This is a genomic window from Nocardia jiangsuensis, from assembly GCF_042650385.1.
In the GTDB taxonomy this organism is placed as follows: domain Bacteria; phylum Actinomycetota; class Actinomycetes; order Mycobacteriales; family Mycobacteriaceae; genus Nocardia; species Nocardia jiangsuensis.
This window is the reverse complement of the sequence record NZ_JBHSAX010000010.1, coordinates 1-56,609: the sequence shown is the minus strand read 5'-3', so window position 1 is coordinate 56,609 and position 56,609 is coordinate 1. Positions and strand designations below refer to the sequence as shown.

Annotated in this window: 48 protein-coding genes and 1 pseudogene (1 of these 49 running past the window's edge); 25 read left to right on the top strand and 24 right to left on the bottom strand. The window is 73.0% G+C overall.

Annotated features, from left to right (window positions below; all coding sequences use genetic code 11):
• Nucleotides 1-535 carry the 5' portion of a hypothetical protein gene (locus ACFO0B_RS11205; RefSeq protein WP_378612325.1) on the bottom strand. Its footprint begins 194 nt before the window's first position, so 535 of the gene's 729 nt are visible here — the first part of the coding sequence; its start codon is at nt 533-535; the stop codon falls past the left edge of the window.
• Nucleotides 536-719: 184 nt separating this feature from the next.
• Between ACFO0B_RS11205 and ACFO0B_RS11200 the strand changes: the two genes are divergently transcribed.
• Entirely contained in the window at nt 720-1,892 is a 1,173-nt protein-coding gene (locus ACFO0B_RS11200; protein ID WP_378612324.1) for an acyl-CoA dehydrogenase family protein, read from the top strand.
• A gap of 10 nt (nt 1,893-1,902) precedes the next feature.
• Nucleotides 1,903-3,030, top strand: coding sequence for an acyl-CoA dehydrogenase family protein (locus tag ACFO0B_RS11195; protein ID WP_378612323.1), 1,128 nt, complete (start codon nt 1,903-1,905; stop codon nt 3,028-3,030).
• A 66-nt stretch (nt 3,031-3,096) separates the two neighbouring features.
• Here the strand turns inward: ACFO0B_RS11195 and ACFO0B_RS11190 are convergent, their stop codons facing one another.
• The gene (locus ACFO0B_RS11190; RefSeq protein ID WP_378612322.1) at nt 3,097-3,576 is read right to left on the bottom strand and encodes a hypothetical protein; all 480 of its coding nucleotides are present in this window, start codon (nt 3,574-3,576) and stop codon (nt 3,097-3,099) included.
• Nucleotides 3,577-3,879: 303 nt separating this feature from the next.
• Here ACFO0B_RS11190 and ACFO0B_RS11185 point away from each other — a divergent pair, with 303 nt between their 5' ends.
• Nucleotides 3,880-4,260 carry a hypothetical protein gene (locus ACFO0B_RS11185; protein WP_378612321.1) on the top strand — a complete coding sequence of 127 codons (381 nt, stop codon included), beginning with the start codon at nt 3,880-3,882 and terminating at the stop codon, nt 4,258-4,260.
• Between the two features lie 30 nt (nt 4,261-4,290).
• Here ACFO0B_RS11185 and ACFO0B_RS11180 read toward each other — a convergent pair whose 3' ends face one another.
• The 3 genes from ACFO0B_RS11180 to ACFO0B_RS11170 all read right to left on the bottom strand — a co-directional run bounded on the left by ACFO0B_RS11180 (nt 4,291) and on the right by ACFO0B_RS11170 (nt 9,756).
• Nucleotides 4,291-6,162: a serine/threonine-protein kinase gene (locus tag ACFO0B_RS11180; protein ID WP_378612320.1), complete on the bottom strand. Its 1,872-nt coding sequence runs from the start codon at nt 6,160-6,162 to the stop codon at nt 4,291-4,293.
• 4 nt (nt 6,163-6,166) lie between these two features.
• Entirely contained in the window at nt 6,167-7,912 is a 1,746-nt protein-coding gene (locus tag ACFO0B_RS11175; RefSeq protein ID WP_378612319.1) for a serine/threonine-protein kinase, read from the bottom strand.
• Nucleotides 7,913-8,082: 170 nt separating this feature from the next.
• Nucleotides 8,083-9,756, bottom strand: a complete 1,674-nt coding sequence (locus ACFO0B_RS11170; protein ID WP_378612318.1) for a serine/threonine-protein kinase — start codon at nt 9,754-9,756, stop codon at nt 8,083-8,085.
• Nucleotides 9,757-9,873: 117 nt separating this feature from the next.
• Between ACFO0B_RS11170 and ACFO0B_RS11165 the strand changes: the two genes are divergently transcribed.
• From ACFO0B_RS11165 to ACFO0B_RS11155, 3 genes and pseudogenes are all read left to right on the top strand, one after another.
• Complete coding sequence (locus ACFO0B_RS11165) at nt 9,874-10,644, top strand: deoxyribonuclease IV (RefSeq protein WP_378612317.1); 771 nt, start codon at nt 9,874-9,876, stop codon at nt 10,642-10,644.
• Nucleotides 10,641-11,828: pseudogene (locus tag ACFO0B_RS11160) on the top strand (CaiB/BaiF CoA transferase family protein); the annotation flags it as partial. The gene ACFO0B_RS11165 and the pseudogene ACFO0B_RS11160, both read left to right, overlap by 4 nt.
• 146 nt (nt 11,829-11,974) lie before the next feature.
• On the top strand, nt 11,975-12,898 hold the full coding sequence (locus tag ACFO0B_RS11155; protein ID WP_378612316.1) for a hydroxymethylglutaryl-CoA lyase: 924 nt from the start codon (nt 11,975-11,977) through the stop codon (nt 12,896-12,898).
• A gap of 23 nt (nt 12,899-12,921) precedes the next feature.
• Here the strand turns inward: ACFO0B_RS11155 and ACFO0B_RS11150 are convergent, their stop codons facing one another.
• A complete protein-coding gene (locus ACFO0B_RS11150; protein WP_378612315.1) occupies nt 12,922-13,350 on the bottom strand; it encodes a DUF1877 family protein in 429 nt (142 codons plus the stop codon).
• Nucleotides 13,351-13,453: 103 nt separating this feature from the next.
• Between ACFO0B_RS11150 and ACFO0B_RS11145 the strand changes: the two genes are divergently transcribed.
• Together ACFO0B_RS11145 and ACFO0B_RS11140 are read left to right on the top strand one after the other, a co-directional pair.
• The gene (locus ACFO0B_RS11145) at nt 13,454-14,227 is read left to right on the top strand and encodes an ABC transporter ATP-binding protein (protein ID WP_378612314.1); all 774 of its coding nucleotides are present in this window, start codon (nt 13,454-13,456) and stop codon (nt 14,225-14,227) included.
• Nucleotides 14,227-16,758, top strand: coding sequence for an ABC transporter permease (locus ACFO0B_RS11140; protein WP_378612313.1), 2,532 nt, complete (start codon nt 14,227-14,229; stop codon nt 16,756-16,758). Before ACFO0B_RS11145 ends, ACFO0B_RS11140 begins: the two co-directional genes overlap by 1 nt.
• A gap of 178 nt (nt 16,759-16,936) precedes the next feature.
• Here the strand turns inward: ACFO0B_RS11140 and ACFO0B_RS11135 are convergent, their stop codons facing one another.
• From ACFO0B_RS11135 to proS, 5 genes are all read right to left on the bottom strand, one after another.
• Entirely contained in the window at nt 16,937-18,079 is a 1,143-nt protein-coding gene (locus ACFO0B_RS11135; protein WP_378612312.1) for a VWA domain-containing protein, read from the bottom strand.
• Nucleotides 18,076-20,421, bottom strand: coding sequence for a DUF5682 family protein (locus ACFO0B_RS11130; RefSeq protein ID WP_378612368.1), 2,346 nt, complete (start codon nt 20,419-20,421; stop codon nt 18,076-18,078). Before ACFO0B_RS11130 ends, ACFO0B_RS11135 begins: the two co-directional genes overlap by 4 nt.
• Nucleotides 20,400-21,500: an ATP-binding protein gene (locus tag ACFO0B_RS11125; protein WP_378612311.1), complete on the bottom strand. Its 1,101-nt coding sequence runs from the start codon at nt 21,498-21,500 to the stop codon at nt 20,400-20,402. The genes ACFO0B_RS11130 and ACFO0B_RS11125 overlap by 22 nt, the downstream gene beginning before the upstream one ends.
• Nucleotides 21,497-24,337 (bottom strand): SWIM zinc finger family protein, encoded by a 2,841-nt coding sequence (locus tag ACFO0B_RS11120; protein WP_378612310.1) that lies wholly within the window; start codon nt 24,335-24,337, stop codon nt 21,497-21,499. Before ACFO0B_RS11120 ends, ACFO0B_RS11125 begins: the two co-directional genes overlap by 4 nt.
• A 114-nt stretch (nt 24,338-24,451) precedes the next feature.
• Complete coding sequence (proS, locus tag ACFO0B_RS11115; protein ID WP_378612309.1) at nt 24,452-25,891, bottom strand: proline--tRNA ligase; 1,440 nt, start codon at nt 25,889-25,891, stop codon at nt 24,452-24,454.
• Between the two features lie 334 nt (nt 25,892-26,225).
• Here proS and ACFO0B_RS11110 point away from each other — a divergent pair, with 334 nt between their 5' ends.
• Genes ACFO0B_RS11110 through ACFO0B_RS11095 form a run of 4 tightly spaced genes read left to right on the top strand, consistent with a single transcriptional unit; the run spans nt 26,226 to nt 29,924 of the window.
• The gene (locus tag ACFO0B_RS11110) at nt 26,226-28,802 is read left to right on the top strand and encodes an AAA family ATPase (RefSeq protein ID WP_378612308.1); all 2,577 of its coding nucleotides are present in this window, start codon (nt 26,226-26,228) and stop codon (nt 28,800-28,802) included.
• Nucleotides 28,799-29,224, top strand: a complete 426-nt coding sequence (locus tag ACFO0B_RS11105; protein WP_378612307.1) for a hypothetical protein — start codon at nt 28,799-28,801, stop codon at nt 29,222-29,224. The genes ACFO0B_RS11110 and ACFO0B_RS11105 overlap by 4 nt, the downstream gene beginning before the upstream one ends.
• Before the next feature lie 26 nt (nt 29,225-29,250).
• Entirely contained in the window at nt 29,251-29,631 is a 381-nt protein-coding gene (locus tag ACFO0B_RS11100) for a YchJ family protein (RefSeq protein WP_378612306.1), read from the top strand.
• 11 nt (nt 29,632-29,642) lie between these two features.
• Complete coding sequence (locus ACFO0B_RS11095) at nt 29,643-29,924, top strand: SelT/SelW/SelH family protein (RefSeq protein WP_378612305.1); 282 nt, start codon at nt 29,643-29,645, stop codon at nt 29,922-29,924.
• Between the two features lie 5 nt (nt 29,925-29,929).
• Here ACFO0B_RS11095 and ACFO0B_RS11090 read toward each other — a convergent pair whose 3' ends face one another.
• Nucleotides 29,930-30,148, bottom strand: a complete 219-nt coding sequence (locus ACFO0B_RS11090; RefSeq protein ID WP_233020176.1) for an FmdB family zinc ribbon protein — start codon at nt 30,146-30,148, stop codon at nt 29,930-29,932.
• A 113-nt stretch (nt 30,149-30,261) separates the two neighbouring features.
• Between ACFO0B_RS11090 and ACFO0B_RS11085 the strand changes: the two genes are divergently transcribed.
• The gene (locus ACFO0B_RS11085; RefSeq protein ID WP_378612304.1) at nt 30,262-31,869 is read left to right on the top strand and encodes a carboxylesterase/lipase family protein; all 1,608 of its coding nucleotides are present in this window, start codon (nt 30,262-30,264) and stop codon (nt 31,867-31,869) included.
• Here the strand turns inward: ACFO0B_RS11085 and ACFO0B_RS11080 are convergent.
• From ACFO0B_RS11080 to ACFO0B_RS11070, 3 genes are all read right to left on the bottom strand, one after another.
• Nucleotides 31,862-33,172, bottom strand: coding sequence for a cytochrome P450 (locus tag ACFO0B_RS11080; protein ID WP_378612303.1), 1,311 nt, complete (start codon nt 33,170-33,172; stop codon nt 31,862-31,864). The two genes, ACFO0B_RS11085 and ACFO0B_RS11080, sit on opposite strands and share 8 nt — an antisense overlap.
• A 115-nt stretch (nt 33,173-33,287) precedes the next feature.
• Nucleotides 33,288-33,998, bottom strand: a complete 711-nt coding sequence (locus tag ACFO0B_RS11075; protein ID WP_378612302.1) for a TIGR03089 family protein — start codon at nt 33,996-33,998, stop codon at nt 33,288-33,290.
• Entirely contained in the window at nt 33,998-35,473 is a 1,476-nt protein-coding gene (locus ACFO0B_RS11070) for an LCP family protein (protein WP_449289789.1), read from the bottom strand. Before ACFO0B_RS11070 ends, ACFO0B_RS11075 begins: the two co-directional genes overlap by 1 nt.
• A 379-nt stretch (nt 35,474-35,852) precedes the next feature.
• On the opposite strand from ACFO0B_RS11070, the gene rfbD reads away from it, so the two are divergent.
• Genes rfbD through ACFO0B_RS11055 form a run of 3 tightly spaced genes read left to right on the top strand, consistent with a single transcriptional unit; the run spans nt 35,853 to nt 38,767 of the window.
• A complete protein-coding gene (gene rfbD, locus ACFO0B_RS11065) occupies nt 35,853-36,761 on the top strand; it encodes a dTDP-4-dehydrorhamnose reductase (RefSeq protein ID WP_378612301.1) in 909 nt (302 codons plus the stop codon).
• An 11-nt stretch (nt 36,762-36,772) separates the two neighbouring features.
• On the top strand, nt 36,773-37,666 hold the full coding sequence (locus ACFO0B_RS11060; RefSeq protein WP_378612300.1) for a glycosyltransferase family 2 protein: 894 nt from the start codon (nt 36,773-36,775) through the stop codon (nt 37,664-37,666).
• A 21-nt stretch (nt 37,667-37,687) separates the two neighbouring features.
• The gene (locus ACFO0B_RS11055) at nt 37,688-38,767 is read left to right on the top strand and encodes a sugar phosphate nucleotidyltransferase (protein WP_378612299.1); all 1,080 of its coding nucleotides are present in this window, start codon (nt 37,688-37,690) and stop codon (nt 38,765-38,767) included.
• A gap of 3 nt (nt 38,768-38,770) precedes the next feature.
• On the opposite strand, the gene ACFO0B_RS11050 is transcribed toward ACFO0B_RS11055, so the two are convergent.
• Entirely contained in the window at nt 38,771-39,463 is a 693-nt protein-coding gene (locus tag ACFO0B_RS11050; RefSeq protein WP_378612298.1) for a response regulator, read from the bottom strand.
• Nucleotides 39,460-41,055 carry a sensor histidine kinase gene (locus ACFO0B_RS11045; RefSeq protein ID WP_378612297.1) on the bottom strand — a complete coding sequence of 532 codons (1,596 nt, stop codon included), beginning with the start codon at nt 41,053-41,055 and terminating at the stop codon, nt 39,460-39,462. Before ACFO0B_RS11045 ends, ACFO0B_RS11050 begins: the two co-directional genes overlap by 4 nt.
• A 113-nt stretch (nt 41,056-41,168) precedes the next feature.
• Here ACFO0B_RS11045 and ACFO0B_RS11040 point away from each other — a divergent pair, with 113 nt between their 5' ends.
• Nucleotides 41,169-42,569: a cation:dicarboxylate symporter family transporter gene (locus tag ACFO0B_RS11040; RefSeq protein WP_378612296.1), complete on the top strand. Its 1,401-nt coding sequence runs from the start codon at nt 41,169-41,171 to the stop codon at nt 42,567-42,569.
• An 82-nt stretch (nt 42,570-42,651) separates the two neighbouring features.
• Nucleotides 42,652-44,124 (top strand): phytoene desaturase family protein, encoded by a 1,473-nt coding sequence (locus tag ACFO0B_RS11035; RefSeq protein WP_378612295.1) that lies wholly within the window; start codon nt 42,652-42,654, stop codon nt 44,122-44,124.
• Here ACFO0B_RS11035 and ACFO0B_RS11030 read toward each other — a convergent pair.
• The 7 genes from ACFO0B_RS11030 to ACFO0B_RS11000 all read right to left on the bottom strand — a co-directional run bounded on the left by ACFO0B_RS11030 (nt 44,100) and on the right by ACFO0B_RS11000 (nt 50,500).
• The gene (locus ACFO0B_RS11030) at nt 44,100-45,023 is read right to left on the bottom strand and encodes a cation diffusion facilitator family transporter (RefSeq protein WP_378612294.1); all 924 of its coding nucleotides are present in this window, start codon (nt 45,021-45,023) and stop codon (nt 44,100-44,102) included. The two genes, ACFO0B_RS11035 and ACFO0B_RS11030, sit on opposite strands and share 25 nt — an antisense overlap.
• Before the next feature lie 65 nt (nt 45,024-45,088).
• Complete coding sequence (gene manA, locus ACFO0B_RS11025; protein WP_378612293.1) at nt 45,089-46,360, bottom strand: mannose-6-phosphate isomerase, class I; 1,272 nt, start codon at nt 46,358-46,360, stop codon at nt 45,089-45,091.
• Complete coding sequence (locus ACFO0B_RS11020; protein WP_378612292.1) at nt 46,360-47,559, bottom strand: tobH protein; 1,200 nt, start codon at nt 47,557-47,559, stop codon at nt 46,360-46,362. The genes manA and ACFO0B_RS11020 overlap by 1 nt, the downstream gene beginning before the upstream one ends.
• Nucleotides 47,560-47,671: 112 nt before the next feature.
• Nucleotides 47,672-49,048, bottom strand: coding sequence for a phosphomannomutase/phosphoglucomutase (locus tag ACFO0B_RS11015; protein ID WP_378612291.1), 1,377 nt, complete (start codon nt 49,046-49,048; stop codon nt 47,672-47,674).
• Nucleotides 49,049-49,192: 144 nt separating this feature from the next.
• Nucleotides 49,193-49,567 (bottom strand): DUF3499 domain-containing protein, encoded by a 375-nt coding sequence (locus ACFO0B_RS11010; protein ID WP_233020986.1) that lies wholly within the window; start codon nt 49,565-49,567, stop codon nt 49,193-49,195.
• Nucleotides 49,568-49,665: 98 nt separating this feature from the next.
• On the bottom strand, nt 49,666-50,163 hold the full coding sequence (locus ACFO0B_RS11005; RefSeq protein ID WP_378612290.1) for a metallopeptidase family protein: 498 nt from the start codon (nt 50,161-50,163) through the stop codon (nt 49,666-49,668).
• A gap of 103 nt (nt 50,164-50,266) precedes the next feature.
• Nucleotides 50,267-50,500, bottom strand: coding sequence for a WhiB family transcriptional regulator (locus ACFO0B_RS11000; protein ID WP_157103768.1), 234 nt, complete (start codon nt 50,498-50,500; stop codon nt 50,267-50,269).
• A gap of 448 nt (nt 50,501-50,948) precedes the next feature.
• On the opposite strand from ACFO0B_RS11000, the gene cofD reads away from it, so the two are divergent.
• The 7 genes from cofD to ACFO0B_RS10965 all read left to right on the top strand — a co-directional run bounded on the left by cofD (nt 50,949) and on the right by ACFO0B_RS10965 (nt 56,270).
• Nucleotides 50,949-52,007 (top strand): 2-phospho-L-lactate transferase, encoded by a 1,059-nt coding sequence (gene cofD, locus ACFO0B_RS10995; RefSeq protein ID WP_378612289.1) that lies wholly within the window; start codon nt 50,949-50,951, stop codon nt 52,005-52,007.
• A gap of 32 nt (nt 52,008-52,039) precedes the next feature.
• Nucleotides 52,040-53,422: a coenzyme F420-0:L-glutamate ligase gene (locus tag ACFO0B_RS10990; RefSeq protein ID WP_378612365.1), complete on the top strand. Its 1,383-nt coding sequence runs from the start codon at nt 52,040-52,042 to the stop codon at nt 53,420-53,422.
• Nucleotides 53,419-53,937, top strand: coding sequence for an NUDIX hydrolase (locus ACFO0B_RS10985; protein ID WP_378612288.1), 519 nt, complete (start codon nt 53,419-53,421; stop codon nt 53,935-53,937). Before ACFO0B_RS10990 ends, ACFO0B_RS10985 begins: the two co-directional genes overlap by 4 nt.
• A 105-nt stretch (nt 53,938-54,042) precedes the next feature.
• Nucleotides 54,043-55,266, top strand: coding sequence for an alkane 1-monooxygenase (locus ACFO0B_RS10980; RefSeq protein WP_378612287.1), 1,224 nt, complete (start codon nt 54,043-54,045; stop codon nt 55,264-55,266).
• Nucleotides 55,263-55,430, top strand: a complete 168-nt coding sequence (locus ACFO0B_RS10975) for a rubredoxin (RefSeq protein ID WP_378612286.1) — start codon at nt 55,263-55,265, stop codon at nt 55,428-55,430. Before ACFO0B_RS10980 ends, ACFO0B_RS10975 begins: the two co-directional genes overlap by 4 nt.
• Complete coding sequence (locus ACFO0B_RS10970) at nt 55,427-55,609, top strand: rubredoxin (protein WP_233020156.1); 183 nt, start codon at nt 55,427-55,429, stop codon at nt 55,607-55,609. The genes ACFO0B_RS10975 and ACFO0B_RS10970 overlap by 4 nt, the downstream gene beginning before the upstream one ends.
• Before the next feature lie 40 nt (nt 55,610-55,649).
• A complete protein-coding gene (locus ACFO0B_RS10965) occupies nt 55,650-56,270 on the top strand; it encodes a TetR/AcrR family transcriptional regulator (RefSeq protein WP_378612285.1) in 621 nt (206 codons plus the stop codon).
• The last annotated feature ends 339 nt before the right edge of the window (nt 56,271-56,609 follow it).

Sequence of the window (56,609 nt, the reverse complement as noted above, 5' to 3'; positions counted from 1 at the left end):
CGGGACCGCTGTTCACCGTCTTGGACAGCGTGGGCAGGTTCAGCTCGGTGTGGTCGTCCAGCGGATCCATCCCGCTGACGCCGGTGTTGACGTTCACCCAGGCGACGACCAGCCCGGAGGCGAGCGGCGCCCCCGAGTGCGCGGGCGAGGCGGTGAACCGCAGCTGACCGGGGTGCAGGTCGGCGCCTGCCGAGTTGGCCTGGGTGCCGTCGGTCACCCCGGCCGCGATGATCGTGGTGATCGGGCCGTTGCTGCCGCAGCCGAAGGTCGGCGCGGCGTAGGCGAACGGGGTGAAGCTGCCTGCGATGTCGCGCAGCGCGGCCACGTCGACCAGCTCGGTGTAGTCGCGCAGCGCGCCGACACCCGCCCTGGCGCTCGCGTCCTCGCCCGCCGCCGCGGTGAGCTCGGCGATCCGGTCGCGCACCGTCGCCTCGGTGTCCGCGCCCGCCCCGCCGGCGAGCACTCCGGCCAGGGCGAGCGTCATGCCGATCGACGCCGCCGTCGCGGCGATCCGTGCGGTGGACTTGCGCTTCACTCGAACACTCCTCGATGCGGCTCCGTATTCGCCAGCAACGTACCAGGTGGGCCGCGTTTGCACCGGCCCGCGCCGCGGCCCGATCCGCGATATCGCCCGCACCTCGTGTGATCCAATCGACACGGGTGTATTACCGGGGGGTAGGGTTCGACCCGGATGAAACGAGACACAACGGGAGCCTTGTATGAAAATATCCCTGTCCTCCGATGAGGTTGCCTTCCGCGACGAGCTGCGCACGTTCTACCGGACGCAGATCCCCGAGGAGATCCGCGAGCGGGTCAAGTACGGGCGGGAGATCTCCCGCGAGGATGTCGTGACCACGCACAAGCTGCTGAACGACAACGGCCTCGCGGTGCCGAACTGGCCCGTCGAGTGGGGTGGCAAGGACTGGACCCCGATGCAGCGGCACATCTGGCAGGACGAGATGCAGCTGGCCTCGGTCCCCGAGCCGCTCACCTTCAACGCCCAGATGGTCGGCCCGGTGATCGCGCAGTTCGGCTCGCAGGAGATCAAGGAGCGCTTCCTGCCGCCGACCGCCGCGCTCGACATCTGGTGGTGCCAGGGCTTCTCCGAGCCGGACGCCGGCTCGGACCTCGCGTCGCTGCGCACCACCGCGGTGCGCGACGGCGACTCCTACATCGTCAACGGCCAGAAGATCTGGACCACCCTGGCCCAGTACGCCGACTGGATCTTCTGCCTGGTCCGCACCGACCCGAGCGCCCCGAAGAAGCAGGCGGGCATCTCGTTCCTGCTCTTCGACGTCAAGAGCCCCGGCGTCACCATCCGCCCGATCAAGCTGATCGACGGCGGCCACGAGGTGAACGAGGTGTTCTTCGAGAACGTCCGGGTGCCCGCCGACCAGCTGGTCGGCGAGGAGAACATGGGCTGGACCTACGCCAAGTTCCTGCTCGGCAACGAGCGCACCGGCATCACCGCGGTCGGCCGCAGCAAGGTCAAGCTGGCGGTGGCCAAGGAGTACGCGGCGCGGACGAAGTCCGGCTCCGGCACGCTGCTCACCGACCCGATCTTCGCGGCCAGGATCGCCGAGCTGGAGAACGAGCTGCTCGCGCTGGAGCTGACCCAGCTGCGCGTGGTCTCCCAGACCGAGGAGGGCAAGCCGAACCCGGCCTCGTCGGTGCTCAAGCTGCGCGGCTCGGAGCTGCAGCAGGAGATGACCGAGCTACTGCTCGACATCGCGGGTCCGGACGGCCTCCCGGTCGGCGCGGGCGACATCGCCTCGCCCGAGTGGGCGCAGCGCAGCGGCCCCGCGTACCTGAACTACCGCAAGACCACCATCTACGGAGGCTCCAGCGAGGTGCAGCGCACCATCATCGCCTCCACGATCCTCGGACTGTGAGGGGCGAGCCATGGATTTCGAGCTCACCGAAGAGCAGGCGCTGCTTCGCGACACCGTGCGCGACCTGCTCGCCAAGAACTACACCGCGGAGTCGCGGCTGAAGGTCGTCGAGACCGAGCTCGGCTGGAGCCGGGACGTCTGGAGCAGGCTGGCCGAGCTCGGCGTGCTCGGGCTGACCTTCTCCGAGGAGGACGGCGGGGTCGGGGCCGGACCGGTCGAGGCCATGCTGGTGCTGGAGGAGGTGGGCCGCAGGCTGGCTCCCGAGCCGCTGCTGGACGCGGTGATCCTGCCCGGCGCGCTGATCACCCTGGCAGGCACCGCCGAGCAGCGGCAGGCGATCCTGCCCGAGGTGGCCGCAGGCAGCCTGCTGCTCGCCTTCGCGCACGGTGAGCCGGGCTCGCGCTGGCCCGACCTGGAGCTCGGCACCGCGGCGACCGCGGACGGCGACGGCTACCGCCTCTCCGGCACCAAGAACCCGGTGCCGCACGGCGATATCGCGGACCGCGTCGTGGTCAGCGCGGCGCTGCCTGCGGGCGGCACCGGGCTGTTCCTGGTCGACCCGGCGGGCGACGGCGTGCGGCGCACCCCGTACCGCACGCTCGACGAGCGCCGCGGCGCCCAGCTGGTCCTGGACGGCGCGCGGGCCGAGCTGCTCGGCACGGCCGCCGACGCGAGCGCGGCCATCGCCGCCGCCGAGCTGCGGGCACACGCCGCGCTGAGCGCCGAGGCCATCGGCGCGATGGCAGAGGCGCTCCGGTTGACCAGCGAGTACCTGCGCACCAGGAAGCAGTTCGGCGTCACGCTCTCGAAGTTCCAGACGCTGACCCAGCGCGCCGCGAACATGTACGTCTCGCTGGAGCTGGCGCGCAGCATGAGCCTCTACCTCACCGCCGCGCTGGCCGACGGCTCGGAGGATCCGGTGATCGCGTCCCGCTCGCGGCTGCGAATCGCCCGCTCGGCCAGGCACGTCGGGCAGGAGGCGGTGCAGATGCACGGCGGCATCGGCGTGACCACCGAGTACCCGGTGAGCCACTACGTCGCGCGGCTCACCGCCATCGAGCGGACGCTCGGCGGCCCGCTGGAGCACCTGCAGGTACTCGGCGACCGGGTGGCCGACCACACGCTGGTCGAGCTCTAGACCGACGCTCGGACACGGGCGGTGGGCCTCCCCGGCCCGCCGCCCGCTGCCGTCACGTGGCGTTGATCACTCCGTGCTCTCGGTGCCGTAGGGCTCGTCCTCGGCGAGCTCCGAGGACGGCTCCTCGTCGGCCGGTGCGCTCGGCTCCAGGGTGAGCGTACGGGTGCGCGTGGTGGTGGGCTCGGCCTCGCGGGGGCGGGTGGTCGGGGTCCGGGTCCTGCTGGCGGACTCGGTGGCCGACGGGTCGTCGGACGGGTCGGCGGAGGGGTCGACGACCAGTGTGTACCCGGCCGGGCGGCGCGGCGGCCCGGCGGGGGCGATCTGCCAGCTCGGCGAGGGTGGGATGGTGATCCGGGGGACCTCGCTGCCGGTCTCGTCGCCGTCGTCGCGCACCGGCGCGCCCGCGTACGGATCCGACTTCAGCGGCGGCGGGGCGACGTAGGTGTCCTCGCGCTCGATGCCGAACATGCCGATCAGCACCAGCCCCACCGAGACCGCGCCTGCCGCGACCGCGGGACCGGCGATCCTGGCTCTGCTGCTCTCCATCGGTGACGCTCCTGTGGCTGGATCGGGTGGCCTCACCTTAAACGAGCGCCGAGGGCGGAGCCAGGTGAGAAGCGGCACCCCCGGGGAAGAAACCCAAAACTAAACGCTAGCATTTCAGATATCGAAATGGTATCGGAGGCGTGTCGGGGGCACGTGTCGTAGTAGAACAGCCGAGTGTGGTCGTAGCGTGATCGAAGTTACGCGTGAGACGCCTGTAACCACATGAGAGACGTGAACGGTCGTCGCGCACAGCGACTTCCGGCGTCGGATTGTTCTCTGATCGGCGTCAACGAGGAGTAGATGATGGGAGCTTACTCGGCCATTCCGCTGGATGCCTCGTCCAACGGCGCCGAATCGGTCACCGCGATTTCCGCGGTACCGGACTCCGCCGCCGGCGAATCCACATCCATCGCGACCGGATCGGCAGCCGCCGATCCGGATGGCACGGGCACCGGAGAATCGGTGCCGCCCTACGCGACGGCCCCCCGCGAACGCACCCCTGCCACCGCGCTCACGCGTGGTCTCGGCTGGCTGTTCTTCGTCGGTGGCCTCGTCGGTGCGGTACTCGGCATCGCTGGACTGCATGTCGAGATCACCGTGGCCGGCCTCATCCTGGCCTGCACGGCCGGGCTGATCCTGCTGAAGCTGCGCTCGGACAGCGTCGTCCGGGAACCGGATTTCTGACGAGCGGAACTACCGTTCGGAATGGGCGGTTCACCGCAACGGCGCGGTGCTCCACCAGTTCATGAATTCCTCACGCGTGGCAATGAATCCGATGCTGTGCAGCACGAACCGGGACCGCTCGGAATCGCCGGAGAACTCGGTGATCATGCGCGGCCGCAGCGACGAGAAGCCCTCCAGCACGATATTGCTGTAGGACTGCCCGTTATTGGTGTCGCGCTGCCTGGTGCCCGAGGGCAGCGCCGCCACCGCGGCGGCGGCCTCCGCCGGGTCGGCGTAGGCGTAGAACTCGTAGTTGGCCTTGTTCTGGCCGCCGAAGCAGTACCAGACGGCGGTCCACGCACCGAAATCCGGCCCGGTCGCGTCCAGCCCCGAGCCGTCCGCGCGGTCCTTGCCGAAGCAGGTCGCGCCGTTCCAGCCGGGGTCGCTGAAGACGATGTCGTCCTCGTCGGCATCCGGGACCATGCGCGGGAAGCCCTCGTGCAGTGCGGCGAGGCCATCGATCATCGCCGACTCGTCGCTCACCGCCGTCGTCGTGGTGGTGAGACGGCGGGTGGTGGTCTCGTCGGCGATGTCCTGCGGCTGTTCGCCGGCGCTGGTCGGCAGGGTGGTGCGGGTCGATGCGGCGGCGGGGCTGTCCGAGCCGCGGTCCGCGCCGAAGAAGGCGATGCCCGCGATGAGCGCGGCCGCCAGCACGGCGCCGACGCCCGCGCCCGCGAGCCCGCGGTAGCGGCCGGGCGGTTTGCCGCCCTGGCCGCCGTGGCGGGCCGCGCCGTGCCCGGCGTAGGCCGTCGGGGTGTGCTGGATCGGGTGGCCCGGTGCGGAATACGGGCCCGCGTGGATCGGGTGGCCCGGTGCGGAATACGGGCCCGCGTGCATCGCGTGGCCCGGAGCGGACGGGCCGTACCCGCCGCTGCCCGCGACACCGTACCCGCTGGCGGGCGTGCCGTACCCGCCTGCGGGGATCCCTGGTCCGCTCACCCCGTACCCGGCCCCGGGCGGACCGCCCGGGAATCCCGTTGCCACCGACGGCGTCCCGCCGGACCCCGGAACGGCGTGCGGCCCGCTCGCGATCCCGGCGAGCGCGTCCCGCGCGGCGGCCGCGAACTCGGCGCAGCTCGCGAAGCGATCCCCGGGGTGCTTCGCCATGGCCCGCAGCAGCACGGTGTCCAGCGCCGCGGGCAGCCCGGGGCGCAACCTGCTCACCGGCGGCGGCGTGTCGTTGAGGTGCCCGTGAATCACCGCGACCGGATTGCTCGCTTCGAACGGCACCGTGCCGGTGAGCAGCCGGAACAGCGTCACGGCCAACGAGTACTGGTCCGAGCGGTGGTCGAGCGAAGCGCCGGAGAGCTGCTCCGGTGAGGCGTAGGCGAGCGTGGCGGTGAAGGTGCCGGTCCTGGTCAGGTGCCCGGTGTCGTCGCGCAGCCTGGCGATCCCGAAGTCGGTGAGGAAGATCCGCTCCTCGGCGCCGTCGCTCACCCGCTCGATCATGATGTTCGCCGGCTTGACGTCCCGGTGCAGCACACCCCTGCCGTGCGCGTAATCCAGGGCCGCCGCCGTCTCGGCGACGATCCGCACCGCGCGGGCCGGCGGCAGCGACCCGGGCTCCAGCGACGCCGCGTCCATGCCGTCGACGTAGCGCATGGAGATCCAGAGCTGCTCGTCCTCGACCCCGCGGTCGTACACCGGCACGATCCCCGGATGGTCGAGCCGGGCGACGAGATCGGCCTCCCGCTCGAACCGGGCCCTGATCTCCGCGTCCGCGAAGAGCTCCCGGTTCAGCAGCTTCATCGCGGTCAGCCGGGGCAGCCTCGGGTGCCTGGCCAGGTACACCGAACCCATTCCGCCCCTGCCGAGCAGGCGTTCGATCGTGTACCCGGCGAATACCTCACCGGTTCTCAGCATGACATCAGTTCAACGGCGCCGAACGCCACCAGCTGAGCACTTCCTCCGGCGTGCCGTACCCGTCGGTGAACATCAGGAACTGGCTCCGGTCCGGATCGCCGCTGAACACCGTGATGATCTTGTTCCCATTGTCGCTGTACTTGTAGTTCGTGTACTGCTTGCCGCCGTTGGTATCGGTCGACTTGGTGTTCGCCGGCAGCCCGGCCACCACCGACTGCACATCGGCGGCCGAGTTGTAGGCGTAGATCCGGTAGAACGGATCGTCGCTGTCGCCGCCGCCGTAGCAGCGCCACTGCCAGACCCAGGACCCGAACTCCGGGTCGCCGTCGTTCGGGCTCGGGGTGTAGCTGGTGTCGGTCTCCCAGCAGGTCGAGTTGTTGTACCCGGTCTCCTCCTCGCTGGTGGCGGGCACCATGCGCGGGAACTCCTTGCTGATCGCGTCCGCGGACGGCGTGATCTTCGGGCCCGCGGCGGCGGTGGTCGTGGTGGTGCCGCCGCTGTCCGAGGAGTTCTGGCTCGCCACCACGCCGATGCCGATCACCGCCGCGAGCAGCACGACGACGCCGACGATGATGCCGACGATCAGCGTGCTGTTGTTCTTCCGCGGCGGCTGCTGCTGCGTCGGGCGGTACTGGGCGAAGTTGTTCGGCGGCGGTGGCGGCGGGACCGGGGTGTAACCGGTCGGCTGCTGGTGCGTGTAGGGGTTGCTCTGCTGCGGGTTCTGCGCGGTGATCGGCGGCGCCATGGCCGGGCCTGCGGTGAGTGGGGCGGCGCCGCTGGCGTACGGGTTGTGCTGGGTCGGGTACGGCGCGCCGGTCATCGGGGTGCCGGTCGTCTGGTTCCCGGTGAGCGGGCGCGGCCCGGTGCTCGACGGGTGCGGTACCGGCCCGCCGACCAGCGGCAACGAGGGCGTGCTCGGGTTGCTCAGCGCGTGCTGCGCGGCCGCGGCGAAGGCGGAGCAGGACTCGAAGCGGTCGTCCGGGCGCTTCGCCATCGCCTTGGCGAGCACGCCGTCCAGCGCGTAGGAGAGCCCCGGGCGGGCGCTGCTCAGCGCGGGCGGCGCGGACTGCAGGTGGCCCTGGATCACCTGTGCCGGGTTGGTCGCCGCGAACGGCCCGCTACCGGTGAAGAGCCAGAACAGCGTGCAGGCCAGCGAGTACTGGTCCGAGCGGTGGTCCAGGGTGGCGCCGGTGAGCTGCTCCGGCGATGCGTAGGCGAGGGTGGCGGTGAAGGTGCCGGTCTGGGTGAGGTGGCCGGTGTCGTCGCGGAGCCGGGCGATGCCGAAGTCGGTCAGGTACACCCGTTCGCCACGGCCCGCGGTGGAGCGGGCGAGCAGGATGTTGGCCGGCTTCACATCGCGGTGCAGCACGCCCATGCCGTGCGCGTAGTCGAGCGCGTCCGCGGTCTCCTTGATGATCTGCACCGCGCGCTCCGGGGGCAGCGTCTGCGGCTCCACCGAGGCGGCATCGATGCCGTCGATGTACTGCATCGAGATCCACAGCTGCTCTTCCTCGACGCCGCGGTCGTACACCGTGACGATGTTCGGGTGGTCGAGCCGGGCGACCAGATCCGCCTCCCGCTCGAACCGCGCCCGCACCTCCTTGTCGAAGAACATCTCGCGGTTCAGCAACTTCAGCGCGGTCATCCGCGGCAGCCGCGGATGCTTCGCCAGGTAGACCGAGCCCATGCCACCGCGGCCGAGCTGCCGTTCGATGACGTAGCCGGCGAACACCTCACCATTGGCCAGCATTGTCCGCTCCATCTCCCGCCGCGGACCGGGACCCACCGGCGCACAGGCGTACAGCACGAGAACGCGCGATCAGGCCAGGCCCGTGCGCGGAAACATCGAAACCATAGCAGTAGTCGGGCGGGTGCCCGGCCGCCGCCGAAGCGCGCCGGACGCGGGATCCGGGGTGCATCTCAGCCGTCCCCCGCAGGGGTTTCGCCGCTCGTTTCGGCCCCGCCGGGGCGCACCCGGCCGCCCGGCGGATCGATCGTCGCGGGGCGCCCGCGCCGCCGCGGCGCCGGGCCGGCGGGCGGGGGTGGAGCCGGGATGACGGTGGGGTCCTCCGGGCGCACCGGTTCGTGCGCGCCGGGGTTCGGCGTCCGGCCCGCAACCGGGTGCGCGCCGGAGCGTTGTCCGTGGTTCGGGGTGGCGTGTGTGCCGGACGGCGGTTGGTTGCCCGGTGCGGCGGGGCGGGCGTGCGCGCCGGACGGCGGTTGGTTGCCCGGCGCTCCCTGTCGGGGGTCGGCGCCGGGGTTTCCGCTCGGGGTCGGGGTGCCGGGACGGAGGTGCACGCCGAAGCTTCCGCCGTGGCCGGGGCCCTGCGGGCCGGCGTGGGTGCCGGAGCCGGGGTTGCCGTGCGGCCTCGAGGCGTTGGCGCCCGACGGCGGCTGGGCGCCGTGATGCGGCCCCGCACTCTGATTCGGGCCGGCCGGCGGACGGGCCGGCTGCCCCCAGGACTGCCCCGGGTAGGGCGGCGGTCCCTGCTGGGGCCGCGCGTTCGGGTGCGGCCGGGGCGGATTCGAGTGGGGCCGCGGCGGCGCCGGGTACTGCGGATAGGGCGGGCGCGGCTGCGCGCTCGGGTACGGACCCTGCGGGTACGGCCGCGGCTGCCCGGTCGGATAGGGCCGGCCGCCGGGGCGCGGCTGCGCGCTGGGGTACGGCTGAACCGGCGGGTAGGGCGGCACCCCCGGATAGCCGGTCGGCGGCCCGCCCTGCGGCTGTACCGACCGGTGCGGCCCGCTGCGCGCCGCGCCGAGCGCCGCCTGCGCCGCCGCCGCGAACGCCGCGCAGGAGTCGAACCGCTCGGCAGGCTCCTTGGCCAGCGCCCGCATGACGACCGCGTCGAAGGCGGGCGGAAGGTCCGGACGCGCGGTGCGCGCCGACGGCACCGGCAGGTTGAGGTGCCCGTTGATCACCGCGGCAGGGTTCGCCCCCGGGTACGGCGCGGAGCCGGTCAACATCCAGAACAGCGTGCAGGCCAGCGAGTACTGATCCCCCCTGTGGTCCAGCGAATCCCCCGCGAGGTGCTCCGGCGCGGCATAGGCCAGGGTGGCGGTGATCGACCCGGCCGAGCCGAGCGTGGTGTCGGCATCACGCACACTGGCGATGCCGAAGTCGGTGAGCAGCACCCGCTCCGGCTGCCCGATCGGCGCCTTGGCGAGCAGGATGTTCGCCGGCTTCACGTCTCGGTGCAGTACCCCGTTGACGTGCGCGAAGTCCAGCGCGGCCGCGGTGTCGGCGATGATCCGCACGGCCCGCGCGGCCGGAAGCACCCCGACGTCCACGCAGGAGGCGTCGGCGCCCGCGACGAACTGCATGGAGATCCAGAGCTGATCGTCCTCGGCGCCACGGTCGTACACCGTGACGATATTGGGGTGGTCCAGCTGCGCGACCAGATCCGCCTCGCGCTCGAAGCGCTTGCGGATCTCGGTGTCCGAGTACAGGTCGCGGCCGAGCAGCTTGAGCGCGGTGAGCCGGGGCAGCCGCGGATGCCTGGCCAGATAGACCGTGCCCATCCCGCCGAACCCGAGCACCCGCCGCACGGTGTAGCCGGCGAAGGTGTCGCCCTTCTGCAGCACTTCCGTCACTCCACCCCCCTCTCCGGGTCGCGCGCCTGCTCCTACCATCTATCTCCGGGTGGCCCCGGCGCGCAACATCGCTCTCGGCGGCCCCGCGTGTCGGTGCCGATCGTTAGGGTGAGTCCTATGCGCATTGGAGCACACGTTCGCCTGGACAGCGATCCGATCGGCTTCGGTGAGAAACTCGGCGCCGAGGTCATTCAGCTTTTCGTCATCGATCCGCAGAGCTGGGACAAGCCGCAGCCGCACCCGCGCGCCGAGGAGATCAGGGCCAGCCCGATCGACGTCGTCGTGCACTCGTCGTACCAGATCAACGTCGCGAGCCTGAACAACCGGCTGCGCATGCCGTCGCGCAACGCGGTGGCGCAGCAGGCGAAGGCCGCCGCCGAGCTCGGCGCCTTCGGGCTCGTCGTGCACGGCGGGCACGTGCGCTCGGACGCCGAGATCGAGGCCGGTATCACGAATTGGCGCAAGCTCTTCGAGCGGCAGCAGGAGAAGGGCGGCTTCGCGGTGCCGATCCTGATCGAGAACACCGCGGGCGGCAACCACGCCATGGCCAGGCACTTCGACTCCATCGCCCGGCTCTGGGACGCGGTCGGCGAGTTCGGCGCCGGCTTCTGCCTCGACACCTGCCACGCCTGGGCCGGCGGCGAGGAGCTGGTCGGCGTCGTCGACCGGATTAAGGCGATCACCGGCCGGATCGACCTGGTGCACCTGAACTCCTCCAGGGACGAGTTCGACTCGGGCGCCGACCGGCACGCCAACCTCGCCGATGGCACCATCGACCCGGAGCTGCTGGCCGAGGTGTGCCGCACCGCGGGCGCCCCGGTGGTGCTGGAGACGCCCGGCGACGGCCTCGCCGAGGATCTCGCCTACCTGCGCGAGCACGTGGGATGAGCATCCGGCCGCTCGACGGGGTGCGCGTACTGGAACTCGGCAATTACATCGCGGCGCCGACGGCGGCCCGGATCCTCGGTGACTTCGGCGCCGAGGTGATCAAGGTCGAGCGCCCCGGCGCCGGTGACGAGCTGCGCAACTGGCGGCTCTACGGCGGCACCACCTCGATGCTCTACCGCACGGTGAACCGGAACAAGAAGTCGATCACGCTGGACCTGCGCACCGAGGCGGGCAGGCGCACCGTGCTCGCCCTGGTCCGGGAGTGCGACGTGCTGCTGGAGAACTTCCGCCCCGGCATGCTGGAGAAGTGGGGGCTCGGGCCGGAGGAGCTGAACGCGGCCAACCCGGAGCTCGTGGTCACCCGCATCTCCGCCTACGGGCAGACCGGCCCGCTCGCCGCGCGGCCCGGCTTCGCCGCGGTCGCGGAGGCGGTGGGCGGGCTGCGCGAGCTGGTCGGTGACCCGGATCGGCCGCCGGTGCGGGTCGGGGTCTCGATCGGGGATTCGATCGCCGGGATCTACGCCGCCTTCGGCGCCGTCATGGCGCTGTTCCAGCGGGAGCGCGCGAGCGGTGCGGTGCCCCTGGAGCAGCGGATCATCGACGTGGCGCTGAACGAGGCCATCCTCTCGGTGATGGAGTCGCTGGTGCCGGACTACCTGGCCTACGGCATCAACCGGCAGCGGGTCGGCGGGCGGATGGAGGGCATCGCGCCCAGCAACGCCTACCCGTGCGCCGACGGCACCAGCATCATCATCGGCGGCAACGGGGACGCCATCTTCCAGCGCTACATGAAGGTCATCGACCGCCCCGACCTCGCCGCCGACCCGGAGTTGCAGGAGAACGCGGGCCGCTGGCGGCACCGCGAGCGGCTGGACGCCGCGATCGGCGAATGGACCGTCCAGCGCACCCGCCCGGCAGCGCTCGCCGTCCTCGAGGAGGCAGGCATTCCCTGCGGCCCCATCTACACCGCCGCCGACATCGTCACCGACGAGCAGTACCTGGCCCGCGACATGATCCAGCACTTCCCCGTCGACGTCGGCGAACCCGAACCCAGGCAGGTCGGTTTCCCCGGCATCGTCCCGGTCATCGGCGGAAAATCCCTCCCCATCCGCACCGTCGGCCCCGACCTCGGCGAACACACCGACGAGGTCCTCACCGCCCTCGGCCTCACCCCCGCCGAGATCGCCGAAGCCGCAGGTCGCCCGGCCCCGGCCGAGACCGCCGGTTCCGATACCGCCTCGGCCGAAACCGCCGGTTCCGATACTGCCCCCGGCGCAACGAGTCGAGCCGCCGCAGGCGACGCGAGAGCCACCCCGACGGAGCCGCGGCTATGAGCGACATCATCCTGAGAGACGTCACCCTCAGAGACGGCCTCCAGCTCACCGGCAAACTCCTCGACGTCGAACGAAAGCTGGAGATCGCCAGGAAACTCCTCGCCCTCGGCGTCCCAGCCTTGGAAATCGGCTCCCTCGCCAGGGGCGACCTGGTCCCACCCATGGCCAACACCCTGGAACTGATAGCCGAACTGACCCCGGAGGAACGCACCCGCTGCTGGGTCTGGGTAGCCACCCCCCGCCACGTGGAAAAGGCAGCCGAAGCAGGCATCACCCACTTCCAGTACTGCTTCTCCGTCACCGACGAACACAACCGCGCGAACATCGGCCGCGACACCGAGGCCAGCATCGCCGCCATGCCGGAGGCCGTCCGCCGAGCCGAACAGGCGGGCGGCGACATCCAGCTCACCCTGGCAACCAGCTTCACCTGCCCCTTCACCGGCCCGGTCGACCCGGCCCGAGTCCTCGCCATCGCCACCGACCCGCGCACCGACGGCGCCGCCGACATCGTCCTCGCGGACACCCTCGGCCAGGCCGGCCCGGCCGAGGTCGCCGCCCTGGTCGGCGCGGTCCGCGAACACACCCCGCACCGCCGCATCGTCTTCCACGGCCACGACACCTGGGGTATGGGCGTCGCGAACACCCTGGCCGCGATCGGAGCGGGCGCCACCGTCGTCGACGGCGCGCTCGGCGGCCTCGGCGGCTGCCCGTTCGCCCCCGGCGCGGGCGGCAACACCGCCACCGAGGACATCCTCTTCGCCACCCGCCCGTCCTGGTTCACCCCCGCCACCCTGGCCGAGCTGGCCGATCTCACCGACGGCCTGCTCACCGAACTCGGCGAGCCGAACCGCTCCCGCACGGTCACCGGCGCCCGCTCCACCACCACCGCCTTCCCGTGGGCGGCGCCCGTCCGGGGCTGACCGAGCGAGTACTGCCCCGCGCCTCAATCGTCGGCGCGGAGCAGCATCACCGCGCCTGCGCCGCGAGCGGCGGCCTCGGTGAAGAACCGGGTCAGCGCGCGGAGGGACGCGAGGAGCTCGGCGGAATCGGCGGGGTCGATCCCCTCGTCCGCCATGCGGGCCGGGTCACGCAGGGCGGCAAGCGCTTCCGGGCTCACCGGGGACAGGGCGGCAGCGGCCTCGGCGACCAGCTCGGGATACCAGGCGGCGAGCGTCTGCCCGACGTCCAGCGGGTCGCCGTCCACCCGCAGGTCCACCGGTACCACGGCCGCGTCCAGCAGGTATTGCACGGCGGCCCAGGAGGTTCCGAGGTCACAGCCGATGCGCACGGAGCCGCGCAACCACTCGGGGTCGAGCACCCCGTGGTCCAGCTCCATGCTCGTCGCCGCGGCGAACGCCATCCTCGTACCCATCCATGCGGACGATACCGCCGCAGGAAGTACACCCGGAGGTGGTCCCTCCGCTCCGGGGATTCCCCGATGGCGTGCACGCGCGAACGCGGGAACACTGGTTGCCATGACATCGCACGCCGTGAGCGCCGAACCGACCGAGCCGGGCACCGCGACCTCCGTCGCGGCCCGCGCCGTTGACCTGAGCAAGGTCTACGGCGCCGGAGACACCAGGGTCACCGCGCTCGACGGGGTGTCCGCAGATTTCGCCAGGGGCGAGTTCACCGCCATCATGGGGCCGTCCGGGTCCGGCAAGTCCACGCTCATGCACTGCCTCGCCGGGTTGGATTCGGCCAGCTCCGGCACGGTCCGGATCGGTGACACCGACCTGACCGACCTCTCCGACGCCGAGATGACCAAGCTCCGCCGCGACCGCATCGGCTTCGTCTTCCAGGCGTTCAACCTGGTCCCGACGCTGACCGCGCTGGAGAACATCACGTTGCCGCTGGACATCGCAGGCCGCGAGGTCGACCGCGGCTGGCTGGAGACGGTGCTCGGCAGGCTCGGCCTCGCGGACCGGCTCGAGCACCGGCCCAGCGAACTCTCCGGCGGCCAGCAGCAGCGGGTGGCGTGTGCCAGGGCGCTGGCGGGCAAACCGGACATCATCTTCGGCGACGAGCCCACCGGCAACCTGGACTCCCGCTCCTCCGGCGAGGTGCTCTCCATCCTGCGCGCCGCCGTCGACGACTTCGGCCAGACGGTCGTGATCGTCACGCACGACCCGCGCGCCGCCGCCTATGCCGATCGGGTGGTCTTCCTCGCCGACGGCCGGATCGTGGACGAGCTCCGCGACCCCACCGCCGATTCCGTGCTCGACCGGATGAAGGCGCTGGAGAACTGATGGCGGGCGGTCCCATGCGCAAGGTCGCCTTGCGCAATCTGGCCGCGCACAAGGTGCGGCTCGCGCTCACGCTGCTCTCGGTGGTGCTCGGCACGGCGTTCATCGCCGGCTCCTTCGTCTTCACCGACACCCTGCAGCGCACCTTCGACGGCATCTTCGCCAGCCAGGCCAAGGGCGTCGACGTGCGGGTGAGCCCGAAGAACCAGCAGTCCCCCGGGCTGCCGCAGACCGTGGTGGACAAGATCGCCGCCCGCCCGGACGTGCGCGCCGTCGCGCCGGGCGTGAACGGCCCGGTCGTGCTGCTCGACCCGACCGGCAAGACCGCCGTGCAGACCGGCGGCGCCCCCAGCTTCGGCGAGTCCTACCTGCCGCCCGAGCGCGCGGTGGCCGAGCCGCTCGCCTTCACGCAGGGCGGGCCGCCGACGCAGCCGGGCCAGTTCGCGATCAACACCGGCGGCGCCGAGCGAGCCGGGCTGCAGGTCGGCGACCGCACCAAGGTACTGATCCCGTCCCGCGGCGCGCCGTTCGACGCCACGCTGAGCGGCATCTACGAGCTGCCGGGCGGCACCGGCGGGTTGGTCGCGCTGCAGTTCCCCGAGGAGCAGGCGAAGCAGCTGTTCACCGACGGCACGCGCGTCGCCTACGTCGACATCGCGGCGGCCGGGCTGCCCGCCGACGACCTCCGCGACCGGCTCGCGCTCGAGTACGGCGGCGAGTACAAGGTGCAGAACGGCGACCAGGTGCGCGAGGACATGAAGGCGCAGGTCTCCGACGCGCTGAACTTCCTCAACTACTTCCTGCTCGCCTTCGGCGCGATCGCGCTGATCGTCGGCACCTTCATCATCTACAACACCTTCTCCATGATCGTGGCGCAGCGGCTGCGCGAGCTGGCGCTGCTGCGCGCGGTCGGAGCGAGCAGCGGGCAGGTCGGGCGCTCGGTGGTGGCCGAGGCGCTGGTGATCGGCGTGCTCGGCAGCGTCATCGGGCTGGCAGGCGGTGTCGGGCTGGCGTACGGGCTCTCCGCGCTGCTCAACGCCTTCGACGTCGGGCTGCCGACCGGGACGCTCACGCTGCAGCCGCGGACCGTGCTGATCGGGCTCGCGCTCGGGCTCGCGGTCACCGTGATCAGCGCCTACGCCCCCGCCCGGCGGGCGGCGAAGGTGCCGCCGGTGGAGGCCATGCGCGCCGAGTTCGCCACCTCGGGCGATTCGCTGCGCAACCGGACCATCGCCGGTGCGCTGCTCGCCGTCGTCGGCGTGGCGCTGGTGGTGGGCGGCGCCCAGTACACCGGTGGCACCGCGGCATCGACGGTCGGGGCCGGCGCGCTAGCGCTGATCCTCGCGGTGCTGCTGGCCGCACCCGCGCTCTCCCAGCCGGTGGTCGGCGCGCTCGGCGTGCTCATGCGCCCGTTCGGCGCGGTCGGCGCCATGGCGCGGAACAACGCGCGGCGCAATCCGCGCCGGACGGCCGCGACGGCCTTCGCGCTCACCCTCGGGCTCATGCTGGTCACCGCGATCGGCATGCTCGGCGCCTCGGCCAAGGCCAGCATCGGCGGCCTGGTGGACAAGGACGTGACCGCGGACTTCGTGCTGGCCGGGCCGCAGCAGATCGGGGTGCCGCTCGGCGCCACCGCGGCGGTGCGCGACGGCGTGCCCGCCGCCGAGCAGGTGGTCGGATTCCGCGCCGCGCTGGTGCAGATCGACGGCGATCAGGTGCCCGGCTCCTCGCCGGAGGGGCCGTTCGACCGGGTCATGCGGGTCAACCTGGTGGCGGGCACGAACACGCTCGGCGAGCGCGACATCCTGGTCTCCGAGAAGGAGCGGAAGGAGCGCGGCTGGAGCCCGGGCCAGGAGGTCACCATCAACGGGCTGGACGGAGCCGCGCTGCCGGTCACCGTGCAGGGCGTCTACCGGAACAGCCCGCTGCTCGGCGAGGTCATCCTCTCGCCGCAGCTCTACGAGCGGACCACGCCGGTCGCCTTCCGGGCCAACGTGGTGCTCCTCGTGCAGGCGAAGCCGGGCACCGACCCGGCCGCGCTCCGCGCCGACCTGGAGCGCGCCACCGAGCAGTTCGTGGTGGTGCAGGTGATGGACCGCGAGGAGTTCAAGGGGGAGCAGGGCAGGCAGATCGACACCCTGCTCGCCATCCTCTACGGCCTGCTCGCGCTCGCCGTGGTGATCGCGGTGCTCGGCATCGTGAACACGCTCGCGCTCTCGGTGGTCGAGCGGCGCAGGGAGATCGGCATGCTGCGCGCGGTCGGGATGCTCCGGCCGCAGGTGCGCCGCACCATCTACCTGGAATCCATGTTGATCGCCGTCTTCGGCGCGGTGGTCGGGCTGCTGCTCGGGCTCGGGCTCGGTGTCGGGTTCCTGCGTACGCTCCGCGATTTCGGGCTCGATCAGATCGCGATCCCGTGGGGCCAGCTGGTGCTGGTGCTGGTCGGCTCGGCCGTGGTCGGGGTGCTGGCCGCGCTCTGGCCCGCGGTGCGGGCGGCGCGCACGCCGCCGCTGGCGGCGATCGCCGACGTGTGATGCCGGGAGGTCGGCGGCCGGAGTCGCAGCCTGCTCCGCCAGCTGCCGAGGTACCGGCGGGCCATCGCCCCTGACGGCTGTGCCGAGGAGCGGCGCGGGTCTCGGCCCGCGCCGCTTCGCCGTCTCGCGGGCGGGCGCCGTGCATCGCGTCGCCCGCGGGGCACGCCGGGTGCGCGGGTCAGCGCGGGGCGCCCGCCCAGCGGCTCACATCCCTGCGGTCGAGGGCGTCGGCGAGCAGGTCGGGGAAGTGGTCGGGGGTGCAGGCGAAGGCGGGGACGCCGAGCGCCGCGAGCGCGGCGGCGTTGTCGTGGTCGTAGGAGGGCGCGCCCTCGTCGGAGAGCGCGAGCAGCACCAGCACCTGCACCCCGGCCTCGGTCATCGACCTGACCCGGCGCAGCATCTCCTCGCGCACACCACCCTCGTAGAGGTCGGAGATCAGCACGAAGAGAGTGTCGGTCGGCTTGGTGATCAGTGACTGGCTGTACGCGATGGCCCGGTTGATGTCGGTGCCGCCGCCGAGCTGGGTGCCGAACAGCACGTCCACCGGGTCGTCCAGGTGCTCGGTCAGATCCACCACCTCGGTGTCGAACACCACCAGCGAGGTGCGCAGCGAGCGCATCGAGGCGAGCACCGCGCCGAAGACCGAGGCGTACACCACGCTGGCCGCCATCGAGCCGGATTGGTCGATGGCGAGGACCACCTCACGGTGCACCGCCTGGCTGCGCCTGCCGTAGCCGATCAGCCGCTGCGGCACCACCGTCCGGTGCTCGGGCAGGTAGTGCGCGAGGTTCGCCCGGATGGTGCGGTCCCAATCGATGTCCCGGTGCCGGGGCCTGGCGATCCGCGCGGCCCGGTTCAGTGCGCCGGAGACGGCGGCGACGGTCTTCGCCGCGATCCGCTCCTCGATCTGCTTCACCACCGCCGCGACCACGGTGCGCGCGGTGGCGCGGGTGGTCTCCGGGATCACGCCATTGAGGCTGAGCAGCGTGCCGACCAGGTGCACGTCCGGCTCCACCGCCTCGAGGAGCTCCGGCTCCAGCAGCAGCTGGGTGAGGTCGAGGCGCTCGACGGCGTCCCGCTGCATGATCTCGACCACGCTGGTCGGGAAGTAGGTGCGGATGTCGCCGAGCCAGCGGGCGACCCGGGGCGCCGAGGCGCCGAGCCCGCCGGAGCGCGGGCCGGACGGGTCGCCCGCGTCGTACAGCGCACCGAGGGCGCGGTCCATGGCCTGCTCGTGCTGCCCGCCCGGCGAGCCGAGTTCGGACTCGGCGGCGGCGCCGAGCAGCAGCCGCCAGCGGCGGGCGTGCGCGTCATCGGTCACGGGATGGCTCCTGCGGGTTCAGCGGCGTCCGCGGGGCGCGGGGCCGCCGCGAGGATGGTGAGGGCGGCGCGGAGCGCGAGTTCGCCGCGTTCGACATCGATGGCGGCGCTCCCGCCGTCGGCGCGGGCTCCGCCGCGCACCGCGCGGCCGATGGCGCGCCGCTCGGGCTGCTCGAAGGTGCCGAAGGTGCGGCGGAGCAGCGGGAGTACCTCGGTGAACTGGTCGTCGCCGAGGCCGCGGACCCACTCGTCGACCAGGCGAAGCAGCTCGCGGTCGTGCACGAGCAACAGCCCGCGGCCGCCGAGGAAGCCGTCGACCCAGGCCGCCTTGGCCTGCGCGGTGCGCCCCACCGAGAGCGCGGCGCCGAGCCGCAGCGCGGACTCGACGTCATCGATCTCGCCGACATCGGCGAGCAGCCGGACCGCGCGGCCCGCCAGCGCGCCGTGCACGTCGTCCCGGTCGGCGACCACGCGCAGCGCGGCCTGCCACTGCTCGATGCCGTCGGCGCCGGTGCGCAGCGCGGCGTTGGCGGCGTCGATCTGGTCGCGCAGGTTCTCGGCGGCCTCGGTGTTTAGCCCGGTGACGGCGCCGGGCAGCCCGGCGCAGATCCGGACCAGCAGGCCGTCCGCCACCCGGCCGAGCGCGCTGACGTCGGTGCCGCGGACGTCGCCGTAGCGCCGCGTGCGCAGCAGCCCGGGTAACACGCCGAGCAGGTGCGTGACGTCGTGGTCGAGCGCGGCGACCTCGTCGAGCCTGGCGATCAGCCCGTCGGTGGCGGCGCCGAGCTCGGCGAGCAGCGCGGTATCGAGCGCGGCGGCCAGGCCGGCCAGGGTGATGTCGGCGTTCGCGACGTGGTCGAGGATCCTGGCCTCGGCGGCGGTGCGCAGGGTGGTGCCCCAGCGCGAGGCCTCGATCACCGCGAGCGCGTACTCCGGCTCCCAGCACAGGGTCCAGCTCTCCCGGAAGGTGCCGGTGCCGCGGACCTGGCTCTGCGCGGGCACGCCCCACTCGATGCCGAGCACGCGGAGCCGGTGCAGCAGGTGCGAGCGGCGCAGCCCGCGCTCCTTGCGCAGGTCGAGGTCGATGGTGCGGGCGCTCGGCTCCCGCTCGAGCCGGAGGGTGCGGGCGGTGGCGGTGAGGTCGGCGGCGAGCGGGACCGTCGGGGTGTCCGCGGGGACGGCGCCGAGTGCCTCGCCGATCACCAGCTCCTCGGCGATCAACCGGACCAGGGTCTCGTCGCCGCCGCACATCACCGCGCGCACCGCCTCGGTGACCTCGGAGAGCCCGGCCAGCGGGCGGGCGCGGAGCGCGGCGAGGGTCTCGGCGAGCCGGGCCGCCTCGATCACGTGTGCGCTGGAGACCGGGAGGTCGCCGGCGCGCAGCACGCCCGCCACCCGGGTCAGCCAGCGCACCACCGGTTGTTCGGTTTCGGTGAAGAGGTGGTGGTACCAGCCCGGCGAGGTGATGCCCGCGCCGTAGCCGGAGGCGGTGGCGAGCCGGGAGTGCGTCCACGGCACCCAGGTGCTCGCGGTCTTGACCTTCGGCAGGCCGGTGAGCAGCCGGGTGTCGGGGGCGGCCGGGCCGAGCGGGCCGTCCAGGGCGGGGGCGTGCCAGGCGCCACAGACCACCGCGAGGCGTTCGGAACCCGCGCGCAGGGCCTTGCGCATGGTCTGGCGCATGTACGCCTCGCGGCGCAGGGTCTGGGTGTCCACCGGGATGGGGTGAAGAACGCGGGGCTCCGCCCCGCCCACGCCCGCGGGCGATTCGACGGGGCCACCGGTCGCGGTCGCGCCCGCGGGTGTGGAGGGCTCGGCGACTTCCGCGCCGGGCGGGGCGGGTTCGCGGAGGGCGCGCATGGCTTCGGTGATGGCGTCGAAGGCGCCGGAGTCGGCGGCGGATTCGACGACCGCGTCCCACCAGCGCTCGGCGTCGTCGTAGCCGGCGGCGGCGGCGAGTTCGGCGAGCGGGTCGCGGTGTTCGGCGGGTTCGTGCTCGCGGGCGGCGAGCACGTGGGTGGACGGCAGGTCGCAGAAGCGGACGGGGACGCCGTGCTCGGCGCCGTAGCGCAGCGCCTGCCACTCGGGGGAGAAGGAGGCGAAGGGCCAGAAGGCGGCGCGGGCCGGCTCGCCGGGCACGTAGGCGAGCAGCGCCACCGGCGGCGCCATGCCGTCGGCGCCGACGTAGCCGACCAGCGGATCGGCGTCGGCGGGCCCCTCGATCAGGATGATGTCCGGCCGGAACTCGGCCAGCGCCGCGCGCAGCGAGCGCGCCGACCCCGGCCCGTGGTGCCGGATGCCGAACACCCGGGTCACGGCGGTGCTCACCCGGACACCTCGCGGCAGGCGCGGTAGAAGTCGGCCCACTCCGGCCGCTCCCGCACCACGGCCTCCAGGTACTCCGTCCACACCACCGAGTCCGCCACCGGATCCTTGATCACCGAGCCGAGCACCGCGCCCGCGATGTCGGAGGCGCGCAGCACTCCGTCGCCGAAGTGCGCGGAGAGCGCGATGCCGTTGGTGATCACCGAGATCGCCTCGGCGGTGGAGAGCGTCCCGGACGGCGACTTGAGCTTGGTCCGCCCGTCCGCGGTCACCCCGGCGCGCAGCTCCCGGAACACCCGGACCACCCGGCGGATCTCCTCGGCCGCCGCGGGCACCGGCGGCAGCTCCAGTGCCGCGCCGAGCTCGGCGACCCGCCTGGTCACGATGGCGACCTCCTCGTCCTCGCCCGCGGGCAGCGGGAGCACGACGGTGTTGAACCGGCGGCGCAGCGCGGAGGAGAGATCGTTGACGCCGCGGTCCCGGTCGTTGGCGGTGGCGATGACGGTGAAGCCCTTGGCCGCCTGCACCTCGCTGCCCAGCTCGGGCACCGGAAGCGTCTTCTCGGAGAGCACCGTGATCAGCGCGTCCTGCACATCCGACGGGATGCGGGTGAGCTCCTCGATCCTGGCGATCTTCCCGGTGCGCATGGCGGTCATCACCGGCGACGGCACCAGCGCGGCCTCGCTCGGCCCCTCGGCCAGCAGCCTGGCGTAGTTCCAGCCGTACCTGATGGCCTCCTCGGCGGTGCCGGAGGTGCCCTGCACCAGCAGCGTGGAGTTGCCGGAGACGGCGGCGGCGAGATGCTCGGAGACCCAGGTCTTGGCGGTGCCGGGCACGCCGAGCAGGAGCAGCGCGCGGTCGGTGGCCAGCGTCGAGACCGCGACCTCGAGCAGGCGGCGCGGGCCGATGTACTTGGGGATGATCGCGGTGCCGTCCGGCAGCACGCCGCCGAGCAGGTAGGTGACGACGGCCCAGGGCGAGAGCTCCCAGGAGGGCGGGCGCGGCCGGTCGTCGGCGGCGGCCAGCGCGGCCAGCTCGGCCGCGTAGGCCTGTTCGGCGTGCGGGCGGAGCAGGCCGGTGTCGGTCGTCGGTGCGGTCATTGCAGCTCCTCGAGCATGGTCGAGCGGATGGTCAGGTCGCGGGCGAGCCGCTGGAAGGCATCGCCCCAGGCGGCGTCGTCGCAGCGGTGCGCGGTGGCGGCGACCACCGGCGCGGCATCGGGTGGCAGGTGCGCGGCGGCGGCGGCGAGCAGCGAGCGGTGCGCGGTCGGCATGGCACCGGAGGCGCCCGGTCGGCGGGCGGCCGTCCGTGCCCGCTCGTGCAGCAGCAGCAGGACGTGGTGCGCCACCTGCTCCGGCCAGGGATGCTCGACGGCGGGCAGCAGCGCCTCCAGCTCGGAGAGCCAGGCGCCGTCCAGCCGGAGCAGCCGGGTGATCCGCTCCGGCGCCGGGAGCAGCGCGAACAGCTCGCGCCTTCGCAGCAGCGCCTGGTCGGTCGGCACCCCGGCGTCGAAGAGCGCCGCGGCCCACGCGCCGTCGCCCGCCGCGAGCGCGGCGTCCATCCAGCCGTCGAAGAGCGGTCGGCGGAACCGGTCGTCCAGCACGGTGGCGACAGCCCGCACCGGCGAGCCGAATGTCTTCTCCCAGCGCGCGAGCGGGGTGGCCGCGACCAGCCTGCGCAGCAGCGCGGCGGTGTCGTCCGGGCCGCCGGACCAGCGGTAGCCGAACTCGGCGCCGCTCTCGGCGAGGCCGTCCCGCTCGGCGTCCGGCGGAAGTTCCGCGGGCAGCGCGAGTTCCAGCGTCGTGCCGCCGCGGACCGGCAGCCACAGCTCGGCCCGCTGCCGCATGCGCTCGGTGAAGGCCGAGCCGGGCAGCCGGGCCAGCAGCGCGGCGGCGGTCCGCCGGACGTCACCGCGGCGCCCGGACAGCGCCGTCTCCAGCAGCTCCTCGTCGGCCGGGCCGAGCCCGTCGCCGATCACCGCGAGCAGCTCGGCGGCCTGCGCCCCCGACTCGGTGGCCCAGGTGCTCGCGAGCAGCTCGCGCGCCCGCGCCGGGTCGTCCCGGCGCAGCTCGCGCAGCAGGTTCCGCCGCGCCGCGGGCTTCCCGTGGGCCCAGACCTCGGCGACCTCCGCCGACGAGGTGCGGAAGTCGTTCCAGGAGGGGTGCGCCGCCGCCAGCCAGCGGCCGCGCGGCCCGGCCAGCCGGAGCAGCGGGCCGCGGTGCTCGGGCAGCGTGCGGGCGTACTCGAGCAGCTGGACGCCGAGCGCGTCCGGCGCGCGGAAGTCGCGCGGCGCCGCCGCCGCGAACCACTCCGGCAGGAAGGGGGAGCGGCTCCCGAGCAGCCCGGCCAGCCGGTCGGCGGCCGCGCGGGGCAGCAGCGGACGCTCGTCCTCCGCCGCCGGTACCGGCGGCACGGCGGTGCCTGCCCCGACCCCGCCGCGGTCGAGCAGGTCCTGCAGCGCGGCGGCCGCGAGCAGCGCGGCGGCCGGGTCGTCGATCCGCCCGACGGCACCGGCCACCGGGGCGGGCAGCCGCCCGGCGTCGAGCCCGCGCTGCGCGGTACCGAGCAGCGCCACCGAGACCAGCTCGGCCGTCTCCGGCGCGGGCTGCGGCGGCTCCGGCGGCGGCACCGATGGCCCGAGCGGCTCGTCGGCCCGGTGCAGCTCGCCCGCCGCGAAGACCGCGACCGGAACCAGCCCCTCCGCGGTCCAGTCGCCGATCACGGCGACCGGATGCCCGCCGGAGATCGCGAGCAGCCGCCACGGCTGCTCGCCGGGCGCGATCGGCAGCGCGGTGCCGTCCGATTCAGCCAGCCACCAGCCGGTCTCGCCCGGCACCGGGACCACCTCGGTGAGCAGCACCGGCTGTGCCCGCAGCCACGGATCGTCGGCCAGCGCCGCCGCGTACGCGCGCAGTGCCGCGTCGATCCGGCCCGCGCCGTCCGGCAGGGGCAGCGAGGTGACCGGGGTGTCGGCGCCGTGCCTGGTGCCCCACTGCACCCTGAGGTTCGCCGCGCCGGGGTAGTAGTGCAGGCTCGCGTCCGCCATGAAGCCGAGCCGCGGCGCCGCGCTCGTGACCACCCGGCCGCCGAAGTTGTGCTCGACCAGCATGGCCCAGCGCCCGGAGTGCCTGCCGCGCAACCAGGTTCGCCTGGTGTGCAGCCGCTCCTCCTCGGATGCGCGGGTGCCGAGCACCATCCAGTCGTCGCGCACCGCGGGGCCGGAGCGCACCAGCTCGGCGGCCATCGGGTAGCCGATGTGCGCCCTGACCCCCGCGGCCAGCGGCTCGGGCAGCTCCGCGAGCCCGCGGTGCGCGATGGCGAGCAGGTGCAGCCCGGCGTACTCGCGCAGCACCAGCCGGGGCCAGTCGGAGCGACCCGCGGCGACGGCGGGAAGCCGGCGCAGCGCGGACGCCACCGCCGGCGCCTGCGCATCCACCATGCGGGCCGCGATGGCCTCGAAGCCGCGCACCCGATCGGCCCTGGCCAGCCCGGTGCGCACCTGGTCGGCGAGCCAGACCTCCAGCTCGGCCAGCCCGGCGGCCACCCGCGCACGCCGCTGCTCGGTGCCCTCCGGATCGGCCGGACGGGCGGGCGCCGCCGCCGTCGCCCGCGCGGCGCGGCCTGCCAGCCACTCCGTCGCGAAGGACGGCAGCTCGCCGCCCTCCTTGACCGCACCGGCGGACCAGGCCAGCAGCAGCGCCAGCGCGTGCTTGCAGGGGAACTTGCGGCTGGGGCAGGAGCAGCGGAAGGCCGGACCGGCGAGATCGACAACGACCCGGTACGGCGTGCGCCCGCTCCCCGCGCAGGTCCCCGCCAACGCGGTGCCCTGCGCGACGGCGTCGCCGAGCTTGCCGCCGAGCCGCCGCGCGGCGGTGAGCGAACTCTGGTCCGGCGCCGCCGCGGCGACCTGCTCCTCGCTCCAGGGCGTCGTGCCCACGCGGCTGCCTCCCGTGATCGTGCTCATCGGTATCCCCCCGATCCGGCCGAGCGGCGGGTGCCGATCGCGTCGTCGGAAGCAGTTCTATACCAGTGCACCGACAGGCTGCGGCGCTCAGTACGCGCGGCCGAAGATCACCCGTTTGCCGTACGCCGACCGCGCCCCGCAGCGCACGCAGACCCCGCTCGCCTGCTCGCCGTCGAGCGGGACGCAGCGCGGGGTCGCGGCGGTCAGCGCCTTGATCTCGTCCTCGCAGGCGGACGTGCCGCAGTGCAGCGCGAGCGCCCAGCCGGTGCCGACCGCCGCGGCGAAATCGCCCCAGTCGCCGACCACGTGGGTGTGCTCGTCCCGGAAGGCGGTGGCCCGCGCCAGCAGGAAATCCTGGAACTCGTCCAGCACGCCGGGCAGCACCGCGGGCAGCGCGTCGATCGGCACCGCGCGCTTGCCCCGGCCGCCGAGCCGCTCCACCAGCACGGCGCTGCCCGACTCCAGATCGCGCGGGCCGAGCTCCAGCCGGATCGGGACGCCGCGCAGCTCCCACTCGTTGTACTTGAAACCGGGGCTGAGCTGCGGCCGCGCGTCCACGTGGGTGCGGATGCCCGCGGCCCGCAGCCGGACGGCCAGCTCGTCGGCCGCCTGCTCGACGGCGGTGTCGCCGCCGCGCGTGATCGGCACGACGACCACCTGGTACGGCGCCAGCCGGGGCGGAAGCACCAGCCCCCTGTCGTCGCCGTGCGTCATCACGATGCCGCCGATCATCCGGGTGCTCATGCCCCAGGAGGTGGTGTGGCACAGCTCTTCCCGGCCCGCGTCGCCGGTGTAGCGGATGCCGAAGGCCGAGGCGAAGTTGGTGCCCATGTAGTGCGAGGTGCCCGCCTGCAGTGCGCGGCCGTCGCGCATCATGCCCTCGATGGTGTAGGTGGCCACCGCGCCGGCGAAGCGCTCACCGGCGGTCTTCTCGCCCGCGATCACCGGCATGGCGGCGAGATCGCGCGCCACCTCCCGATACAGCCCGAAGGCGAGCAGCGTCTCGCGCCTGGCGTCGGCCTCGTCGACGTGCGCGGTGTGCCCCTCCTGCCAGAGGAACTCCGTGGTGCGCAGGAACATCCGGGGCCGCAGCTCCCAGCGCACCACGTTCGACCACTGGTTCAGCAGCAGCGGCAGATCGCGGTGCGAGGTGATCCACTTGGCCATCATCTCGCCGACGATGGTCTCCGAGGTCGGCCGGACCACCAGCCGCTCCTCCAGCTCCTTGCCGCCCGCGTGCGTGACCACCGCCAGCTCCGGCGCGAAGCCGTCGACGTGCTCGGCCTCACGGGCGAGGAAGCTCTCCGGGATGAACAGCGGGAAGTAGGCGTTCTCGTGGCCGGTGTCCTTGATCCGGCGGTCCAGCTCCTCCCGGAGCCGCTCCCAGAGGCGGTAGCCGTACGGTCGGATCACCATGGTGCCCCGCGCCGGGCCGCGGTCGACGAGTGCGGCCTTGACGACCACCTCGTTGTACCAGGCCGCGAAGTCCGCACTCTGTGCGGTCACACCACGCTCATCCCGTGCCATGGACGCACAGACTAGCGCCCCCGGCGGGACTCACCGGGCGGCTACCGGAAACGGCTGCGTACGAGCCGGTTTCGGCGGCGATCGGTGATCTTGCTTCCGGACGTCCGCTCTGGCATTCTGACCTGTTCGGCTGTGCCGGACCACCCGGTATCTCTCGGCCCGGGTGCGGACACATCGAGCTGCCCGCCGGGGCTGGCGAGGGGTGGACATCGAGCGCGGTCGCGTCGTTCGATGGCCAACTCCAGCTCCGCGCGGGCGGGTTCGTCCCCGCGCATCGCCGCTCCCCCCATCGGGTAGCGTTCGGCACGATTCCGGTCGTGCGGGAGGGGGCGGGATGCGGACCGAGACGGACGACGCCACGGGGTCGCTCGCGCGCCTGCTGGAGGACGGGCCCGCTGCCGACCCCGAGGTCGTCGCCGTCGTCCGGGCCGCGCTCGACGACATCGAACAGCCCGCCCCGGCGGCGGGCGCCCCCCGGCACGACGGAATCTACCTGCGCGGCATCGCCGTTCGCGGCTTCCGCGGGATCGGCAGGGAGAGCGTGCTCCGGCTCTCGCCCGGCCCGGGGCTGACGCTGGTGGTCGGGCGCAACGGCAGCGGCAAGTCGAGCTTCGCCGAGGCCGCCGAGCTCGCGCTGACCGGCGCCAACCGGCGCTGGGAGGGGCGCTCCGCGGCCTGGCGCGAGGGCTGGCGCAACCTGCACGCCCCCGGCGAGACCCGGATCGCGCTCGACCTGCTCACCGCGGGCAGCCCGGCGGAGATCCTGGTGCGCGCCGCCTGGCCCGCCGAGGCCGAGCTCACCGCGCCGGAGTGGACCGAGCAGCGCGGCGCCGCCGATCCCGCGCCGTTCGATGTCGAGGCATGGTCGGCGCTGCTCGCGCTGCACCGCCCGTTCCTCTCCTACAGCGAGCTCGGCTCACTCATCGACGGCAGGCCGAGCGACCTCTTCGACGCGCTGCACCGGCTGCTCGGGCTGGACGAGCTGACCGCCGCGCAGGAGCGCATCCGCGCCCGCAGGCTGACGCTGGAGCGCGCGGCGCGGGCCTCGCGGGCGCTGCGCACCGAACTCGCGGGCGCGCTGGAGCGCACCGCCGATACCAGGGCCGTCGAGCTCGCCGCGCTGCTGCGCACCCCCGACCCGGAGATCGCCGCGGTGGAGGCCGCGCTGACCGGCGCCGACGACACCGCCGATGTGGCCGGGCTGCGCGGGCTGGTCCGGCTCGCGGTGCCCGCGCCGGTGGTGGTGCGCGCGGCGGTGCAGCGGCTGGAGCGGGCGGGCGCCGAGGTCGCGCGGTACGCCACCGGGAACGCCGAGGCCGACCTGCGCACGCTGGAGCTGCTGCGCCGGGCGCGCTCGCACGCCGGGGACGCGGACTGCGTCTGCCCGCTCTGCGGCGCCGGGCAGCTGGACGCCGCCTGGCGCGCCGCCACCGACATCGCGATCGGCGAGCTCGCGGCCAGGGTGGCCGGGCTCGCCGAGGCCCGCGCCGAGCTGCGCCGGGCCGCCGCCGCGCTGCGCAGCCTGCCGCAGCCGGTGCCGGACGAGCTGGTCGCGCCCGGCCGCCGCCCGGTCGACACCGCCGCGGTAGCCAGGGCGTGGACCCGCTGGGCCGCGCTGCGCTTCGACGACGGCGCGGACGACGACCCCGCACTGCCGGAGCGGGTGCGCACCGCCTACACCCGGCTGGTGGACGAGCTGGAGCACGTGCGCCGCGGCACCCGCACCGAACTGGAGCGGCTGGACGAGGTGTGGGCGCCGCTGGTGCCCCGGCTCACCGCCTGGATCACCGGTGCCAGGCTGGTCGAGGCGGACTCCGCCGAGCTGCGTACGGTCAAGCGCGCCGAGGAGTGGCTCAAGGCGGCCGCGGGCATCCTGCGCGACGAGCGGATGGCGCCGCTGCAGGAGACGGCGCGCTGGGTCTGGCAGACGCTGCGCCAGCAGAGCAACGTCGAGCTGGGCGCGGTCCGGCTGCAGGGCAGCGCGGGCACCGCGCGCCGGGTGCTGCTCGACGTCACCGTCGACGAGGTGGACGGCGCCGCGCTCGGCGTCATGAGCCAGGGCGAGCTGCACGCGCTCGGGCTCTCGCTCTTCCTGCCGCGGGCCACCGCCGAGCGCAGCCCGTTCCGCTTCGTGCTGATCGACGATCCGGTGCAGGCCATGGACCCGGCCAAGGTGGACGGGCTGGCCACGGTGCTGGCCGAGGTCGCGCGGAGCAGGCAGGTCGTCGTCTTCACCCACGACGAGCGGCTGGCCGAGGCGGTGCGCCGGATGCAGCTCGACGCCAGGGTGCTCGAGGTGCAGCGCCGGGAGCGCTCGGTGGTCGAGGTGCGCACGGTGAGCGATCCGGTGCGCCGCTACCTCGCCGACGCCCGCTCGCTCATGCACACCAGGCAGCTGCCGCCCGCCATCGCCACCGAGCTGGTGGCGACCTGCTGCCGCTCCGCGCTGGAGGCGGCCGGGCTGGCCAGGGCGCGGCGCTCGCTGCTCGCCGGTGGGATGGGCCATGCCGAGGTGGAGCGCCGGGTCTCGGCGGCGCAGACGACGCGGGCCATGGTCGCGCTCGCCGTCATGGGCGTCGACGGCAAGGTCGACGACCTGAACGCGCACCTGGCCGCCACCGAGGGCGGCTGGGCGGTCGACGTGCTGCGCGACGCCACCGCGGGCGCGCACGTCCCGATCGACCGCGGGATGCGGGCGCTCATCGCCGACACCGAGCGGCTCGTCGCCCGCCTCGCCGCCGACCTCGACGGCAGCGCCGACCGCCCGCCCGGCCGCCGGGCGGCGGCGAACGGCGGCGCTGCGCGCGATCGGGGCGGCCGCGCCGGTGGGCAGCAGGGCCGGGCGGACGCGGGGGAGCGCGGTGCCAACGGCGCGCCGAGGCGAAGGCCGAGCCCGCCGCGGGCGCGATGACCGGCGAACCCGTGCGCCGCAATCGGCAGCGGGCGCGGAACCGGGAGCGCGGTGCGGCCCGGCCGACGATCGCGGACCGCTTCGAGGCCGCCGACCACCTGCTGGCAGGCACCGTGACGGACGCGGGCGGCGTCTGGTCCCGCGCCACCTCGTGGATCCTGCGGCTCGCCGTCGAGCAGGCGGTGGACGAGCTGTGGGCGCGCCGCGAGCCCGCGCTCGCCCGCTGCCCCATGCGTGCGCAGCTGCTCGCGCTCCGGCTGCACGCGGGGACCGAGCTCGCCGCCCGGATCGCCGCGGTCTGGACCGCGCTCTCCCGCGCCGCGCACCACCACGACTACGAGCTCGCCCCCTCGGTCACCGAGCTGCGCCGCTGGCGCGAGCAGGCGGAGGAGTTCGCCGACGCCCTCGCGGCCCTGGCCTGAGGCCGCGCCGTGCGACGATGGCCCACATGGCGAGGCGATGCCCGTGCGGGCGCGGCGAGGCGTACGACGAGTGCTGCGGCCCGGTACTGGCGGGCGAGCGCACGGCCGCGACCGCGGAGGCGCTCATGCGCTCCCGCTACACCGCCTTCGCCGTCGGCGACAGCGCCTACCTGCTGCGCTCCTGGCACCCGCGGACCAGACCCGACTCGATCGACATCGACCCGGACACCCGCTGGCGCTTCCTGGAGATCCTGCGCACCGAGCGCGGCGGCCCGTTCGACGGCGACGGCGTGGTGGAATTCGCGGCGCACCACCGCGATCCGGACGGCAGCCACGTGCTGCGCGAGGTCAGCCGGTTCGAGCGGGTGGACGGCGCCTGGCACTACCTGGACGGCGCGGTCGGGTAGCGTCGGCCCGCATGGCGCGCGTGGCGATCGAGTACTGCACCCAGTGTCGCTGGCTGCTGCGCGCGGCCTGGATGGCGCAGGAGCTCCTGAACACCTTCGGCACCGATCTGGACGAGGTCGCGCTGGTACCCGGCACCGGCGGGATCTTCCGGATCACGGTGGACGCCGAGCAGATCTGGGAGCGCAAGGCCGACGGCGGCTTCCCGGACGTGGCGCAGCTCAAGCAGCGGGTGCGCGATCGGGTCGCGCCGGACCGTGATCTCGGCCACCTGGACCGCGACGCGAACCCCTGACCCGGCTACCGGCAGCAGCCACCGCCACAGCACCCGCCGCCGCTCGGCGCGGCGGGCATCGGCGCGGGAGCGCTCGACGCCCCGACGGTCCCGAAGGTGGTGAGCAGCTTGACCGTATCGCCGTGCCCGGCCGGGCACTCGGCCGGATCGCCGGAGCGCGCCATCGGGCGCGAGACCTCGAAGGTGTCCCCACAGCTGCGGCAGCGGAACTGGTAACTCGGCACAGCACAAGGGTAACGGGTGGCGGGAGTAACCGTTTGGAACTGCCCTTCGGACGTACCCTCGAAGGGACGATCTTGCCTTTTCGGTGATCGGCGCAGGTCAGGAGGTACAGAGCATGACAATGGAGATCGAGACCGGCCCGGAGTACGCGGCTGCCGGTGCATTCGAGGCCACCGCCGACCATCCGCCCGCCGAGCCCGTCGTCCGCACCACCCACGGCGCGGTCCGCGGCACCACCGCCGGGCCCGTCGCCGTGTGGCGCGGCATCCCGTACGGCGCCCCGGTCGCCGGGCCGGACCGCTTCCGCGCGCCCCGCCCGCCGGAGCCGTGGTCGGGGGAGCGCCCCTGCACCGAGCCGGGCGACGTCGCGCCGCAGGCCATGGGCCCCATGGTCCCGGTCGCGGGCACGCTGCGGATGGGTGAGAACCCCCTCTGGCTCAATGTCTTCGCGCCCCGCGTTCCGCACCGGGACGCCCCGCCGCGCCCGGTCATGGTGTGGCTGCACGGCGGCGCGTACTGCCTCGGCACCGCCGCCCAGGAGATCTACGACGGCCGCAGGCTGGCCGAATCCGGTGACATCGTGGTGGTCACGGTGAACTACCGGGTCGGCGTGCTCGGCTTCCTCGACCTCTCCGCGCTCGGCGACGGCTTCGTCCCGAATCTCGGGCTGCACGACCAGATCGCCGCGCTGGAGTGGGTGCGCGAGAACATCGCCGAGTTCGGCGGCGACCCGGGCAATGTCACGCTCTTCGGCGAGTCCTCCGGCGGCGGCTGCGTCACCGCGCTGCTCACCTCCCCGCGCGCGGACGGCCTCTTCCACAAGGCCATCGCGCAGAGCCCGCCCGCGACAACGGTCTTCGGGCAGGAGCGCGCGGCCACGGTGGCGCAGCGCTTCCTCGAGCTGCTGGAGCTGCCCGCGAGCCGGGCCGCCGAGCTCACCGAGCTGCCCATCCAGCGGCTCGCCCAGGTGGCGGGGACGCTCTTCGACGAGGTGCCGGTGACCGAGCCCGGCAGGCTGGCCGCCGCCCCCGTTGTGGACGGCACGCTGCTGCCCGGCTACCCGGTGGAGCGCTTCGCGCGCGGGGAGTCGCTGCGGGTGCCGCTGGTGATCGGCAGCAACCGGGACGAGGCCTCGCTGTTCCGGCTCTTCCGCTCGCCGATCATGCCGGTGACGCCGGACGCGGTGAACGCCATGCTGCGCGACATCTCCGCAGGCCACCCCGACCTCGGCCCCGAGCGGCTGGCCGAGATCACCGCCGCCTACCCGGACATCGCGACCGCCCGCGGCGCGCTCGCCATCTCCACCGACGCCGCCTTCCGGATGCCCGCGCGCTGGGTCGCGGACGGCCACGCGCAGCACTCGCCGACCTTCGTCTACCGCTTCGACCACGCCACCCCGATGCTCCGCGCGGCCAGGGTCGGCGCCGGCCACGCCACCGAGCTGCCGTACGTCTTCGGCAATTTCGGCACCTTCGACCACGACCCGACCTTCTGGCTCGGCGGCAGGCGCGCGGCGCAGGCCGTCTCCGGCCGGATGATGCGGCGCTGGACGGCCTTCGCCGAGCACGGCGTCCCCACCGCGCTCGACGGCTCCAAGCACTGGCCGCCCTACCGCCCGGAGACCAGGCCGACGCTGCTCATCGACGCCGTCGACCGGATGGTGGACGACCCGGACGGCCCCTTCCACACCGCGTGGGGGCCGCAGGCCGTCGGCTTCAGCTGACCGGCTGCGGCACCGTGCGCGGCGCGCGGTGCCCGAGCCGCACCGGCAGCGCCCGGTATCCGTGCAGGGTGTAGAGCTGCCGGTGCCGCAGCGCGCCGTCGAGCGCGAGGTCGGGGAAGCGCTCGAAGAGCGAGCGCAGCGCGAAGACGCCCTCCATCCGGGCCAGGCTCGCGCCGAGGCAGACGTGGATGCCGTTGCTGAAGGTCAGGTGCTCGCGCGCGTTCTCCCGGCCGACGTCGAAGCGGTCCGGGTCGGTGAAGACCGCCGGGTCGCGGTTGGCGCCTGCCAGCGAGACCACGACGGTGGCGCCGGCGCGCAGTTGCACCCCGCCGACCTCGACGTCCTCCAGCGCGGTGCGCGCGGTGGTCTGCACCGGCGGGTCGATGCGCAGGATCTCCTCGATGGCGTTCGGCCACAGCTCCGGCTCGGCGCGCAGCCTGGCCAGCTGCTCGGGATGGGTCGCCAGCTGCACGACGCCGTTGCCGATCAGGTTCACCGTGGTCTCGAAACCGGCGCCCATGAGCAGGCTGGCGGTGGCGGCGAGCGCGTAATCGTCCAGGTCGCCGGTGCTCACCAGGGTGCTCAGGATGTCGTCGCCCGGGTTCGCGCGCAGCTTCGCGATGTGCGCGCGGAGGTAGCCGTCCATGACGTTCATGGCGCCGAACGCGCCGCGGTAGTCGCGCCAGGAGATGCCGATGTCGAGCAGCGGGGTCATCCGGTCGCCCCACTCCAGGAAGAGATCCTGGTCGGAGTCGGGGAAGCCGAGCATCTCGGAGATGATCGCGATCGGCACCCGGGAGGCGAAGCTCGCGATCAGGTCGGTGCGGCCGTCGTCGGGCAGCCCGTCGAGCAGCTCGACGGTGACCTTCTCCACCCGGTCGCCCAGCTTGCGCACCGCGCGCGGGGTGAAGGCCGACGCCACCGGCTTGCGCATCCGGGTGTGCTCCGGCGGGTCGATGACCAGCATGGACGGCGGCTCCACCGGGTTCGCGGGCACGTGCGCCGCGTCCTTGATCCACTGCAGTGCCCGCGGCGTGGTGAAGCCGACGGGGTTGCGCACGCCGAACCGGCTGTCCCGCAGGATGCTCCGCACCACGTCGTGGTCGAAGCCGGCCCAGGCGATCCGGGTGCGCTGTAGCGGGCCGTCACCGCGCATCCGCTCGATCAGCGGGTACGGGTCGCTGACCCCGGTGGGGCCGCCGACCAGCTCGGCGAAGCGGTCACCCTGCTTCGCGGCGGCGCGCACCGCGTACCGCGGCACCCCGTGCTCGGAGAACCACCGGAACCAGTACTGGGGCTTCATGGTGCGACCTCGCAATCACCTCGACGTGGTGATCTCCACCGTACGAGAACCGGCAACGGCGCAAAACGTGCCCGGGGCGGACCACGTTCTCCTACCGGGGGCGGAGAGCGCGGGGTCAGCGGCGGGCGGTGACCCGCTCGGCCTCGGCCCGCCGCTCCTGCTGCGCCGGGTCCGGGTTGACCACCTGCACCAGCGACGCCCCCGCCGCCAGCACCGCGAGGAAACCGTCGATGAGCTCGGCGGGCGTCTCCCACGGCGTGCTGGAGAGCACCCGGTCGCCCTCGGTGAAGCCCTGCCTGCGTGCGGAGCCGCGGGCCTCGGCCAGCACCTCGGCCACGGTCAACCCGTCCAGCGCGGTGCCGAGCCCGCCGGGGAGGAACTGGTCGCCGTGCACCCGCACGGAGGTGGCGAAATCGGTGACTCCGATCGGCAGGTCGCGCACCGGCGCGCCGAGCGCGTCCAGCGAGAGCGCGGCCACCTCGGGCACGCCGTCGGCGTCGTCGAGGCGCTGCGCGGTGACCAGCGCCAGGTCGGCGTCCTGGTCCGGGCGCAGCACCACCTCGACCCCGGCCCACCAGCAACCGAGCAGCACCGCCGCGGTCTGCCAGTGCGCGGGCAGCAGCACCGCGACCCGCGCGCCCGGCGCGAGGCCGAACTCGTCGCGGATCAGGTTGGCGGTCTTGGCCGCCCAGTTGGCCAGCGTCAGCCCGGACAGCTCGATCCGGGCGCCGGTGGCGTCGTCGTACCAGGTGACCCGAGGCGCGGCGGGCTCGCGGGCCAGTACCGGGTCGAGCAGGGCCTCGGTGAGGGTCAGGGCGTCTCGCATCAGTTCACGCATTTCGGTCCGGTGTTCCCTGCGGCGATCGGAGGGGCGGGTGGCACGGGCGTCGCGGTCGCCGCCGCCGTCTCCGAGAAGTCGAACACCCCGGCCGCGGACGAGCCGGGACCAGAATAGTCGCTCGCCAGCACCACGCCGATCGCACCGGGCAGCACCGCCGCGTCGGTGCGCACCGGAAGCCCGCCGAGCGCCTCCGCGACGGCGGCGGCCTTCGGGTCGTCCGCGTCCGCGGCGACCACCGTGCTGGCGAGCGCCGTCTCCCCGGTCCAGTTGCCGATCTCGCCAGGCCGGAACCCCTTGCCGGTGAGCGCCTCCGAGACCTGCCCGGCCAGCCCGGCGACCCCGGAGGAGTTGTAGACGTCGACCGTGACCGAGGCGGGCAGCACCGCAGGCTCGTTCGCGCCCTGCTCGCCGACGAGCGAGGCCACGTACTTCTTCACCGTCTTCGGCTCCACCTTCACCACCGCCTCGCCGTACGCGGTCATGCCGTTCAGGTCGGCCACCGGGATGGTCTCGAACCGCACCTGCCCGGCCGAGAGGTCGCGCAGCTGGCGCAGGAAGGCGAGCACGTCCCAGTCCTCGTCCAGCACGACGGTGCGGCCGACGGCATCGCTGAGCTGCTGCAACCGCCCCGGGTTGCCGAGCGTGCCCGCGCTCAGCATCTGGCTCACCAGCTGCGCCATGAACACCTGCTGGCGCACGATCCGGTCCAGGTCGCCGCGCGGCAGGTCGTGCCGCTGCCGGACGAAGCTGAGCGCCTGCGGCCCGTTCAGCTTCTGCACGCCCGCCGGGAAGTCGGCGCCGGACATCCACTCGTCGACGGCGTCGGTCAGGCAGACCTCGACGCCGCCGACCGCATCGGTGAGCAGCACGAAGCCGAGCAGGCTCACCTCGGCGTAGTGGTCGACGGTGATGCCGGTGAGGTTCGCGACCGAGGAGATCAGCGCCTTGCGCCCGGCCTGGGTGGAGCGGTCCTCGGCGGCGGACTCGGAGACGCCCTGGTTGAGCAGCTCCAGCCGTTCGGTCTCCTTGGTCGCGCCGTACGCCGAGTTGATCTTGCCCTTGCCGAACTCCGGGATGTCGACGTAGGAATCGCGCGGAATCGAGATCGCGGTCGCCGAGCTGCCGTCGTTCGGCACCCGGATCAGCACGATGGTGTCGGTGTTGGTGCCCACCTCGTCGCCTGCGTGCAGCATGGCGCGCTCGTCGTCGGAGAGCGGGTCGCCGTGCGCGTCGGTGCGGCTGTCCACCCCGACCAGCAGGATGTCGACCGCGCCGTCCCGGCCGCCGCCGAGCGAGAGGTTGTCGATCCGCTCTATGTCGGAGACCAGCGCGTCCACGCCGTGCCAGCCGTAGCCGGTGATCGCGAAGGTGGCCACCGCGACCAGCGCGACCAGCACCCGCACCGGGCCGAGGATGGCTGGCCTGGGCTTCTCCTCCGCGACGGGCGCCGGGGGCTGGATCGGCTTGCGCCGCCGCTCGGACCGCGGCTGCCGCTCGGCCCGCTCCGCCCGCGGCTTTCGCTTCGCCCGCGGTTCTCGCTCCGCCCGCTCCGAGCGTGGCTGCCGCTCCGGCCACGGCGGCCGCTCGGAACCGGCGCGCGGTGCGCGCTGCCGGGGTGCGCGCCGGTCGCGGCCCGGTTCCTGCTCGTCGTACCCGCGCTGCGGCACCTGTGCGTCCTCTCCACGAATCGAGCGCAGTGCTCGCTACCGGCAAGTCTTCCGTACGGCGAGCGCTCCCCGGGCCCCGGCCGTTCGCGGGCCGGCCCGGAGACCTCAGGCTAACCAACGGCAACCGGCACGCCACCGAGCCACGCCAGCCCGGCGTGCCAGACTGGCGGCCGTGACCGACGCGACGGAAGCAGCCGCCACCGCCCGCACCCCCCTCATCGTGACCGGGGCGAACGGGCAGGTCGGCCGCGAGCTGCTCCGGCTCGCCCCGCACGCGCGCGGGTACAGCAGGCACGAACTCGACATCCGGGATCCGGACGCGGTGTCGGCCGCGCTGGAGCCGGGTGCCGTCGTGCTGAACTGCGCCGCCTACACCGCGGTGGACGCCGCCGAGACCGACGCCGCCGCCGCATTCGCCGGCAACGGGACGGGACCGGAGGTGCTCGCCGCGGCCTGTGCCCGGGCGGGGGCGAGGCTGGTTCATCTCTCGACCGACTACGTCTTCTCAGGTACCCGCTCGGCCTCCGGCGACACGGTGCCGTACGACACCACCGACACCCCCGACCCGGTCACCGTCTACGGCCGCTCCAAGCTGGCCGGGGAGCAGGCCGTGCTGGCGAGCACCGCCCGCGCGCACGTGGTGCGCACCGCCTGGGTCTACTCCGCCCGCGGCGCGGACTTCGTCAGCACCATGCTCCGGCTGGAGCGCGAGCGCGACACCGTCGACGTCGTCGCCGACCAGGTCGGCAGCCCGACCTTCGCCGCCGATCTGGCAGCCGGGCTGCTGGAGCTGGTCGAGCGCCCGGAGGCGCCCCGGCTGCTGCACGCCACCAACGCCGGGCAGGCCAGCTGGTTCGACCTGGCCCGCGCGGTCTTCGCCGCCGCGGGCGCCGACCCGGCGCGGGTGCGGCCGGTCGACACCGCGGCCTTCCCGAGACCCGCACGGCGTCCGGCCTATTCGGTGCTCGCCAATCGCTCGTGGGCCGAGGCGCGGCTCACGCCGCTGCGGGAATGGCAGGTCGCGCTGCGCGCGGCGCTCGCCAGGGCCGGCGTCGGCGCGGGCGCGGCCACCGGCGACTAGGCTGAGCCGCCGTGAGCGCAACCGAATCCGCTGCCCCCGGTGGGCTCGTGGTCGTCACGGTGACCTATTCACCTGGCGAGCACCTCGAGCACTTCATCACCACCCTCGCCACAGCGACCGCTGAGAAACCACAGGTCATCCTGGCCGACAACGGCTCGACCGATGGCGCACCCGAACTCGCCGCCGAGGCGAACGCGCACGTGCGGCTGCTGCGCACCGGCGGCAACATCGGCTACGGCGGTGCCATCAACATGGCCGTCGCCCAGATCGACCCCTCGGTCGAGTTCGTGGTGATCGCCAACCCGGACATCCGCTGGGGCACCGACTCCATCGACGAGCTGCTCGCCGCCGCCCAGCGCTGGCCGCGGGCAGGCGCGCTCGGCCCGATGGTCCGCGAGCCGGACGGCAGCGTCTACCCCTCCGCGCGCCGGGTGCCCGGCCTGGCCGACGGCGCAGGCCACGCCATCCTCGGCGCCGTCTGGAAGGGCAACCCCTGGACCCGCCGGTACCGCCGGGAGAACGAGGAGATCTCCGAGCGCACCGTCGGCTGGCTCTCCGGCTCCTGCCTGCTGGTCCGGCGCGCCGCGTTCGACAGCATCTCCGGATTCGACTCCCGCTACTTCATGTACATGGAGGACGTCGACTTCGGCGACCGCATCGGCAAGGCGGGCTGGCACAACGTCTTCGTGCCGTCCGCCGAGGTCACACATGCCAAGGGGCACGCGGCGGGCAAGCACCCCGAGCTCATGCTGCCCGCGCACCACGCCAGCGCCTACCGCTTCCAGGCGGACCGGCATCCGCACTGGTGGCAGCTGCCGTTGCGGCTCGCTCTGCGCGCCGGACTTGCGGTCCGCTCCCGGATTGCGGTTCGATCTGCGCTGCGCGCGCAAGGCCGCGAGCGCTAGGAACTCTCGACAGGGGAGCTGATGGCAGGCAACGAAGGTACCGACGCGGTCATCCTGGTCGGCGGAAAGGGCACCCGGCTGCGGCCGCTCACGCTCTCCGCCCCCAAGCCGATGCTGCCGACGGCCGGGTTGCCGTTCCTGACGCACCTGCTGGCCAGGATCAAGGCGGCGGGCATCACGCACGTGGTGCTCGGCACCTCCTTCAAGGCGGAGGTCTTCTCCGAGCACTTCGGCGACGGCTCCGAGCTCGGGCTGGAGATCGAGTACGTCTACGAGAGCGAGCCGCTCGGCACCGGCGGTGGCATCAGGAACGTGCTGCCCAAGCTGCGTGCCGACACCGTCGTGGTGTTCAACGGCGACGTGCTCGGCGGTACCGACCTGCGGGAGGTGCTGGCGACGCACCACACCACCGGTGCCGACGTCACGCTGCACCTCGTCCGGGTGAGCGACCCGCGCGCGTTCGGCTGCGTGCCGACCGACGGTGACGGGCGGGTGCAGGCGTTCCTGGAGAAGACGCAGGATCCGCCGACCGATCAGATCAACGCCGGGTGCTACGTGTTCCGGCGGGAGTACATCGAGAAGATCCCGGAGGGGCGGCCGGTCTCGGTCGAGCGCGAGGTTTTCCCGGCGCTGCTCGCCGAGGGGGCTCGGGTGCAGGCACATGTGGACTCGTCGTACTGGCGGGACATGGGCACCCCGGAGGACTTCGTGCGGGGCTCCGCCGACCTCGTTCGCGGGATCGCGCCCTCGCCCGCGCTGCCGGGTCAGCGGGGAGAGTCGCTGGTGCACCCGGGGGCTGGAGTCGCGCCGGGGGCGCTGCTCATCGGTGGCACCGTGGTCGGCCGCGGCGCCGAGATCGGGGCCGGGGCCCGGCTGGACGGGGCGATCGTCTTCGACGGCGCGGTCGTCGAGGCCGGGGCGACGGTCGAGCGGACCATCATCGGCTTCGGCGCCCGGATCGGGCCCCGGGCGCTTGTCCGCGACGGTGTCATCGGCGACGGAGCGCATGTGGGGGCGCGCTGTGAGCTTCTCCGCGGGGCCCGGGTGTGGCCGGGCGTGGTGATCCCGGACGGCGGGATCAGGTTCAGCACCGACGTCTGACGGTCACCCCTTCCAGATGTAGCGGCTCTTGGGGCGGCCTGCCTTGCCGTAGTCCGACCTGCGGTCCACCAGGCCGTCGTCGGCCAGCTTCTCCAGGTAGCGCCAGGCTGTGATGCGGGAGACGCCCACCGTGGAGGCGGTTTCGGTGGCGGTCACGCCCTGGGGGGTGGTGCGGACGGCTTCCGAGATCTCGCGGAGGGTCTGGGGGGCGAAGCCCTTGGGGGTGGTGGCGCGCTGGTCGCTGGTGCGGAGGATGCCGAAGGCCCGGTCGATCTCCTGCTGGGTGGCGGCGGATTGGCCTTCGGGGAGGGCGTGGCGGAATTCGCGGTAGCGCTCGAGTTTGTCCCGGAAGGCGGCGAAGGTGAAAGGTTTCAACAGGTAGAGGACCACGCCGGAGGCCACGGCGGTGCGGACCATGGTGAGGTCGCGGGCCGAGGTGATGGCGATGACGTCGGGGCGCGGGGTCAGCCCGGCCATGGCGGTGGCCAGGTCGAGGCCGCTGGCGTCCGGTAGGCCGATGTCCATCAGCACCAGGTCGATGGGGGCGTCGTTGGCCGACGCCTCGGCGACGGCCCGCATCCCCTCGCGCGCGGTGTGCGCGACCCGGACGGCGGTGAAACCGGTGAGCCGCTCGACGTAGGCGCGGTGCGCCTCGGCGATGAGCGGTTCGTCCTCGACGATCAGAACTCTGATCACTCCGGCTGGTCCTTTCGCGGAATCGTCACCACCACGGCGCTCTCGGGTGCCCGGTCGGTCCGGATTGTGCCACCGTGCCGCGAAACCACACGATGCACCAGGGCGAGACCGATCCCGTGGTGGTCGCTCTTGGTGGTGTACCCGCGCTCGGCGGCCCGCGCGAACAGCTCCGCCGACATGCCGGGCCCGCTGTCCGTCACCCGGACCTCCAGTGCCTCGTCGTGCCGCCCGATCGTCACCTCCACCCAGCGGTCCGCCGAGCCGGTGGCGGCGTCTATGGCATTGTCCACCAGGTTGCCGACCAGCGTCACGCCCTCGTGCGCGGAGAGCGGCTCCACGGTCTCCAGCGCGGTCTCGTCGCTCACGGTCAGCTCCACCGAGCGCTCCGCCGCCTGGTTCACCTTGCCGAGCAGCAGCGCCGCCAGCGCGGGATCGCCGACCGCCGTGAGCATCCGGTCCACCAGCGCCTGGGAGAGTTCCAGCTCCGCGGTGGCGAACTCCACCGCCTCCCGGTAGCGCCCCAGCTCCACCATGGTGACCACGGTGTGCAGCCGGTTCGCCGCCTCGTGCGCCTGCGCGCGCAGCGACTCCGCGAAGTTCCGCACCGAGTCGAGTTCGCCGAGCACGGTGCGCAATTCGGTGTGGTCGCGGATGGTCATCACGGTGCCGATCGGGCGGCCCGCCCAGGTCACGACGTCCTGGTTGACCAGAAGCACCCGGTCCTCGGTGACGTGCGTTTCGTCACGCACCTCGCCACTTCCGGTGCGGCGCAGCGAGACCGGCAGGTCGTCGCGGTGAACCGGCCCCGCCGGGAGATCGAGCAACCTGCGCGCCTCGTCGTTCACCACGTCGGCGCGGCCGTCGGCGTCGAAGACCACCAGCCCCTCGTGCACCGAGTGCAGCACGGCGTCGTGGTGCTCGTACATGGCGCGCAGCTCGGCCGGGCCGAGGCCGTGCGTCTGCCTGCGCAGCCTGCGCCCGATCAGGAACGAGCCGCCTGCAGCGGTGGCCAGCCCGGCGATCGCGACGGCGAGGATCGAGCTCAGCTGCGCGCCCACCTCGTCGCCGATCCGCGCCCTGGTGACCCCGGCGGAGACCAGCGCGACCACGGTGTCGCCGTCGTACACCGGGGTGACCGCGCGGATGGAGGGGCCGAGCGTGCCGGTGAAGGTCTCGGTGAAGGTCTGGCCGGCCAGCGCGCGGTCGATGGTGCCGGTGAAGGCCTGGCCGATCCGGTCCGGGTCGGTGTGCGTGTAGCGGGTCCGGTCCGGCGCCATGACCACGATGAAGTCCATGCCGGTCTCGCGCCGGATCTGTTCGGTGACGGGTTGCAGCCGCAGTGTCGGATCCGCCGAACGCACCGCATCGACCAGCCCGGGGGAGCGGGCCAGGCTCACCGCGACGTCGACCACCTCCTGCGCGGTGGCGGCGTCGCTGTCGTGCCTGGCGTCGACGACGGCGAGCACCGCGCCCGCGGCCACGATCAGCGCGACCACCGCGAGCTGCAGCACGAAGGCCTGCCCGGCCAGGGAGAAGCCGGTTCTGTTCCCTTCGTGCCCTTTGTTTCGTTGTTGTCCGCTGTAAAACCGCACCACCTGAACGTAATGCACCAAACAGTGACCCATGTCACTGGCAGGGAACATCCTGAGCGCACGGGCGGCATCGGTCGTCACCGCGGGGGCACCGACGAAAAGGAACAGCGGCAATGAGCGACACCACGCAACCGGCGGTCCCCGAGACGGCCGGCCCACCCGCCCGCCGGGACCGCACGCACTGGCTCTACATCGCGGTCGTCGTCGCCGTCGTCGGCGGCATCCTGGTCGGCTGGCTCGCGCCGGGGACCGGGAAGGCGCTCGGCCCGCTCGGCACCATGTTCGTGAACCTGATCAAGATGATGATCGCGCCGGTGATCTTCTGCACCATCGTGCTCGGCATCGGCTCGGTGCGGAAGGCGGCCACCGTCGGCAAGGTCGGCGGCCTGGCCATCGGCTACTTCCTCGCCATGTCCACGGTGGCGCTGGGCATCGGCCTCGTGGTCGGCAACCTGCTCGACCCGGGCAGCGGCATGAACCTCGGCCAGGACTCGGGCGCGGGAGCGCAGTACGCCGACCAGGCGCACGCGGGCGGCGGCACCGTCGAGTTCATCCAGGGCATCATCCCGACCAGCCTGCTCTCCGCGCTCACCGAGGGCAGCGTGCTGCAGGCGCTCTTCGTGGCCCTGCTGGTCGGGTTCGCGGTCCAGGGCATGGGCAGCGCGGGTGAGCCGGTGCTGCGCGCCATCGGAGTGCTGCAGAAGCTGGTGTTCCGGATTCTCTCGATGATTCTCTGGCTGGCCCCGATCGGAGCCTTCGGCGCCATCGCCAACGTGGTCGGCCGCACCGGGCTGGACGCGGTGCTGCAGCTGGCCACGCTGATGATCGCCTTCTACCTCACCTGCCTGGTCTTCGTCTTCGGCATCCTCGGCACGCTGATGTGGAGCGTCTCCCGGGTGAACATCTTCAAGCTCTGCCGCTACCTGGCCCGCGAGTACCTGCTCATCGTCGCCACCTCGTCCTCGGAGTCGGCGCTGCCCCGGCTGATCGCCAAGCTCGACCACCTCGGCGTCGAGCGCACCACCGTCGGCGTCGTCGTGCCGACCGGCTACTCCTTCAACCTGGACGGCACCGCCATCTACCTGACCATGGCCTCGATCTTCATCGCCGACGCCATGGGCCAGCCGCTCACCCTCGGCGAGCAGCTCGGGCTGCTGGTCTTCATGATCGTCGCCTCCAAGGGCGCGGCCGGGGTCACCGGCGCGGGGCTGGCGACGCTGGCCGGCGGGCTGCAGAGCCACCGGCCGGACCTGCTGGACGGCGTCGGGCTGATCGTCGGCATCGACCGCTTCATGTCCGAGGCGCGGGCGCTCACCAACTTCTCCGGCAATGCCGTCGCGACCGTGCTGATCGGCACCTGGACCGGCACCATCGACAAGGCGCGGGTGACCGAGGTGCTCGACCGCAGGATCCCGTTCGACGAGCAGACCATGCTCGACGACGAGCACGGTGCCGCCGGGTCCGATTCGGCGGCACCGGAACCCACCGCCGACAAGAAACTGGTCACCGCCTGAACAGCCGGAAGGGGACTCCGCTCGCGGGGTTCCCTTCCCCACGTCCGGGGTTGCGCCGTCGTTCACCGGGTAGCGTCTGAATATGGCAGATGTGGTTGTCGTCGGCTCCGGGCCCAACGGGCTCGCCGCCGCCGTCGTGCTGGCGCGGGCCGGGCTCTCGGTCGAGGTGTACGAGGCGTACGGGGCGGCGGGCGGCGGCTCCCGCACCGCCGAGCTGACGCTCCCCGGCTTCCACCACGATGTCTGCGCCGGCGCGCACCCCATGGCGCTGGCCGCCCCCTTCTTCCGCGCCTTCGACCTGGCCGCGCACGGCGTCGAGCTGCTCGCCCCCGAGGTCTCCTACGCGCACCCCCTCGACGGCGGCACCGCCGGGCTGGCCTGGCGCGACCTGGACCGCACCGTGGACGGGCTCGGCGTCGACGGCCCGGCCTGGCGCCGTCTGTTCGCCCCGCTGGTCCGGCAGTGGCCGGAGGTGGTCGAGCTGGCCATGTCGGACATGCGGCACCTGCCGATCGCCAGGGCGACCACCGTCCGCTTCGGGCTGCGCATGCTGGAGCAGGGCAGCCCCGCCTGGAACCTGCGCTTCCGGGAGACGGCGGCCCCCGCCCTGCTCACCGGCATCGCCACGCACGCCATCACCCCGCCGCGCAAGCTGCCCGCGGTCGGCGCGGCGCTGCTGCTCGGCACGCTGGCACACGCGGGCGGCTGGGTGATCCCGCGCGGCGGCAGCCAGGCCATCGCGAACGCCATGATCGCCGAGCTGGAGCGGCTCGGCGGCCGGGTGATCACCGGCCACCGGGTCGATTCGCTGCACGACTTCCCGGACGCGAAGGCGGTCCTGCTCGACACCGCCCCCGCCGAGCTGCTCCGGATCGCCACCACCGAGCTGCCCGAGCGCTACGCCGCCACGCTGCGCCGCTTCCAGTACGGCGGCGCCGCCTGCAAGGTGGACTTCGCGCTCTCCGGCCCGGTGCCGTGGCAGGCCGAAGGCTGCGACCGCGCGGGCACCCTGCACGTCGTCGGGACCAGGGCCGAGGCCATGGCCGCCGAGCAGGCGGTGGCCGCGGGCAACCATGCCCCGCGCCCGTACGTGCTCGCCATCCAGCCCGGCGTGGTGGACGACACCCGCGCGCCCGCGGGCAAGCACACCTTCTACACCTACGCGCACGTCCCGCACGGCTCGACCAGGGACGTCAGCGAGGACATCATCGCCCAGATCTCCCGCTTCGCCCCCGGCTTCCGCGACCTGATCCTGGACAAGCACGTCTACACCGCCGCGCAGCTGCCCGCGCACAACGCCAACTACGTCGGCGGCGACATCTCGGCGGGCGCGATGAACCTGTGGCAGACCGCCTTCCGGCCGGCGCCGCGCTGGAACCCGTACCGCACCCCGCTGCCCGGGGTGTACCTGTGCTCGTCCTCGACCCCGCCCGGCCCCGGCGTGCACGGGATGTCCGGCATGCACGCCGCGGGCCACGCGCTGCGCGAGCGGTTCGGCATCGACACCGACCCGCTCGCGCTGCTCGGCGATCAGGCGGGCGCGGGCGTCCGGTAGAGATCCGGCTCCAGGTAGATCACCCGCGCCGCGGGCACCGCGGCCCGCACCCGCTGCTCGGCAGCGTCGATGGCGGCCGCGATCTGCTCGATGTCGAGTCCGGGGGTGACGGCGATCTTCGCCGCCACCAACAGCTCCTCCGGGCCCAGGTACTGGGTCTTGAGGTGGATCACCGTGTCGATGCGCTCGCCGTCGACCAGCCCGGCGCGGATCGCCCCGTCCTCCTCGGGGGTCGCGCCCTCACCGATCAGCAGGCTCTGCATCTCGATGATGAGCACGATCGCGATCACGCCGAGCAGCGTGCCGATGGCGAGTGTGCCGACGCCGTCCCAGATCGGGTCGTCGGTGATCATGGTGAGCCCGACGCCGCCGAGGGCGAGAATCAGGCCGATCAGCGCGCCCGCGTCCTCCAGCAGTACCACCGGCAGCTCCGGGCTGCGCGAGGTGCGGATGAACCGCCACCAGCTCGCCGAGCCCTTGAGCGGGCGGGACTCCTTGATCGCGGTGCGGAAGCTGAAGGTCTCCAGCGCGATCGCGACAACGAGGATCACGATCGCCACGATCGGCGAGTTCAGCTCCTCCGGGTGCTGCACCTTGTGGATGCCCTCGTAGAGCGCGTACACCGAGCCGAGCGTGAAGAGCACCAGCGCGACGACGAACGAGTAGAAGTACCGGTTCCGGCCGTAGCCGAACGGGTGCAGCTGGTCGGCCTCCTGCGCTGCGCGCTTCTGGCCGAGCAGGAGCAGACCTTGGTTCGCCGTGTCGGCGACCGAGTGCACGCCCTCGGCCAGCATGGACGCCGAGCCCGTGATCGCGGCGCCGATGAACTTCGCCACGGCGATACCCGCGTTCGCCGCCAACGCGGCGATGATCGCCTTCCTGCCACCACCAGCCGACATCGTGGCCCCTTCCCCTAGCGATACCCGCGCCGCTCCGGCACAGTGCGCTGCGCGCGGGAATCAGACTAGGCCAGCCCGGCCCGCTGCTCCCGGCGGACCGGAACCCGGAGCCCGGCGACGGTGCCGACGCAGGCGCAGAACACCTGGGCCCCGCCATCCAGCGCCTGTGCGCGAATGTCGATGTCGGCGGCGGAGACCCAGGCCGCGCCGCCGCGCGCCAGGGTGACCGCGGCGCCGGTGTGGTCGTGCAGCCGCACCCGCCCCGCCGTGCAGAGCACGATGCCCGGCCCGGCGTGCGTGAGCGGCACGTGTGCGGCGCCCGCGGCGAGGTCGAAGCGGCGCAGCGCGAACTCCGGCGCCGGGGTGCGGTAGCGCACCGAGCCGTCGCCCGCCGGTTCGGGCAGCACCACCGGCAGCTCGATCGGCTCGAAGTCGAGCACCCGGAGCAGCTCGGGGACGTCGACGTGCTTGGGGGTGAGCCCGCCGCGCAGCACATTGTCCGAGTTCGCCATGATCTCGACGGCGAGCCCGCGCAGGTAGGCGTGCAGGTTGCCGGCCGCGAGGAAGAGCCCCTGGCCCGGCTCCAGCGTGATCCGGTTCAGCAGCAGCGCGGCGAGCACCCCGGCGTCGCCCGGGTAGGCCTCGGCGAGCTCGAGCGCGGTCTTGGCCTCGGCGGTGAACGGTCGCGGCCCGGTGCCGGAGAGGTAGCGCACGCAGCCGTCGAGCACCGCGGGCAGCAGCCCGGCGAGCGCGTTGTGCGGCAGCGTGATCCAGGTGGTGAAGAGCATGCGCAGCCCGGAGGCGTCCGGCTGCGCGGCGAGCAGCTCGGCGTGGTGCGCCAGCTCACCGACGTCGAGCGCGCGCAGCAGCTCGACCGTCCTGGTCGGCTCCCGGAACCCGGCCAGCGCCTCGAACCGCTCCAGCGCGACCACCAGCTCCGGTTTGTGGTTGTCGTCCCGGTAGTTGCGCAGCGGCGAGTCGAGCGCGACCCCGGCGGCGTTCTCCCGGCCGAACCCGGCCACCGCCTGCTCCCGGCTCGGGTGCGCCTGCAGCGAGAGCGGCTCCTCGGCCGCGAGCAGCTTCAGCAGGAAGGGCAGCGTGCCGTCGAACGGCGCCGCTGCCCAGCCCAGTTCGCGGGCCGGGTCGGCGGAGACCAGGTCGAGCAGGGAGCGCGTGCCCATGCCGTCCAGCACGACGTGCGCCGGGTCGGCCGGGTGCGCGCCGAACCACAGCTCGGCCTCGGGATGCGCCGACGGCACCGGCCTGCCGCACAGCTCCGCCAGCGCGGTGCGCGACCCCCAGGCGTACGAGCGCAGCGCACCCACCAGTTCGTGCACTAGAAGCGTCCCCCGTCGTACCGGTCCGGCGTGCCGCCGGGGGCGGCGAGCAGCCCGAGGTAAGCCGCGGCCATCTCCAACCGCAGCGCGAGCACCGCCAGCTGCTCCACCTCGCCGCCGCGGCCGGGCGAGGGCGCGGCGTCGGCGGGCGGGGTGGTCGGCGCTGCCGGGTCGGTGAGCCCGCTGTGCAGGAGATCCAGCTCGGCGTTCACCAGCTCGGCGTCGACCGGTCCCGCGCCGTCACCGCCGAAGCGCGCGATCCGCCTGCCCGCGGCCGCCTGGTCGGCGTCCGCGCTGAGCACGAAGATCCGCACCCGCTCCACCGGGGCCGGGCCGTCCAGCTCCTCGTCGTGGAAGAGCGGGTCGAAGTCGGGCGCGGTGCCTGCGGCCACCGCGACCAGCCGCGGCTGCGCGGCCACCGCCTCGGCCAGGTTCACCGCCGCCGCGACCTGCCCGGCCGACTGCAGCAGCACCTCGGCCGCGTGCCCGGCCAGCGCCGCCGTGGCCGGGGAGTCACCGCTGAACACCACCCGGTGCTGCCGCATCCGGGCGGCGAGCGTCTTGGCCGGGTTGTGGAAGACCTCGTGCTCGGGGCCGTCGCGCAGCGCCTCGGCATCGAGGATGTCGGCCAGCTTGTTCAGGTCGGGCACCGCGACCCCGGCGCGGCCCGGGTCGATGGCGGCCAGCACGGCGAGCCCGGCGGCGAAGTAGCGCAGCAGCCGGTTGTGGTCGAGGACGGCGACGCGCGGCTCCAGCAGCGCGGCCCTTCCGCCCGCCGCGGCGGCCAGCGGCCCCTCGATCGGCGCGGCGACAACGACCTCGGCGCCGCGCCGCTGGGCCCGGTCCACCGCCTCCAGCAGCCGCGGGTCACCCGCGTCGTCCCCGGTGACCAGCACCACGTCCAGCGCGCCGACCCAGGCGGGCAGCGCGGAGACCGGGACGACCGGCAGCCCGGACTGCGGCCCGAGCGCGGCGATCAGCAGTGCGGCGGCCCGCGCGGCGCGGCCGGAGCCGGTCACGATCACCAGGCTGCGGGCGCCGGCTCTCGGCAGTGCGGCGAGCGCGTTCTCCGTGACGGCCGCCGCGGTGGCACGCACCTGGGCGCCGCCGGAAGCGGCGGAGCGTAGCGCGCCATTGGCGTCGGCGGCCGTGACCGACGCGGCATCATCGAGGTCGAGCACCGGTGTTCCAGCGATCATCGGGCGTCCCACCTCCCCTTATCGCGGTGTGATCGGTCGGGCCGTGCCCGCCGCCCCGGCGACCACACCGAGGACTCGGGCGAATGCGGTCTCTGTGATTCCACTATTCCAGTCAGGAGCGGACGATGTTCAGGATCTCGGTCACGAGTGCGTCTACTTCGGCCGCCGATCGGGCTTCGACGTTCAGCCGCAGCAGCGGTTCGGTGTTCGACGCGCGCAGATTGAACCAGGCGTGCTCCGGCAGTTCGACGGTGACGCCGTCCAGCCGGTCCACCGAGCCGGCGCGATCGGCGAAGGCGGCCAGCACGGCCGCGGTGCGATCGGCGGCGTCGGCCACCGTGGAGTTGATCTCGCCGGAGGCGGCGTAGCCGGTGTACGCGGCCATCAGCTCGGAGACCGGGCGCTGTTGCTCGCCGAGCGCGGCAAGCACGTGCAGCGCGGCCAGCATGCCGGAGTCGGCGCCCCAGAAGTCGCGGAAGTAGTAGTGCGCCGAGTGCTCGCCGCCGAACACCGCGCCGGTCTCGGCCATCTGCTGCTTGATGAAGGAGTGCCCGACCCTGGTGCGCACCGGGTTGCCGCCGAGCTCGGTGACGAGCTCGGGCACGGTCCGCGAGGTGATCAGGTTGTGGATGATGGTCGAGCCCGGCTCCTTGGCCAGCTCCCGCGCGGCGACCAGCGCGGTGATCGCGGACGGCGAGACCGGGTCGCCCCGCTCGTCCACCACGAAGCAGCGGTCGGCGTCGCCGTCGAAGGCGAGGCCGATGTCGGCGCCGCTGCGCCGCACCAGCTCCTGCAGGTCGACCAGGTTGGCCGGGTCGAGCGGGTTGGCCTCGTGGTTCGGGAAGGTGCCGTCCAGCTCGAAGTAGAGCGGGACGATGCTCAGCTGCCGCAGCCCGCCGAGCACCTCGGGCACCGTGTGCCCGCCCATGCCGTTGCCCGCGTCCACCGCGACGGTGAGCGGTCTGGCGCCGTCCAGGTCGACCAGCCCGCGCAGGAACTTGGCGTAGTCCGAGAGCAGGTCGGTGCGGACCGCGTCGCCGGGCGCGCCCTCGTACCCCGGCACCCCGGCGACCACCTCGGCCGCGATGGTGGCGAGCCCGGTGTCCTGCCCGACCGGCTTCGCCCCGGCCCGGCACAGCTTGATGCCGTTGTAGCGGGCCGGGTTGTGGCTCGCGGTGAACATGGCGCCCGGACAGTCGAGATCGCCGCTGGCGAAGTAGAGCTGGTCGGTGGAGGCCAGCCCGATGTGCACCACGTCGAGGCCCTGCGCCCGCACGCCGTCGGCGAAGGCGTCGGCCAGCTCCGGCGACGATGCCCGCATGTCGTGCCCGATGACGACCCGGTTCGCGTGCTCGGCCCGCATCAGCCGGGCGAACGAGGCACCGACCTCGCGCACGAACGCGGCATCGATCTGTTCGCCGACGACACCGCGGACGTCGTAGGCCTTGATCACCGCGTTCACGGCGTCGGCGGAGCGGGGCACTGTCATGGGGGACACCCTAGTAGGCGGAGGCGCACGGTCTCGACGGCGGCCGTGGGCGCGGCGGGGAGCGCAGTGTGCGGGGTGGGGGCATGCGGCGAGCGGCGCGCGGTCGGCGGCGCCCGCGGACGCGGTGGCGCGCGCGACGTGTGGTCAGTTGGGCGGATCCGGGAGGACCCGGAGGTGCCCGCGGCGGCCGGTGCGTCCCGGTCGCGGCGGCGGGGGCAGGTGCTCGCGATACCCGCGCTGGTCGTGCTCCGGCGGCCTGCGGCGCAGCCCGGCCTCGCGGACCGCCTCGGCCAGCGCGGTCAGGTCGTCGTCGTCCGGGGTGCTGAAGCCACCCTCGTGCCGGACCATGTCCCAGCCCTTGGGGGCGGTGATCCGGGAGGCGTGCGTTTCGCAGAGATCCCAGGAGTGCGGCTCGGCGACCACGGCCAGCGGCCCGACCACGGCGGTCGAGTCCGAGTAGACGAACGTCAGCGTCGCGACGGCTGGATTCTTGCAGCCGGGCCGGACGCAGCGACGCATGGGGATCACGAATGTGAGAGTAACCCCGCGGGCCCCGTCATGTGGACAGACACGCCTGGGGAATTCGTCGCACCGGCAGCGGAAAGGCATACCACGGACTACTCCTCCTCCTCGTCGTCGTCGTCCGCCGGATCGATGACATCCGGGTCGACGCCGAGATAGGTGGCGATCTGCTGGACGAGCACCTCGCGCAGCAGATCGACCAGATCGTCGGGATCACCCGCGCGCAGCTCCAGCGGTTTCCGGAAGAGCACCACCCGCGCCCTGGTCGCGGTGCCGTGCCGATCGATGCCCGCGGGAACGAGCCGGGAGAGCGGCACCGGGCCGTCCGCCACCACCTCGTCCGGCCAGGTGACCGAATCCGGGTGCAGCGGACGGATTTTGGGGACATCGTCGACGGCGATGTCCAGTTTGGTCAAGCGGTCGTGCCACCGGGAATCCAGCGGCGCGAAGGCCTCGAGCACGAGCCGATCGAACTTCTGCCCCCTGGTGCGCCATGCGGGCACCGTCGGTGGGAGCACCGGACCGCGCAGACCGCGGCCGCGGCGGATCACCGACCTCGCGGTCGGTGGGCGGCGGTGACGGGAACGGGCCATGGCTCGAACCTAGTCGTTCCGCCCGATGTCGTGGCTATCGCGTGGCACGGCCGCCCGCGCCGGACCCCGGACGCTCGCGCGCCGGGGCGGCGTGAGCGACCGCTCAGACGATGCCGCGCTTGAGCCGGCGCCGCTCCCGTTCGGAGAGGCCGCCCCAGATGCCGAAGCGCTCGTCGTGCGCCAGGGCGTACTCGAGGCACTCGTCGCGCACCTCGCAACCCAGGCAGATGCGCTTCGCCTCGCGGGTGGAGCCGCCCTTCTCGGGGAAGAACGCCTCCGGATCGGTCTGGGCGCAGAGCGCCCGCTCCTGCCACTGCTCCTCGATCGAGTCGAACATCTCGTCGAAGCCGGTGATGATCAGGCTCAACCGGGGTGGTTCGGCACCGCCCTCGTCCTGGCCACGACCGGTGTCTTCGCAGACGCCACGAACTGCGCCTGCGGTGGAATCGGTGTGCGATACGCCGTCCGGTATGCCCGAAGGGTCCAGCTCAATGGCCATCGCTCCGCCTCCTCACTGTGTGTTAGCGCAGAAAGATTCTTTCCGTCGGACCGATGCGCCCACCGACGGCCCTACCCCGCGACGTAGTCCCGCGGACATCCCCGAACGTGCCGTCCCGATGCGAACAGGTGTTCGAAAGCTTGTTCGCGCCTTGATCTCTCGCGCGAACCCGGAATGACATGCTTGTGATTAGACACGCCGGTGCCAGCGGTGGTCAAGCCGATGAAGCTATTCCGTTACTATCCGGCACCGCTTTACGTCGCGGGGTCCCCCGAGGGAATAGCAAATGAGCAGCAAATATACCGTCGAGAGTACTCCATCGCGCCAGGGCCTAGGCTCTGCGGATGTGAGTGGACAACGAGCGGATGCCGCGCCGGGCGCGGAGCGGCGGATCGCGGTGCTGGTCGGTGGAGTCGGTGGCGCGCGCTTCCTGCAGGGCGTCCGGGAATTGCTGCCGGATGCCGAGATCTCGGCGATCGTCAATGTCGGCGACGACGTCTGGATGCACGGCCTCCGCATCTGCCCCGACCTGGATACCTGCATGTACACGCTGGGCGGCGGGATCGATACGGAACGCGGCTGGGGCCGGGTCGGCGAGAGCTGGCACGCGAAGGAGGAGCTGGCGGCTTATCGGGCGCAGCCGGACTGGTTCGGTCTCGGTGATCGAGATATTGCCACCCACCTGATTCGCAGTGAAATGTTGCGCGCCGGGTATCCGCTGTCGGCGGTCACCGAAGCGCTCTGCAATCGGTGGCAACCGGGGGTGAAACTTCTCCCGGCAACCGATGATCGCTGCGAAACCCACGTCGTTGTCGATGACGCGGATGCTCCCGGCGAACGTCGCGCGATCCATTTCCAGGAGTGGTGGGTTCGCTATCGCGCGAACATCCGGACCCATGGATTTGCCACAATCGGCGCCGATGAGGCAAAACCCGGACCTAATGTGATCGAAGTCATAGAAGGTGCGGATGCGGTATTACTGGCCCCTTCGAACCCGGTGGTGAGCGTCGGTTCGATACTCGCGGTTCCCGGCATTCGCGGCGCGCTGCGCACCACCGCGGCGCCGGTGATCGGGCTCTCCCCGGTCATCGACGGTAAGCCGCTGCGCGGCATGGCCGACGAGTGTCTCTCGGTGATCGGGGTGGAGACCACCGCCGAGGCCGTCGGCAGGCACTACGGCGCCCGCTCCGGCACCGGCATCCTGGATGGCTGGCTCGTCCACAGCACCGACACCGCCGCGATCGACGGCGTCGAGGTGCGCAGCGTCCCGCTGCTCATGACCGATCCCGCCGCGACGGCGGAAATGGTCAAGGAGGCCCTGGATCTGGCGGGGGTGAAGCCGTGACATTCGATCCGGAGCACGCATCCGGTGGCACGGTGCATCCCGGCCGCGCGGTCGATGGCGTCGCCGCGCCCGAGCCGCTCGCCGATCATGCCGCCGGTGAGCTGCGCGTCCTGCCGATCACCGGCCTGCCCGAGTTCCGGCCCGGCGACGACATCGCCTTGCACCTGGCCGAGCGGGCTCCCTGGCTCACCGACGGCGACATCCTCGTGGTCACCAGCAAGATCGTCGCGAAGGTCGAGGGCCGGATCGCGCACGCGCCCAGCGACCCCGACGGGCGCGACACGGCCCGCCGCGCCCTCGTCGCGCAGGAGGCCGTGCGCGTGCTCGCCCGCAAGGGCCGCACCCTGATCACCGAGAACAAGCTCGGCATCGTGCAGGCCGCCTCCGGCGTCGACGGCTCCAATGTCGAACGCGGCGAGCTGGTGCTGCTCCCCGCCGACCCGGACGGCAGCGCCGCCGCCCTGCGCCGCGCGCTGGCCGAGCGGCTCGGCGTCCGGGTCGCCGTGGTGATCACCGACACCATGGGCCGGGCCTGGCGCAACGGCCAGACCGACGCCGCCATCGGCGCCAGCGGCCTGCGCGTCCTGCACGACTACAACGGCGCCATCGACGGCCAGGGCAACGAGCTCCAGGTGACCCTGGTCGCCCTCGCCGACGAACTCGCCGCGGCGGCGGATCTGGTGAAGGGCAAGCTCGGCGGCGTTCCCGTGGCCGTCGTCCGCGGGCTCCCGGTCACCGACGACGGCTCGACCGCCGCCGACCTGATCCGCCGCGGCGAGGAGGACCTCTTCTGGCTCGGCACCGCGGAGGCGATCGAGAAGGGCCGCAGGGAGGCCGTGCTGCTGCGCCGCTCGGTGCGCCGCTTCACCGCCGAGCCGGTCGAGCCGGAGCGGGTGCGCGCCGCCATCGGAGTCGCGCTCACCGCGCCCGCCCCGCACCACACCCGCCCGGTGCGCTTCGTCTGGGTGCGCACCCCCGAGCTGCGCGAGCGGCTGCTCACCGAGCTGGCCGCCGCCTGGCGCACCGACCTGACCGGCGACGGGCTGGACCCGGAGCGGATCGAGCGCCGGATCGCCAGGGGCCGCATCCTCTTCGACGCCCCCGAGGTGGTGATCCCGTTCTGCGTGCCGGACGGCGCGCACGACTACCCCGACGCCACCCGCCGCGCCGCCGAGGAGACCATGTTCACCGTCGCCGTCGGGGCGGCGGTGCAGGGGCTGCTGGTCGCGCTGGCGGCCGAGGGGCTCGGCAGCTGCTGGATCGGCTCGACCATCTTCGCGCCCGCGGCCACCCGCGCCGTGCTCGGCCTGCCCGCGGAGTGGAAACCGCTGGGCGCCATCGCCATCGGGCACGCGGCGGAGGAGCTGACCGCGCGCTCGCCGCGGCCGCCCGGCGACGGCCTGGTCGAGCTGTGAGCGCGGAGTCGCTGCACGCCTCCGCCACCGAGCTGCTCACGGAGTGGGGGCCCGCCGATCCGGCGGAGCGCTCGCTGCGCGAGGCGATGCTCGCCTTCCTCGGCTCGGCGCCGGGGGGATGTCTGCGTTCGCACGCACCCGGTCACGTGACGGCATCCGCGGTGGTCTGGTCGCACGACGGCCGCGAGGTGCTGCTCACCCTGCACCCCCGGGTCGGGCGCTGGATCCAGCTCGGCGGGCACTGTGAGGAGCGGGACGACACGGTCGCCGCCGCGGCGCTGCGCGAGGCCGTCGAGGAGTCCGGCATCCCGGACCTCACCCTGGAGCCGGGGCTCTACGGCGCCCAGGCGCACCCCATCACCTGCTCGCTCGGGCAGCCGACCCGCCACCTCGACCTCCTCTTCCGGATCACCGCCCCACCGGGCGCGGTTCCGGTGCGCAGCAGCGAGTCGACCGATCTGCGCTGGTGGGCGGTGGATGCGCTGCCACCGGATGCGGACGTCCTGCTGCGTTGAGTTTACAAATTTTCGAATTTGTATAGTTTCGAGACGCGATAGGCGGTATCGTCAATCCAACGTGGTAATGCATGTCACACCGTGCAACCGGGATGGGAGACGACGATGTCCACCGAAGCCGAACCCTCGTCCATCGAGGCGCCCGCGTGGCGCGACACCAAGCGCCTCTACTGGCTCTGGGGGCTGTTCGCCCCCGCGGGGCTGTTCCTCATCGGGCTGCCGACGATCTACCTGTTCAACCGGCTCGGCTGGGACGGTGCCGCGCACGTTCCGTTCTGGCTCGGGCCGATCCTGATCTACCTGGTCATCCCGATCGCGGATGTCTTCATCGGCCCGGACGGCGACAACCCGCCGGACGAGGTGATGGAGTACCTGGAGAACGACCGGTACTACCGCTACCTCACCTACCTCTACCTGCCGCTCCAGTACGCCTCGCTGATCCTGGCCTGCTACCTGATCACCGCGGACAACCTCGCCTGGCTGCACATCGACGGCGGGCTGTGGACGGTGGACCGGATCGGGCTGGCGATCACCGTCGGCATCATCGGCGGCGTCGGGATCAACACCGCGCACGAACTCGGGCACAAGAAGGTCGAGCTGGAGCGCTGGCTCTCCCGGATCGCGCTGGCCCAGTCCGGCTACGGCCACTTCTACATCGAGCACAACAAGGGTCACCACGTGCGGGTCGCTACGCCGGAGGATCCGGCCAGCTCCCGGCTCGGGGAGAGCTTCTACCGCTTCTGGCCGCGCACCGTGTGGGGCGGGATCACCTCGTCCTGGCGGCTGGAGAAGGCGCGGCTGGAGCGGACCGGCACCGGTCCCTGGTCCGTCCACAACGAGGTGTTGAGCGCCTGGGCCATGACGGTGCTGCTCTTCGGTGCGCTCTGCGCCGTCTTCGGGCTCGACCTGCTGCCGTACCTGCTGCTGCAGGCCGTCGTCGGGTTCAGCCTGCTGGAGGCGGTGAACTACCTGGAGCACTACGGCCTGCTCCGGCAGCGCACCCCGAGCGGCAGGTACGAGCGCGCCGCGCCGACGCACAGCTGGAACAGCGACCACCTGGTCACCAACATCTTCCTGTACCACCTGCAGCGGCACAGCGACCATCACGCCTACCCGACCCGCCGCTACCAGACCCTGCGCAGCTGGGAGGGCGCCCCGAACCTGCCCGCCGGCTACGCGACCATGATCCTGCTCGCGTACATCCCGCCGCTCTGGCGCAAGGTCATGGACCCGAAGGTGCTCGCGCACTACGACGGCGACGTCACCAGGGCCAATATCCTGCCCGCGCGGCGGGAGCAGGTGCTCGCCCGCTACGGCGCCGCCTCGTGAGCGCATTCCGCTGCCCCGTCTGCGATTACACCTACGACGAGGCGAAAGGCGAACCGCACGAGGGCTTTCCGGCCGGAACGGCGTGGTCGGCGGTACCGGACGACTGGGCCTGCCCGGACTGCGGGGTCCGCGAGAAGATCGACTTCGAGGAGGCTCCGGCATGACCGACTACAAGCTCTACCAGTGCATCCAGTGCGGTTTCGAGTACGACGAGGCGAAGGGCTGGCCGGACGACGACATCGCGCCCGGCACCCGCTGGGACGACATCCCGGACGACTGGAGCTGCCCCGACTGCGGTGCCGCCAAGGCCGACTTCTTCATGGTCGAGATCGAGCGGACGTGACGCTTTGACTGCCGCGCACGCCCGTGCCACTGTCGCGGGTATGGCGCGCTCCGGATCAAGGCCTTCGTATCAGGAGGCCGCGCGGGAACTGCTGCGCACCTCGGTGCTCGACGCGGTGCGCGACCTGCTCACCGAGCGGGACTGGTCCAAGATCACCCTCGGTGACGTCGCGACCAGGGCCGGGGTGAGCAGGCAGACGCTCTACAACGAGTTCGGCTCGCGCACCGGCCTCTCCCAGGCCTACGCGCTGCGCCTCGCCGACGACCTCGTCGACCACGTCGCGGCGGCCATCGCCGCGAACGTGGGCGACGCCCGCGCCGCCATCCGCGACGGCATCGCCAACTTCCTGATCGACGCGGCGGGCGACCCGCTGGTCCGCTCGCTCGTCGCGGGCGAGGTGAAGCTGGACCTGCTCCGGCTCATCACCCTGGACGCCGGGCCGCTGCTCGAACACGCGGGGGAGCGGCTCGCCGCGGCCTTCCAGCACAGCTGGGTCGCGGCATCGGCCGCCGAATCCGAGGTGCTCGCGCACGCCATGGTGCGGCTGGCCATGAGCTACATCCCCACTCCGCCGACGCCCGACCGCGACACCCCCGCGGAGCTGAGCCTGCTGCTCGGCCCGTACGTGGAGGCCATCCTCGCGGCCCGCGCCCCCTCCTGACGGAGTTGTCCACAGGCGCCCGAACCGCCCTCGCCACCGGTTTGTGGAGGCTGTAACCTCGTTCGTGAGATCGCTTGGGGGAACCCGACAAATACCGACCGCTGTCATTGTGCTTGTGGCCACGTTTTTGTCTGTAAGGGGGGTGTAACACGCGCGTGATCTGGGACTATTCCTATGACACAGAAAGTACGGCTATACGTAGCGGAGCGAAGGTGCAATCGGCAGACTCACGGGCAGGCTCGTCGCCCGACTCGAAACGGCACCTGTGGGTTCTGGGGTTGATCGCGCCCGCGTCGGCGCTGTTGCCGTCGCAGCTGGTGTTGCAGACGGGGTCGGCGG

Excerpts from the sequence above, each read along its gene's own strand:
- ACFO0B_RS11200 (WP_378612324.1), top strand. The coding sequence starts at position 720 with ATGAAAATATCCCTGTCCTCCGATGAGGTTGCCTTCCGCGACGAGCTG.
- ACFO0B_RS11195 (WP_378612323.1), top strand. The coding sequence starts at position 1,903 with ATGGATTTCGAGCTCACCGAAGAGCAGGCGCTGCTTCGCGACACCGTG.
- ACFO0B_RS11190 (WP_378612322.1), bottom strand. The coding sequence starts at position 3,576 with ATGGAGAGCAGCAGAGCCAGGATCGCCGGTCCCGCGGTCGCGGCAGGC.
- ACFO0B_RS11185 (WP_378612321.1), top strand. The coding sequence starts at position 3,880 with ATGGGAGCTTACTCGGCCATTCCGCTGGATGCCTCGTCCAACGGCGCC.
- ACFO0B_RS11180 (WP_378612320.1), bottom strand. The coding sequence starts at position 6,162 with ATGCTGAGAACCGGTGAGGTATTCGCCGGGTACACGATCGAACGCCTG.
- ACFO0B_RS11175 (WP_378612319.1), bottom strand. The coding sequence starts at position 7,912 with ATGCTGGCCAATGGTGAGGTGTTCGCCGGCTACGTCATCGAACGGCAG.
- ACFO0B_RS11165 (WP_378612317.1), top strand. The coding sequence starts at position 9,874 with ATGCGCATTGGAGCACACGTTCGCCTGGACAGCGATCCGATCGGCTTC.
- ACFO0B_RS11155 (WP_378612316.1), top strand. The coding sequence starts at position 11,975 with ATGAGCGACATCATCCTGAGAGACGTCACCCTCAGAGACGGCCTCCAG.
- ACFO0B_RS11150 (WP_378612315.1), bottom strand. The coding sequence starts at position 13,350 with ATGGGTACGAGGATGGCGTTCGCCGCGGCGACGAGCATGGAGCTGGAC.
- ACFO0B_RS11145 (WP_378612314.1), top strand. The coding sequence starts at position 13,454 with ATGACATCGCACGCCGTGAGCGCCGAACCGACCGAGCCGGGCACCGCG.
- ACFO0B_RS11140 (WP_378612313.1), top strand. The coding sequence starts at position 14,227 with ATGGCGGGCGGTCCCATGCGCAAGGTCGCCTTGCGCAATCTGGCCGCG.
- ACFO0B_RS11125 (WP_378612311.1), bottom strand. The coding sequence starts at position 21,500 with ATGACCGCACCGACGACCGACACCGGCCTGCTCCGCCCGCACGCCGAA.
- proS (WP_378612309.1), bottom strand. The coding sequence starts at position 25,891 with ATGGCACGGGATGAGCGTGGTGTGACCGCACAGAGTGCGGACTTCGCG.
- ACFO0B_RS11110 (WP_378612308.1), top strand. The coding sequence starts at position 26,226 with ATGCGGACCGAGACGGACGACGCCACGGGGTCGCTCGCGCGCCTGCTG.
- ACFO0B_RS11105 (WP_378612307.1), top strand. The coding sequence starts at position 28,799 with ATGACCGGCGAACCCGTGCGCCGCAATCGGCAGCGGGCGCGGAACCGG.
- ACFO0B_RS11100 (WP_378612306.1), top strand. The coding sequence starts at position 29,251 with ATGGCGAGGCGATGCCCGTGCGGGCGCGGCGAGGCGTACGACGAGTGC.
- ACFO0B_RS11095 (WP_378612305.1), top strand. The coding sequence starts at position 29,643 with ATGGCGCGCGTGGCGATCGAGTACTGCACCCAGTGTCGCTGGCTGCTG.
- ACFO0B_RS11085 (WP_378612304.1), top strand. The coding sequence starts at position 30,262 with ATGACAATGGAGATCGAGACCGGCCCGGAGTACGCGGCTGCCGGTGCA.
- ACFO0B_RS11080 (WP_378612303.1), bottom strand. The coding sequence starts at position 33,172 with ATGAAGCCCCAGTACTGGTTCCGGTGGTTCTCCGAGCACGGGGTGCCG.
- ACFO0B_RS11075 (WP_378612302.1), bottom strand. The coding sequence starts at position 33,998 with ATGCGAGACGCCCTGACCCTCACCGAGGCCCTGCTCGACCCGGTACTG.
- ACFO0B_RS11055 (WP_378612299.1), top strand. The coding sequence starts at position 37,688 with ATGGCAGGCAACGAAGGTACCGACGCGGTCATCCTGGTCGGCGGAAAG.
- ACFO0B_RS11040 (WP_378612296.1), top strand. The coding sequence starts at position 41,169 with ATGAGCGACACCACGCAACCGGCGGTCCCCGAGACGGCCGGCCCACCC.
- ACFO0B_RS11035 (WP_378612295.1), top strand. The coding sequence starts at position 42,652 with ATGGCAGATGTGGTTGTCGTCGGCTCCGGGCCCAACGGGCTCGCCGCC.
- ACFO0B_RS11030 (WP_378612294.1), bottom strand. The coding sequence starts at position 45,023 with ATGTCGGCTGGTGGTGGCAGGAAGGCGATCATCGCCGCGTTGGCGGCG.
- ACFO0B_RS11020 (WP_378612292.1), bottom strand. The coding sequence starts at position 47,559 with ATGATCGCTGGAACACCGGTGCTCGACCTCGATGATGCCGCGTCGGTC.
- ACFO0B_RS11015 (WP_378612291.1), bottom strand. The coding sequence starts at position 49,048 with ATGACAGTGCCCCGCTCCGCCGACGCCGTGAACGCGGTGATCAAGGCC.
- ACFO0B_RS11010 (WP_233020986.1), bottom strand. The coding sequence starts at position 49,567 with ATGCGTCGCTGCGTCCGGCCCGGCTGCAAGAATCCAGCCGTCGCGACG.
- ACFO0B_RS11005 (WP_378612290.1), bottom strand. The coding sequence starts at position 50,163 with ATGGCCCGTTCCCGTCACCGCCGCCCACCGACCGCGAGGTCGGTGATC.
- ACFO0B_RS11000 (WP_157103768.1), bottom strand. The coding sequence starts at position 50,500 with ATGTTCGACTCGATCGAGGAGCAGTGGCAGGAGCGGGCGCTCTGCGCC.
- cofD (WP_378612289.1), top strand. The coding sequence starts at position 50,949 with ATGAGCAGCAAATATACCGTCGAGAGTACTCCATCGCGCCAGGGCCTA.
- ACFO0B_RS10980 (WP_378612287.1), top strand. The coding sequence starts at position 54,043 with ATGTCCACCGAAGCCGAACCCTCGTCCATCGAGGCGCCCGCGTGGCGC.
- ACFO0B_RS10970 (WP_233020156.1), top strand. The coding sequence starts at position 55,427 with ATGACCGACTACAAGCTCTACCAGTGCATCCAGTGCGGTTTCGAGTAC.
- ACFO0B_RS10965 (WP_378612285.1), top strand. The coding sequence starts at position 55,650 with ATGGCGCGCTCCGGATCAAGGCCTTCGTATCAGGAGGCCGCGCGGGAA.